General features: G+C 67.1%; 50 protein-coding genes and 3 tRNA genes (2 of these 53 running past the window's edge). 18 read left to right on the plus strand and 35 right to left on the minus strand.

Going from position 1 to position 56549, the window contains the following annotated elements; all coding sequences use genetic code 11:
* Together ACM0PY_RS06995 and ACM0PY_RS07000 are read right to left on the minus strand one after the other, a co-directional pair.
* Positions 1-54: transfer RNA gene (locus ACM0PY_RS06995), tRNA-Leu, on the minus strand (it extends 31 nt beyond the left edge of the window).
* A 50-nt stretch (positions 55-104) separates the two neighbouring features.
* The gene (locus ACM0PY_RS07000) at positions 105-1004 is read right to left on the minus strand and encodes a LysR family transcriptional regulator (protein WP_180886493.1); all 900 of its coding nucleotides are present in this window, start codon (positions 1002-1004) and stop codon (positions 105-107) included.
* Between the two features lie 99 nt (positions 1005-1103).
* On the opposite strand from ACM0PY_RS07000, the gene ACM0PY_RS07005 reads away from it, so the two are divergent.
* Entirely contained in the window at positions 1104-1850 is a 747-nt protein-coding gene (locus ACM0PY_RS07005) for a sulfite exporter TauE/SafE family protein (protein ID WP_134971347.1), read from the plus strand.
* Between the two features lie 56 nt (positions 1851-1906).
* On the opposite strand, the gene ACM0PY_RS07010 is transcribed toward ACM0PY_RS07005, so the two are convergent.
* Positions 1907-1991, minus strand: a tRNA-Leu gene (locus tag ACM0PY_RS07010).
* A gap of 205 nt (positions 1992-2196) precedes the next feature.
* A tRNA-Leu gene (locus ACM0PY_RS07015) sits at positions 2197-2281 on the minus strand.
* Positions 2282-2409: 128 nt separating this feature from the next.
* On the opposite strand from ACM0PY_RS07015, the gene rnr reads away from it, so the two are divergent.
* The 3 genes from rnr (at position 2410) to rlmB (ending at position 6290) form a co-directional block, all read left to right on the plus strand.
* Complete coding sequence (gene rnr, locus ACM0PY_RS07020) at positions 2410-4875, plus strand: ribonuclease R (RefSeq protein ID WP_134972480.1); 2466 nt, start codon at positions 2410-2412, stop codon at positions 4873-4875.
* 94 nt (positions 4876-4969) lie between these two features.
* Positions 4970-5452 (plus strand): GFA family protein, encoded by a 483-nt coding sequence (locus ACM0PY_RS07025; RefSeq protein ID WP_134972479.1) that lies wholly within the window; start codon positions 4970-4972, stop codon positions 5450-5452.
* Between the two features lie 94 nt (positions 5453-5546).
* Positions 5547-6290, plus strand: a complete 744-nt coding sequence (gene rlmB, locus ACM0PY_RS07030) for a 23S rRNA (guanosine(2251)-2'-O)-methyltransferase RlmB (protein WP_005408775.1) — start codon at positions 5547-5549, stop codon at positions 6288-6290.
* A 132-nt stretch (positions 6291-6422) separates the two neighbouring features.
* Here the strand turns inward: rlmB and ACM0PY_RS07035 are convergent, their stop codons facing one another.
* The 3 genes from ACM0PY_RS07035 to ACM0PY_RS07045 are packed head-to-tail and all read right to left on the minus strand — an operon-like array spanning position 6423 to position 11055.
* Positions 6423-7862 carry an efflux transporter outer membrane subunit gene (locus ACM0PY_RS07035; RefSeq protein WP_180885196.1) on the minus strand — a complete coding sequence of 480 codons (1440 nt, stop codon included), beginning with the start codon at positions 7860-7862 and terminating at the stop codon, positions 6423-6425.
* A complete protein-coding gene (locus ACM0PY_RS07040; RefSeq protein ID WP_180885198.1) occupies positions 7859-9817 on the minus strand; it encodes a MacB family efflux pump subunit in 1959 nt (652 codons plus the stop codon). Before ACM0PY_RS07040 ends, ACM0PY_RS07035 begins: the two co-directional genes overlap by 4 nt.
* Positions 9814-11055 (minus strand): efflux RND transporter periplasmic adaptor subunit, encoded by a 1242-nt coding sequence (locus ACM0PY_RS07045; RefSeq protein ID WP_180885200.1) that lies wholly within the window; start codon positions 11053-11055, stop codon positions 9814-9816. Before ACM0PY_RS07045 ends, ACM0PY_RS07040 begins: the two co-directional genes overlap by 4 nt.
* Before the next feature lie 204 nt (positions 11056-11259).
* On the opposite strand from ACM0PY_RS07045, the gene ACM0PY_RS07050 reads away from it, so the two are divergent.
* From ACM0PY_RS07050 to ACM0PY_RS07065, 4 genes are all read left to right on the plus strand, one after another.
* Entirely contained in the window at positions 11260-11988 is a 729-nt protein-coding gene (locus ACM0PY_RS07050) for a response regulator (RefSeq protein WP_005415886.1), read from the plus strand.
* Positions 11989-11994: 6 nt separating this feature from the next.
* The gene (locus ACM0PY_RS07055) at positions 11995-13404 is read left to right on the plus strand and encodes an ATP-binding protein (protein WP_053499929.1); all 1410 of its coding nucleotides are present in this window, start codon (positions 11995-11997) and stop codon (positions 13402-13404) included.
* A gap of 176 nt (positions 13405-13580) precedes the next feature.
* On the plus strand, positions 13581-16607 hold the full coding sequence (locus tag ACM0PY_RS07060) for a ligand-binding sensor domain-containing diguanylate cyclase (RefSeq protein WP_180885202.1): 3027 nt from the start codon (positions 13581-13583) through the stop codon (positions 16605-16607).
* Positions 16608-16619: 12 nt separating this feature from the next.
* Complete coding sequence (locus ACM0PY_RS07065; protein ID WP_495493252.1) at positions 16620-16817, plus strand: hypothetical protein; 198 nt, start codon at positions 16620-16622, stop codon at positions 16815-16817.
* Positions 16818-17017: 200 nt separating this feature from the next.
* Here ACM0PY_RS07065 and rnt read toward each other — a convergent pair whose 3' ends face one another.
* The 15 genes from rnt to ACM0PY_RS07140 all read right to left on the minus strand — a co-directional run bounded on the left by rnt (position 17018) and on the right by ACM0PY_RS07140 (position 30102).
* Complete coding sequence (gene rnt / locus ACM0PY_RS07070) at positions 17018-17602, minus strand: ribonuclease T (RefSeq protein WP_005408782.1); 585 nt, start codon at positions 17600-17602, stop codon at positions 17018-17020.
* 230 nt (positions 17603-17832) lie between these two features.
* Positions 17833-18354, minus strand: a complete 522-nt coding sequence (locus ACM0PY_RS07075) for an HvfX family Cu-binding RiPP maturation protein (RefSeq protein WP_061478541.1) — start codon at positions 18352-18354, stop codon at positions 17833-17835.
* 25 nt (positions 18355-18379) lie between these two features.
* Positions 18380-19135, minus strand: a complete 756-nt coding sequence (locus tag ACM0PY_RS07080) for an HvfC family RiPP maturation protein (RefSeq protein WP_072166782.1) — start codon at positions 19133-19135, stop codon at positions 18380-18382.
* Entirely contained in the window at positions 19128-20003 is an 876-nt protein-coding gene (locus tag ACM0PY_RS07085; protein ID WP_134972224.1) for an HvfB family MNIO-type RiPP peptide maturase, read from the minus strand. The genes ACM0PY_RS07080 and ACM0PY_RS07085 overlap by 8 nt, the downstream gene beginning before the upstream one ends.
* Entirely contained in the window at positions 19990-20343 is a 354-nt protein-coding gene (locus ACM0PY_RS07090; protein WP_069137970.1) for a hypothetical protein, read from the minus strand. Before ACM0PY_RS07090 ends, ACM0PY_RS07085 begins: the two co-directional genes overlap by 14 nt.
* A 237-nt stretch (positions 20344-20580) precedes the next feature.
* Positions 20581-21288, minus strand: coding sequence for a phosphate signaling complex protein PhoU (gene phoU, locus ACM0PY_RS07095; protein ID WP_005415893.1), 708 nt, complete (start codon positions 21286-21288; stop codon positions 20581-20583).
* A gap of 76 nt (positions 21289-21364) precedes the next feature.
* Entirely contained in the window at positions 21365-22195 is an 831-nt protein-coding gene (gene pstB, locus ACM0PY_RS07100; protein ID WP_049411272.1) for a phosphate ABC transporter ATP-binding protein PstB, read from the minus strand.
* 19 nt (positions 22196-22214) lie between these two features.
* Positions 22215-23078 carry a phosphate ABC transporter permease PstA gene (pstA, locus tag ACM0PY_RS07105; protein ID WP_005415894.1) on the minus strand — a complete coding sequence of 288 codons (864 nt, stop codon included), beginning with the start codon at positions 23076-23078 and terminating at the stop codon, positions 22215-22217.
* Positions 23078-24046 (minus strand): phosphate ABC transporter permease subunit PstC, encoded by a 969-nt coding sequence (pstC, locus tag ACM0PY_RS07110; RefSeq protein ID WP_061478538.1) that lies wholly within the window; start codon positions 24044-24046, stop codon positions 23078-23080. Before pstC ends, pstA begins: the two co-directional genes overlap by 1 nt.
* Before the next feature lie 82 nt (positions 24047-24128).
* Positions 24129-25217, minus strand: a complete 1089-nt coding sequence (gene pstS, locus ACM0PY_RS07115; protein ID WP_134972223.1) for a phosphate ABC transporter substrate-binding protein PstS — start codon at positions 25215-25217, stop codon at positions 24129-24131.
* Positions 25218-25625: 408 nt separating this feature from the next.
* Complete coding sequence (gene pstS, locus ACM0PY_RS07120; protein WP_072166779.1) at positions 25626-26642, minus strand: phosphate ABC transporter substrate-binding protein PstS; 1017 nt, start codon at positions 26640-26642, stop codon at positions 25626-25628.
* Positions 26643-26864: 222 nt separating this feature from the next.
* Positions 26865-28076, minus strand: a complete 1212-nt coding sequence (locus tag ACM0PY_RS07125; protein ID WP_049411264.1) for an OprO/OprP family phosphate-selective porin — start codon at positions 28074-28076, stop codon at positions 26865-26867.
* 196 nt (positions 28077-28272) lie between these two features.
* Positions 28273-28962: an endonuclease III gene (nth, locus tag ACM0PY_RS07130; protein ID WP_180885204.1), complete on the minus strand. Its 690-nt coding sequence runs from the start codon at positions 28960-28962 to the stop codon at positions 28273-28275.
* Entirely contained in the window at positions 28962-29315 is a 354-nt protein-coding gene (locus tag ACM0PY_RS07135) for a hypothetical protein (protein ID WP_111202186.1), read from the minus strand. Before ACM0PY_RS07135 ends, nth begins: the two co-directional genes overlap by 1 nt.
* A gap of 4 nt (positions 29316-29319) precedes the next feature.
* Entirely contained in the window at positions 29320-30102 is a 783-nt protein-coding gene (locus tag ACM0PY_RS07140) for an enoyl-CoA hydratase-related protein (protein WP_053501080.1), read from the minus strand.
* 167 nt (positions 30103-30269) lie between these two features.
* Here ACM0PY_RS07140 and ACM0PY_RS07145 point away from each other — a divergent pair, with 167 nt between their 5' ends.
* From ACM0PY_RS07145 to ACM0PY_RS07155, 3 genes are all read left to right on the plus strand, one after another.
* On the plus strand, positions 30270-30971 hold the full coding sequence (locus tag ACM0PY_RS07145) for an FKBP-type peptidyl-prolyl cis-trans isomerase (RefSeq protein ID WP_005408797.1): 702 nt from the start codon (positions 30270-30272) through the stop codon (positions 30969-30971).
* Between the two features lie 144 nt (positions 30972-31115).
* Entirely contained in the window at positions 31116-31919 is an 804-nt protein-coding gene (locus ACM0PY_RS07150; RefSeq protein ID WP_414609437.1) for a CoA pyrophosphatase, read from the plus strand.
* Entirely contained in the window at positions 31916-32818 is a 903-nt protein-coding gene (locus tag ACM0PY_RS07155) for a sulfurtransferase (protein WP_180885209.1), read from the plus strand. The genes ACM0PY_RS07150 and ACM0PY_RS07155 overlap by 4 nt, the downstream gene beginning before the upstream one ends.
* 377 nt (positions 32819-33195) lie before the next feature.
* Here ACM0PY_RS07155 and ACM0PY_RS07160 read toward each other — a convergent pair whose 3' ends face one another.
* Complete coding sequence (locus ACM0PY_RS07160) at positions 33196-33762, minus strand: N-acetylmuramoyl-L-alanine amidase (RefSeq protein ID WP_111007601.1); 567 nt, start codon at positions 33760-33762, stop codon at positions 33196-33198.
* A 72-nt stretch (positions 33763-33834) separates the two neighbouring features.
* On the opposite strand from ACM0PY_RS07160, the gene ACM0PY_RS07165 reads away from it, so the two are divergent.
* Both ACM0PY_RS07165 and rlmKL read left to right on the plus strand, forming a co-directional pair.
* A complete protein-coding gene (locus ACM0PY_RS07165; protein ID WP_024958728.1) occupies positions 33835-34362 on the plus strand; it encodes an alpha/beta hydrolase in 528 nt (175 codons plus the stop codon).
* Between the two features lie 145 nt (positions 34363-34507).
* The gene (gene rlmKL, locus ACM0PY_RS07170; RefSeq protein ID WP_180885210.1) at positions 34508-36646 is read left to right on the plus strand and encodes a bifunctional 23S rRNA (guanine(2069)-N(7))-methyltransferase RlmK/23S rRNA (guanine(2445)-N(2))-methyltransferase RlmL; all 2139 of its coding nucleotides are present in this window, start codon (positions 34508-34510) and stop codon (positions 36644-36646) included.
* Positions 36647-36767: 121 nt separating this feature from the next.
* Here the strand turns inward: rlmKL and ACM0PY_RS07175 are convergent, their stop codons facing one another.
* The 7 genes from ACM0PY_RS07175 to aptA form a co-directional block, all read right to left on the minus strand.
* Positions 36768-37241: a hypothetical protein gene (locus ACM0PY_RS07175; RefSeq protein WP_180885212.1), complete on the minus strand. Its 474-nt coding sequence runs from the start codon at positions 37239-37241 to the stop codon at positions 36768-36770.
* Positions 37242-37270: 29 nt separating this feature from the next.
* Complete coding sequence (locus tag ACM0PY_RS07180) at positions 37271-37600, minus strand: DUF3325 domain-containing protein (RefSeq protein WP_134971262.1); 330 nt, start codon at positions 37598-37600, stop codon at positions 37271-37273.
* Complete coding sequence (locus ACM0PY_RS07185) at positions 37597-39234, minus strand: PepSY-associated TM helix domain-containing protein (RefSeq protein WP_134971260.1); 1638 nt, start codon at positions 39232-39234, stop codon at positions 37597-37599. The genes ACM0PY_RS07180 and ACM0PY_RS07185 overlap by 4 nt, the downstream gene beginning before the upstream one ends.
* The gene (locus tag ACM0PY_RS07190; protein ID WP_053498676.1) at positions 39231-39545 is read right to left on the minus strand and encodes a DUF3649 domain-containing protein; all 315 of its coding nucleotides are present in this window, start codon (positions 39543-39545) and stop codon (positions 39231-39233) included. Before ACM0PY_RS07190 ends, ACM0PY_RS07185 begins: the two co-directional genes overlap by 4 nt.
* 244 nt (positions 39546-39789) lie before the next feature.
* Positions 39790-41076, minus strand: a complete 1287-nt coding sequence (locus ACM0PY_RS07195) for a DUF445 domain-containing protein (RefSeq protein ID WP_134971258.1) — start codon at positions 41074-41076, stop codon at positions 39790-39792.
* A gap of 65 nt (positions 41077-41141) precedes the next feature.
* Positions 41142-42050, minus strand: a complete 909-nt coding sequence (locus ACM0PY_RS07200) for a plasmid replication/partition related protein (RefSeq protein ID WP_134971256.1) — start codon at positions 42048-42050, stop codon at positions 41142-41144.
* A 63-nt stretch (positions 42051-42113) separates the two neighbouring features.
* Entirely contained in the window at positions 42114-43466 is a 1353-nt protein-coding gene (gene aptA, locus ACM0PY_RS07205) for an omega-aminotransferase AptA (protein WP_072166771.1), read from the minus strand.
* Positions 43467-43570: 104 nt separating this feature from the next.
* Between aptA and ACM0PY_RS07210 the strand changes: the two genes are divergently transcribed.
* Entirely contained in the window at positions 43571-45067 is a 1497-nt protein-coding gene (locus ACM0PY_RS07210; protein WP_180885215.1) for an aldehyde dehydrogenase, read from the plus strand.
* A gap of 243 nt (positions 45068-45310) precedes the next feature.
* Positions 45311-46612, plus strand: coding sequence for an MFS transporter (locus tag ACM0PY_RS07215; RefSeq protein WP_134971266.1), 1302 nt, complete (start codon positions 45311-45313; stop codon positions 46610-46612).
* Here the strand turns inward: ACM0PY_RS07215 and ACM0PY_RS07220 are convergent.
* From ACM0PY_RS07220 to ACM0PY_RS07230, 3 genes are all read right to left on the minus strand, one after another.
* Positions 46593-47054, minus strand: coding sequence for a bacteriohemerythrin (locus tag ACM0PY_RS07220; RefSeq protein WP_005415916.1), 462 nt, complete (start codon positions 47052-47054; stop codon positions 46593-46595). The two genes, ACM0PY_RS07215 and ACM0PY_RS07220, sit on opposite strands and share 20 nt — an antisense overlap.
* Positions 47055-47139: 85 nt before the next feature.
* Positions 47140-48483 carry a diguanylate cyclase gene (locus ACM0PY_RS07225; RefSeq protein WP_049416322.1) on the minus strand — a complete coding sequence of 448 codons (1344 nt, stop codon included), beginning with the start codon at positions 48481-48483 and terminating at the stop codon, positions 47140-47142.
* 95 nt (positions 48484-48578) lie between these two features.
* Complete coding sequence (locus ACM0PY_RS07230; RefSeq protein ID WP_134971252.1) at positions 48579-50141, minus strand: MASE1 domain-containing protein; 1563 nt, start codon at positions 50139-50141, stop codon at positions 48579-48581.
* Between the two features lie 489 nt (positions 50142-50630).
* On the opposite strand from ACM0PY_RS07230, the gene ACM0PY_RS07235 reads away from it, so the two are divergent.
* Positions 50631-51089 carry a hypothetical protein gene (locus ACM0PY_RS07235; protein ID WP_229766026.1) on the plus strand — a complete coding sequence of 153 codons (459 nt, stop codon included), beginning with the start codon at positions 50631-50633 and terminating at the stop codon, positions 51087-51089.
* Positions 51090-51249: 160 nt separating this feature from the next.
* Here ACM0PY_RS07235 and ACM0PY_RS07240 read toward each other — a convergent pair whose 3' ends face one another.
* Together ACM0PY_RS07240 and ACM0PY_RS07245 are read right to left on the minus strand one after the other, a co-directional pair.
* Positions 51250-52842, minus strand: coding sequence for an MASE1 domain-containing protein (locus ACM0PY_RS07240; protein ID WP_111202199.1), 1593 nt, complete (start codon positions 52840-52842; stop codon positions 51250-51252).
* 222 nt (positions 52843-53064) lie between these two features.
* On the minus strand, positions 53065-54342 hold the full coding sequence (locus tag ACM0PY_RS07245) for an NAD(P)/FAD-dependent oxidoreductase (protein ID WP_134971250.1): 1278 nt from the start codon (positions 54340-54342) through the stop codon (positions 53065-53067).
* 161 nt (positions 54343-54503) lie between these two features.
* Between ACM0PY_RS07245 and ACM0PY_RS07250 the strand changes: the two genes are divergently transcribed.
* On the plus strand, positions 54504-55265 hold the full coding sequence (locus tag ACM0PY_RS07250; RefSeq protein ID WP_180885219.1) for a gamma-glutamyl-gamma-aminobutyrate hydrolase family protein: 762 nt from the start codon (positions 54504-54506) through the stop codon (positions 55263-55265).
* Positions 55262-56549, plus strand: partial view of a glutamine synthetase family protein gene (locus tag ACM0PY_RS07255; RefSeq protein WP_005415923.1) — the 5' portion only. It continues 110 nt past the right edge of the window; only the first 1288 of its 1398 coding nucleotides appear in the window; its start codon is at positions 55262-55264; its stop codon lies beyond the right edge, outside the window. The genes ACM0PY_RS07250 and ACM0PY_RS07255 overlap by 4 nt, the downstream gene beginning before the upstream one ends.

Raw genomic sequence — 56549 nt, forward strand, 5'->3', positions numbered from 1 at the left:
GTTTTACCCGCTAGTACCTGAAACTAGTGCGTCTACCAATTCCGCCACCTGGGCGACTCAGGAGAGGAATTGTGCGGCACGGCAGAGAGTGTGTCAACAACATTTCACACTTTTTTCTGCGGTTGCACGCCCAGGTGGTGCAGCAGGCTGCGCATCGCCGGTGACAGCTGCGCCCACCCGGCGAAACAGGCGCACAGGCGGCGTTGTGCCCACGCATCGGCAAGCGGCACCGCAACGGTATGCGTACTGCGTCGATGCTGGCGCGCGATGCTCCGCGGCACGATGCCGACACCGTTGCCGTGGCCGACCATGATGCAGACACCCTCGAAGGTCTTCATGCGGATGCGCACATCCAGGCGGCGCCCGATGTCGCGGGCCTGGTCTTCGATGTAGATCTGAAGCGCATTGCCATCGGCGAGGGCAACGAAGGTCTCGCCGGCGGCATCGGCGAAGGTCACGCTGCGCAGTGATGCAAACCGGTGATCGGCAGGCAGCAGCATCACCAGCGGATCTTCGGCCACCACATGCTGCTGCAGGCCGGTGGCGTCGACCGCATCACTGATGATGCCGGCCTCGGCCTGGCCAGCGCTGATTGCACGCACGACTTCGGGGCTGGTGCGTTCCAGCAGTTCGACGTGCAGGCGGGGTCGTTCGGCCAACCACGGTGCGAGCCGCGAGGGCAGGTAGCTGGTCAGTGCTGCGGTGTTGGCGTACAGATGCAGGGTGCCGCGCGCCCCCTGCGCGAATGCCTGCAGTTCGCCGCGCAGCTGTGCCTGCTGTTGCAGGATCAGGCGTGCATGGTGGGCGAGGGCGGCGCCGGCTTCAGTCAGGCTGACGCCACGTGGATGCCGGTTCAACAGCAGGATGCCGGCATCGGCTTCGATCGTGCGCAGGCGCTCGCTGGCCGAACCCAGGGCCAGGTTCGCCTGCGTTGCGCCGGCAGTGATGCTCCCCGCCTCGGCGATTGCCAGGAACAGGCGCAGGTCGGCGATGTCCATCCGCATGTGATGCCCTCGTCGCAACGCCCGAGCCTTCGGGTCAGCCGAAGGGTGGGCCGGGAAGACCGCATTGTGCGCCGGGCGACGGCCCGATCCAATGAAGGCATGAATGAATCGATGTACTTCTATGGGTTGCTGGTGGTGGTGTTCGTGCTGGCCGGCGTGGTCAAGGGCGTGACGGGCATGGGGCTGCCGACGGTGGCGATGGGCCTGCTCGGTGGCGCGCTGTCGCCGGTGTCGGCGGCGTCGATGCTGTTCCTCCCGACCTTCGTCACCAATGCGTGGCAGCTGCTGTCCGGGCCGTCACTGGGCCACATCGTGCGGCGCCTGTGGCCGATGATGCTGGCCGTGGTGGTGGTGACGCTGGGTTCGGCAGCGTTGCTGGTACGGGTCGATCGCAGCGGGTCGCGCGTTGCGCTGGGCGTGGCCCTGATGGTCTATGCCGCCTATGCGTTGCTCGCGCCGGTGTTCCGCGTGCCGCAGCGGCGCGAGCGCTGGCTGGGGCCGCTGGTGGGCGCGCTGTCCGGCGTAGTGACCGGCGCCACCGGCGTGTTCGTGATGCCGGCGGTGCCGTACCTGCAATCACTGGGGTTGCAGCGCGAAGAACTGGTGCAGGCGCTCGGGCTGGCGTTCACCGTATCGACGATTGCACTGACCACGGGCCTGGTGCTGCACGGTGCGTTCGGCATCCAGCAGCTGGGCTTGAGTGCACTGGCGGTGGTGCCGGCACTGCTGGGCATGTGGTTGGGGCAGGTGATCCGGCAGCGCATCAGCGCACGGGTGTTTCGGGCGTGCTTCCTTGGCTTCCTGCTGCTGCTCGGCCTGGAGCTGGTGCTGCGGCCGTTGTTCTGATGCCAAATTCCGGGCATGAAAAAACCCGCTTTCGCGGGTCTTTCTCATTCTCGACGTGGTGCCCAGGAGAGGACTCGAACCTCCACGGTTTTACCCGCTAGTACCTGAAACTAGTGCGTCTACCAATTCCGCCACCTGGGCGTCGAGGAGCGAGATTATGGGGTGTTGTTACGGGGGTGTCAACACTTTTTGCTTGCCCGGAGTCGGATCCTGTTTCGCATGCGAAAGGCGCTCTGACCCCATGCAATTCGCCGGGGGTCAGAGCCCTTTCCTTCGGAAACGGATCCGACCCCGCTACCGGATTGCAGGCAAAAAAAATCCCCGCCGAAGCGAGGAGTTTTTTCGTTGGTGCCCAGGAGAGGACTCGAACCTCCACGGTTTTACCCGCTAGTACCTGAAACTAGTGCGTCTACCAATTCCGCCACCTGGGCGTTCCAGAGGCGCAATTGTGAAGATGAATCCGGGAGCTGTCAACGACTTCCTGAAATTATTTCATCCAACGCCTCCAGGGCGGGCGCTGACCCGTTCTGCACGCCGTCAACGGCTACCATGTAGGGCGATGACTACCAAAAAACCAAGCAAGGGCGGGAGCAAGTCCCGCAGCCAAGGCCCCAACAAGGGCCCCAAGGCGGGCGCAGCCCGCACCACCAAGCCGGGCAAGCCACTGCCAGGCTGGTTCCCCGAATTGAATGAAGGCGGTGCGCCGCCACGCGGCCGCAAGGTCCGCACCGCTGATGCGGCAGCACCCGGCCCGGCCCCGCGCCGCAAGCTGCCGCCGACCGGCAAGGTGATCGACGATCCCTATGCCGCCCGCGAAGCCGAGAAATACGAACAGCCCATCGCCAGCCGCGAGGCCATCCTGGCCCTGCTGGAGCGTTGCGAAGGGCCGCAGACCGCCGAGGAACTGGGTGCACGCCTGGGCCTGACCGCACCGGATCGGGCCGAGGCGCTGTCGCGCCGGCTTGGTGCCATGGTCCGCGATGGCCAACTGGTGCAGAACCGCCGCGGCGGTTTCGCCCCGATCCAGACGTTGAACCTGGTCACCGGCGTGGTGATCGCCAACCCGGAAGGGTTCGGTTTCCTGCGTCCGGTCGAGGGCGGCGACGACCTGTTCCTGCCGCCGTATGAAATGCGCAAGGTGATGCACGGCGACAAGGTGCTCGCCCGCGTGACCGGCATCGATCACCGGGGCCGTCGCGAGGGCAGCATTGCGCGCGTGCTCGAACGCGGCATGACCCGCCTGATCGGCCGCTTCAGCATCGAGATGGGCATCAACTACGTGGTGCCCGATGACAAGCGCGTGCAGCGCAACGTGCAGGTGCCGCCGGACCAGACCGGTGGCGCGCGCGACGGCCAGCTGGTGGTCTGCGAACTGACCCAGGCCCCGGACAGCCGCCGCCCGCCGATCGGCCGCATCATCGCCGTGCTGGGCGACAAGCTGACCGCGTCGCTGGTGGTGGAGACCGCCATCCACGGTCACGAGCTGCCGTTCGAGTTCCCGCAGGAGGTGCTGGACGAAGCCGCATCGGTGCCGCTGGTGGTTGAGCCGGCGATGATCGGCGACCGTGTCGACCTGCGCAGCACGCCGCTGGTCACCATCGATGGTGAGGATGCCAAGGACTTCGACGACGCGGTGTACTGCGAGCCAAATGCCGATGGCTTCCGCCTGGTGGTGGCCATTGCCGATGTCTCCAACTACGTGCGCCCCGGTACGCCGCTGGATGAGGAAGCGCAGAAGCGCGCCACCTCGGTGTACTTCCCGGGCTTCGTGGTGCCGATGCTGCCGGAAACGCTGTCCAACGGCATCTGCTCGCTGATGCCGAAAGTCGACCGCATGTGCTTCGTCTGCGACATGCAGATCGACCGCGATGGCCTAGTCACGCATTCGCGCTTCTACGAGGCGGTGATGAATTCGCACGCGCGCCTGACCTACACCCAGGTGTGGAAGGCGGTCGGCGAGGACGATGCCGATACCAAGGCCTGGATGGGCGACCTGCTGCCGCAGGTGCAGCGCCTGCACCAGCTGTACAAGGTGCTGTCCAAGGCACGCGCCAAGCGCGGTGCCATCGAATTCGAAAGCAGCGAAGTGCGCTTCGTGCTGGACAATCGCGGTGAAGTCACCCAGGCCGGCATGCTGGTGCGCAACGACGCGCACAAGCTGATCGAGGAATGCATGATCGCGGCCAACGTGGAGGCGGCGAAATACCTGCTGTCGCGCCATGTGCCGGCGCCGTACCGCATCCACGAGAAGCCGCCGGAAACCAAGTACGCCGACCTGCTGGAATTCCTCAAGGAGTTCAAGCTGAGCCTGCCGCCGTGGTCGAAGGTGCGCCCGGGTGACTACACCAAACTGCTGAAGAAGATCCGCGACCGCCCTGATGCGACGCTGCTGGAGTCGGTGCTGCTGCGCAGCCAGAGCCTGGCGATCTACAGCCCGGAGAATCACGGCCACTTCGGCCTGGCGCTGGAGGCCTACGCGCACTTCACCTCGCCGATCCGTCGCTATCCCGACCTGCTGGTGCACCGCGCGATCAAGCATGCGCTGTCCGGCAAGCCGCTGGACAAGTTCACCTACAACGCCCGCGAGATGGCCGCGCTGGCGCTGCAGTGTTCCGAGCGTGAGCGCCGTGCCGACGAGGCCGAGCGCGAGGTCGACGAGCGTTACCGCGCGGCGTGGATGGAAAAGCACGTGGGCGGCCAGTTCGACGGCGTGATCAGCGGCGTGACCAGCTTCGGCCTGTTCGTGGAACTGGACGAGTCGAAGGTGCAGGGCCTGGTCCACGTGACCCAGCTGCCGCAGGACTATTACAAGTTCGACGCGACCCGCAAGACGCTGACCGGCGAGCGCCGCGGCGGCAGCTACCGGCTGGGCGACCGCGTGCGCATCCTGGTGCTGAAGGCCAGCATGGAAGAGCGCAAGATCGACTTCCGGCTGGTCGAACACAAGGGCGAGGACGAGGGTGACGGGCTGCCGCCGCTGCCTGAGCGGGGCAAGCCGGCCAAGCGGAAGAAAGAGAACTATTGATGACCGTGGTAGTGCCGGCCGCTGGCCGGCATCCATGGCACCCTCGGCACCGACGGGTTGCCGGCCAGCGGCCGGCACCACCAGGAGACATCGCATGCAAGGCCAATCCGAATACAGCGGCGGCTGCCAGTGCGGCGCGATCCGCTTCCACGTGCGTGGCGCGCTGACCGACAGCTCGATCTGCCACTGCCGCATGTGCCAGAAGGCCTTCGGCGCCTACTACGCGCCGCTGGTGTCGGTACGCGGTGTGCAGTTCAGCTGGACCCGCGGCCAGCCGCGCTATTTCCAGTCGTCCAACGTGGTGCGGCGTGGCTTCTGCGCCGACTGCGGCACGCCATTGACCTACGAAGCGCCCGATGGCGTGGCGGTAGCTGCTGGCGCGTTCGACGAACCCGAACGCCTGCCTCCGACGATCCAGTACGGGGTCGAACGCAAGCTGCCCTTCGTCGACAGCCTGGCCAGCCTGGCGGTACGGCGTACCGAGCAGGACATCGCGGCCCTGGACTTCCTGGCCACGATCGTGTCCCACCAGCACCCCGACCACGACACGCCGCACTGGCCACCGCGCAGCCGGTGAGGTTTGTGTAGAGCCGAGCCCATGCTCGGCGGCCTTGAAGCGCGGCCGCCGCCGATGCTCTACCATAGCCACCCCCTTTCCGGTCCCCGCCCGCATGAGCAAGAACAGCCAGTGGATCGTCGGCGTCAACGCCGTCGCCTCCTCCATCGAGAACGACGCCGAGAACGTCCGCGAAGTGCTGGTCGAGGCCGGAGCGAAGAACCCGCGCCTGACCGAGATCGAGGAAAACGCCCGCCGCAAGGGCATCGACGTGCGCAAGGTGAACAGCCAGGCGCTGGACGGTGTGGGCGGCTCGGTGCGCCACCAGGGCGTGGCCGCGCGCTATGCCGCCGCCCGCACCTACAGCGAGAACGAGCTGGAAGGCCTTGTCACTGCGGCCGAGGGCAAGGCGCTGCTGCTGGTGCTGGACGAGGTGCAGGACCCGCACAATCTGGGTGCCTGCCTGCGCTCGGCCGCTGCGGCCGGTGCGACTGCAGTGATCATCCCCAAGGACAAGTCGGCCACGGTCAACGCCACCGTGCGCAAGACCTCGGCCGGCGCCGCCGACCTCATCCCGGTGGTGGCGGTAACCAACCTGTCGCGCTGCCTGAAGGACCTGCAGAAGCAGGGCGTGTGGATCTACGGTCTGGCCGGTGAGGCCACCGCGTCGCTGTACCAGCTGGACCTGAAGGGCAACATCGCGCTGGTGCTGGGCGGCGAGGCCGATGGCCTGCGCCGCCTGACCCGCGAGAACTGCGATGGCCTGGTCAAGATCCCGATGCCGGGCGAGATCGAGAGTCTGAATGTTTCCGTCGCCGCAGGCGTCAGCCTGTTCGAGGCCGTGCGCCAGCGCGGTTGATCCGCCGGCGCGACGTGATCGGGGTCAGATCCCTCTCCGCAGGCGAGGGATCCGACCCCTTTTCCATGTGCCGTGTCGACCAAGGTCGACACCTACCGGTAGTCGCCAACCTTGGTTGGCGCTCTTGCCGCCTCAGCCCGCGCTGCCACCCAGTGCCTTGAACAGGGTCACGTCGTTGTTCAGCTGGCCCTGGCGCACGCGCGCCAGCGACAGCTCGGCATCGCGCCGCGTCTGCTGCGCTTCCAGCCAGGTGCGCAGATCGGTAGCACCCACGCGATAACGCACTTCCTGCGCGCGCTCCACTTCCACCGCTTCCTCGTACGAAGCCTGCGAGGCAGCGACCTGGCGCGCCAGCTGCTCGCGCGCGGACAGGGCGTTGTCCACTTCCGAGAGCGCGGTGTACAGCGTCTTGCGGAAATTGGTCGCGGCGATCTGATAGCTGGTGCCGGCGATATCGGTATCCAGCTGCGCGCGCTGCAGGTTGAGGAATGGCAGCGACAGGCCGGCACCCAGCGTGGCCACCGGATTGCGCAGTACATCGCCCAGCGAGGCCGCACTGGAACCGAGGCTGCCGGTCAGGCTCAGCGCCGGGTAGTACTGGGTGGCGGTGACCCTGATGGTCTTCAGGCTGTTGCGCAGGCGGAGTTCTGCCGCACGCAGGTCGGGGCGGCGGCCGAGCAGGTCGGCCGGCAGCCCCTCGACAATGCGCGGGCTGTGTGCGCCCAGCAGGTCCCGGGGTTCGTCCTGCTGGGGCCAGGGCGTGCCGTCCAGCAGCACGGCCAGTGCGTTGCGCACCTCCACCCGCTGCTGTTCCAGCGCGCTCTGCGAGGCGCGCTGCGATTGCAGGTTCTGCAGCGCCTGGCGCACTTCCAGGCGCGATACCGCACCGGCGTCGAAGCGGGCCTGCACCAGTTCGCGGGTGCGCTCCAGCCGCTCCAGGTTGGCCTGGCCGGTGGCGATCGACTGGTTCAGGTAGGCCAGGTTCCAGTACTGGGTGATGGTGTCGCTGATCACCAGCAGGGCGGTATTCTGCCGGTCTTCCTCGCTGGCTTCGGCTTCCCAGCGGGCGATGTCGCGCTGGGTGCGCAGGCGTCCCCACAGATCCACCTCCCAGCCCAGCGATACGCCGGTGGAGTAGCTGCGGCGCCATTCGTCGGCCTGGTCGGTGGCGCGGCTGGCATTGCCGTTGACGCCCGATGACGAAGGCTGCGGCCACAGCGCGTTGCTGGCCAGGCCGGCCTGCAAGCGCGAACGCTGCACGGCCAGGCCGGCGGCGGCCAGGTCGCTGTTGGCGGCCAGCGCCTGCGCCACCAGGCGGTCCAGGCGCTCGTCGCCGAAGCCGGTCCACCAGGTGTCCTGGCGGATGTCGTGGCCCGGTGTGTCCAGGCTGCTGCGCGGGTCGTCGGCCGGTGCGTTGAGGGTGGCATCGCCACGCCCATACTGGGCCGCCACGTCGGGATCGGCCACCGGAAAGCGGCCGACAGAGGTGCAGCCAGACAGGGCGAGCAGAACGGCACCCGCCAGCAGCCGGCGCGAGGGGGCAGGGAAGGGCAGTCGGGTCATCATCTTCATTCGCGTGCCAGGGCCTCTACCGGGTCGAGCTGCGCGGCGTTGCGCGCGGGCAGGAAGCCGAATGCCACGCCGATCAGGGTCGAGCAGGCGAAGGCGGCAACAATCGAGGCGGTGGAGAACAGCACCTGGAAGTCGCTGGCGAAGCGGCCGATCATCGAGCCCAGCAGCAGGGCCAGGCCGATGCCGAGCACGCCACCGAGCAGGCACACCAGCACCGCTTCGATCAGGAACTGCTGGCGGATATCACTTTGTCGTGCACCGACGGCCATGCGCACCCCGATCTCTCGGGTGCGCTCGGTCACCGACACCAGCATGATGTTCATCACGCCGATGCCGCCGACCAGCAGCGCGATGGCGGCGATGGCGCCGATCAGCAGGGTCATCGTGCGCGTGGTCTGTTCGATGGTGTCGCGGATCTCGGCGCTGTTGCTGAGGAAGAAATCCTCGGTGCCGTGGCGCATCGTCAGCAGGCGGGTGATCGCTTCCTGAGCGGCATCCATCGGTGTGTTGTCGTCCACGCGCACGGTGATGCTGGAGACATGGCTCTGGCCGAGCATGCGCGACATCACCGTGGTGTAGGGCACCCACACGCTGAGGCTGGTGCTGCCACCGAAGCCGAAACTCTGGCGCTTGGCCACGCCGACCACGCGTGCCGGCACGTTGCCGAGCAGGATCACCTGTCCGACCGGGTCGACATCGGGGAAGAACTGGGTCTGGGTGTTCTCGTCGATTACCGCCACCTGGCCCAGGCCCTTGACTGCATCGGCATCGAAGAAGCTGCCACTGAGCAGAGTCACGCCCTTGACCCGGAAGAACTGCTCGCCGACGCCGCTGACCTGCGCAGTGGAAGACTGGTTGCGATAACGCGCGGTGACCGAGGTCGACACGCTGGGGGTGGCGCTGTCCACGTAACTCTGCTTCGCCAGTGCATCGGCATCGCTGGCCTTGAGCGTCTGCACCCGCGCCGAGCGCATGTCGCCAAAACCGCGGCCGGGGTAGACGTCGATGGTATTGGTGCCGAGCGCGCTGATGTTCTGCAGGATCTGCTGCTGCGAGCCGTTGCCCAGGGCCACCACCGAGACCACCGAGGCGATGCCGATGATGATGCCGAGCATGGTCAGGAAGGTGCGCAGGCGATGGGCGTTCATCGCCAGCAGCGCCATGCGGAACGCTTCGGTGAAGCGGTCGCGGGCCGCCCGCCAGCTGTTGCCGTGGGTGACGCCGGTACTGGCTTCGCGCTGGGCGCGGTAACTCGGCGCATCCGGATTGGCGCGGTCGGCAATGATCTCGCCATCGCGGATCTCGATGATGCGCTGTGCGTGCTGGGCCACGCTCATGTCGTGGGTGACGATGATGATGGTGTGGCCTTCGGCATGCAGTTCGCCGAGGATCGCCATCACTTCCTCACCGGATTTCGTATCCAGCGCGCCTGTTGGTTCGTCGGCCAGGATCACCTCGCCGCCGTTCATCAGGGCGCGTGCGATCGACACGCGCTGCTGCTGGCCACCGGAAAGCTGGCCTGGCTTGTGATGCATGCGGTCGCCCAGCCCCAGCCGCCGCAGCAGTTGCTCGGCACGCGCGTTGCGCACCGGCCCGGGACTGCCGGCATACACGGCCGACACTTCCACATTGCCGCGCGCGTCGAGGTCGCCGAGCAGGTGGTAGCGCTGGAAGATGAAACCAAAATGCTCGCGGCGCAGTTCGGCCAGTTCGTCCGGCTCCATCTTTCCGGTTTCGCGGCCGGCCACCTGGTAGCTGCCGCGGGTGGGACGGTCGAGGCAGCCGAGGATGTTCATCAGCGTCGACTTGCCCGAGCCGGACTGGCCGACGATGGCGACCATCTCGCCGGCGTGGATGTCGAGGTTCACGTCGCGCAGTACGGCGATCACATCGTCGCCGGCAGGGAATTCACGTCGCAGGTCGCGCAGGCGCAGCAGCGGCGCCGTCGTGCTCATCGGCGCCCCATGCCCGGGCCGCCCACCCGCATCTGCATGCCGCCGCGGTTGCCGCCGCCGGCGCTTGCACCGGCCGCAGCGGCTTCGCCGACCACCACGCGCTCGCCTTCCTTCAGGCCGGACAGGATCTCGGCCGAGGCGCCGTTGTTGATGCCCACGGTGACCTTGCGCGGCTGCGGTTGGCCCTCGTCGTCCAGCACCCGCACCATCCGCTCATCGCCACGGCGCTTCGGCCCCAGTGCCACCGCCGGCACCATCAGCACGCCCTTGGCCTGCTTGAGCAGCACCGAGACCTGCGCGGTCATGTCGATGCGCAGCGTGCCGTCCGGGTTTTCCACATCAAACAGCGCGTTGTAGTAGACCGCACTGCTGGAACTGGAACTGGACGAACTGCTGGAGCTGGAGGAGCTTTCGTTGGCGATCGAGGCCGGCGCCGGATTGATCTGGCGCAGCGTGGCGTGATACTTGCGGTCCGGGTCGCCCAGGGTGGTGAAGTACACCGGCATGCCGGGCTTGATCTTGACCACGTCGGCCTCGGAGATCTCGGCATTGACGGTGACCACGTCCAGCCGCGCCAGCATGACGATGGTCGGTGCGGTCTGGTTGGCGTTCACGGTACGGCCTTCCTCGGCCACCACCGCGACCACGGTGCCGTCCATCGGCGCGGTGATGCGGGTGTAGGCCAGGTTGGCGCGGGCGGTGCCCAGCTCGGTTTCGCGGCCCTTGATCTGCGCCTCGTAGGACTGCAGCTGGGCGCGGGCAGTCTTCAGCTGTGCTTCGGCGGCATCGTATTCCTGGCGCGAGGTGGCCTCGGCGGCCAGCATCTGCTGCTGGCGCGCGAACTCCAGTTCGGCCTGGCGCAGGGTGGCTTGCTGCACCGCGCGCTGGGCGATGACCTGGTCCAGCGAGGCCTGCGCGTTGAGCACCTGGTTCTGCTGGGTGGTGGCATCGATCTCGGCGATCAGGTCGCCTTCCTTCACGGTGTCGCCCAGCTGTACCTTCAGCGATTTGATCTGGCCCGAGGCCTGCGCGCCGACGCTGACCAGCTTGTAGGCGTCGATCACGCCAGTGGCATCCACCGTTTGTTCGATGTCACCGCGGCTGACCGGCGAGGTTGCCACCGCCGGGGCGGCGGGCTTGCGCAGCAGCCACCAGGCGGTCGCGGCGACGATCAGGGCGAGCAGGGCGATCAGCATCAGGCGACTCCGGCGGGTCGCTGGCAGCAGGCGGAACGTCACGTCGTGGCTTCACTCTCGAGGCCGCGAGGGCGGCGTTGGTGGGCATTGTGAAGACCGGGCGATGGACGGCTCAATCCTCGGGGTATGTCTGTATGTAACACTGTCGGTGAACAGGCGTAACCACAGGTATCCCGCCCGCGGGTGGATACACTGGTACGCATTGCCCCGGATGCGGTTCAGCTGCCGACACGGGATGATCGCGACATGGAGACTGAAAACCCGATGCATCGACTGCTGATCGTCGACGACGACAACGACATCCGCACGCTGCTGGCCGAGCAGCTCGGCCGCGCCGGCTACCAGGTGAGCACTGCGGCCGATGGCACCGCCATGCGCCAGCTGCTGGACCGCGAGCACGTGGACCTGATCGTGCTGGACCTCAACCTGCCGCGCGAGGATGGTCTGACCCTGTGCCGTGACCTGCGTGCGCGTTCGAACACGCCGGTGATCATGCTGACCGCGCGCGCCGAGCCGATCGACCGCGTGCTGGGCCTGGAAATGGGCGCCGACGACTACCTGGCCAAGCCGTTCGAGCCGCGCGAGCTGCTGGCGCGCATCCGCAACGTGCTGCGCCGGACCGAGGCGCTGCCGGCCAACCTGGAACCGCTGGCGGTACGCCGCGCGCGTTTCTCGCGCTGGGTATTCGACCTGGAGCATCGCCACCTGGTCGATCCGGATGGCCGCGTGGTGGTGCTGTCCGGCGCCGAGTTCCGCCTGCTGCGGGTGTTCATCGCCCACGCCAACAAGGTGCTGTCGCGCGAGCAGCTGGTCGCGCTCAGCAGTGGCCGCAACTACGAGGCTCAGGACCGCGCGATCGACCTGCAGGTCAGCCGCCTGCGCAACAAGCTGGGCGACGATGGTGGCCCGGATGGACTGATCAAGACCGTGCGCAACGAAGGCTACGTGCTGGCCTCGTCGGTCAACCTGGAATAGACCGCGATGAAGCGCCTGCGCCATTTCCTGTCCTCGATGGTCGGGCGGTTGTTCGTGATCCTGCTGCTGGGCATGGCGGTGGCTGCGATCGGCGCGACCATGCTGGCCACCTCCAAGCGCCAGCAGGAGTTCGAGCGGCAGAACCTGAACCGCATCGCCGACCGCCTGCAGGGCTATGTCAACCTGCTGGACGGCAATCCGGAGCTGCGCGAGCGCCTGCTGGCGATCGGCGGGCCGAGCGTGCGCGCGCTGCAGCCGGGCGCACGCCTGGGGCGTGCCGACACGGCGCTGATGGAAGTGCTGGAAGACCGCCCCGGGCCGGTGTCGCGCGCGCACGTGCACTTCGCTTCGTTCCGCTCCTGCATTCCCAAACTGCAGGAGCTGCTGCCGCCGCCGCCGCCGGGCCACCGGCGGCCGCCGCGCGAACGCGACCCCGCGTTCATCCCGCCCAAATGCCGTGCAGTGGACGTGACCCTCAACGACGGCACGCTGCTGAAGCTGGCGCTGGACTCGCCGGCGGTGGCGCACAACGGCATCCTCGCCGTGGACCCATGGTTCCTGACCCTGCTGGTGCTGGCGATTGCCGTGCTGGCCTATATCGTCGCGCGCATGGCCAGCGCGCCGCTGCAGGAACTGGCCGCAGCCGCAGAAGACCTTGGCGATGACCTGCAGCGCGACCCGTTGCCACTGCGCGGGCCGCGCGAAGTGCAGCGTGCCGCCGAAGCCTTCAACGCCATGCAGCATCGCCTGCAGCGGCACCTGGCCGAACGCACGCAGATGCTGGCGGCGATCACCCACGACCTGCAGACGCCGCTGACACGGCTGCGCCTGCGCCTGGAGAATGTCAGCGACGAGGCCCTGCGTGAGCGCCTGATCGGCGACCTGGCGGCGATGCAGGCGCTGGTGCGCGAGGGCCTGGAACTGGCGCGCAGCGCCGAGAGTGCCGAGCAGCGCGCCGCACTGGACCTGGATTCGCTGCTGGAGAGCATTGTCGAGGACGCCGCCGAAGGCGGCGGTGATGTGGTCTTCGAAGGGGGCAGTGGTTCGGTGCTGATGCTGCGTCCGTTGGCCATGCACCGGCTGTTCTCCAACCTGGTGGACAACGCGGTGATGTACGCGCAGCGGGCACGGGTGCGGGTTGAGCGGAGCGGCGGTGCAATTACCGTGGTGGTGGCCGATGACGGCCCGGGCCTGGCCGAAGAGCAGCTGGAGGCGGTGTTCGATCCGTTCGTGCGGGTGGAGACCTCGCGTTCGCGCGAAACCGGCGGGGCCGGCCTGGGCCTTACCATCGCGCGCGCCCTGGCCGAGAAGGACGGCGCCCGGCTGTGGCTGCGCAACCGGGCCGAAGGTGGCCTGGAGGCGGTGGTGCAGTGGCCTGCCAGTGCCCAGGTGGTGGCGCCCGGCCGCGCCGGCTGAGTCGGTGCGCTGCGGACGGTGACGCCGGGGCCGGGGTTTGGCCTATCATCTGCGCATCTCCCCAGTCTCCCCCCGATGAGCCAGCCCGTTCCTGCCGGCATGCCATTGCACGCTGCCTGGCTGTTCCCGCACGCTGCCGCGTCCTGCAGCCGCACCTGGCCGCCGCCGCTGCGGTGATGGACGGGCAGGGGGACAAGAGGCGCTGGGTGGAGCGCCGCGCATCAGGATTCAGGCGGGCACTGCGGCAGGGCCTGTTGTGGCTGCTGCTGGCCCTTGCGCTGCCGTTGGCTGCGCAGGAAGGCGCGCCCCCGCTGCGCGACTACGCCATCGATGTATGGACCTCGCGCAACGGCCTGCCGCACAACTCGCTGCGCGACATCGCGCAGACGCCGGAAGGCCATCTCTGGTTCGCCACCTGGGAAGGGCTGGTGCGCTACAACGGCCTGGACTTCACCGTGTTCGACCGCAGCACGCGCCCGGGCCTGCGCGACAACGGCATCGGCGCCCTGTTCGTCGACCGCCAGGGCGGACTGTGGATCAGTGATTCGCGCGGCAACGTCAGCCACCGTGGCAGTGATGGCCAATGGCGGGTCTGGGAGCACCAGGCCGATACGCCGCAGGTGCTGATCCAGTCCATGCAGATGGACAGCCAGGGCCGGCTGTGGCTGCTGTACGAAGGCAAGGGCATCGGCTACCTGACGCCGGACAGCGGCATTGTCTACCAGGCGCCGGCGGCGGACCTGCCGATGGCGATGAGCTTCACCAGGCTGGTGGTCGACGCGCAGGACCGGGTCTGGGTCGGTACGCTGGACGGGCTGGTGCTGCGCGACAACGATGGCGTGCTCAAGCGCGCCCCCGCCGCATGGGGGCTGGGTGCCGGCAGTGGCCTGTCGTGGCCCTACCGTGCGCCGGATGGCGCGTTGTGGATCGTCGCCGGTGAGCGCCTGTACCGGGTGGAGGATGACCAGCTGGTGCTGGTGCACCGCCTGCCGGGCCAGCTGCACATGACCTCGATGCTGCAGGACCGGCACGGTGACCTGTGGCTGGGCACCGAGAACCAGGGCCTGCTGCGCATCTCCGCACATGGCCTGGAGCGACTGCCGGCCGGCCTGAACCTGCCGGGCGGACGCGTGGTCAGCCTGCGCGAGGATGCCGAAGGCAGCATCTGGGTGGGCGCCAACGGCGGGCTCTATCGCCTGCGCGAAACGCTGTTCAGCAGCTACACCGAGCGCGATGGGCTCAGTGGCGACTACGTGCGCACGGTATTCGAGGATCGAGATCGCCAGCTGTGGGTCGGCAGCGCCAGTGGCTTGGACCTGCAGACGCCGGATGGCCGGTTCCGTGCCGTGCCGCTGCACAACCGCGGTGGCAAGGCACCGTCCGTCCTGAGCCTGGCGCAGGGGCCGGATGGTGATCTGTGGGTGGGCACCTTCGGCGATGGGGTCTACCGGCTCGGCCGCGACGGCCACCTGCGCCACAACTACGCGGCAGCCGACGGCATGCCGGGTGGCAACATCCGTGCGATCAGCGTTGATTCCCAGGGCGTGGTCTGGGCTGGCACGCAGAAGGGCGTGGTGCGCATCGACGGCGACCATGTGCAGGTCTCGAACGTGCCGGGCATGCCCGGCGGCCTGATCACCGCGCTTGAGCATGACCATCAGGGCAACCTGTGGATCGGCACCATCGAAGGCATCCGCGTGCTGCGCGGCGACCACGTGCAGTCGATCGACCTGGCGCCGCTGGGCGGTGGCCGCAGCGTGTTCGGCTTCCACCAGCTGGGCGACGTGATGTGGATCAGCAGTGATCGCGGCCTTTACCGCTGGCGCAACGGCAGGCTGGCACGGGTCGGCCTGGAGCAGGGCATGCCGGTGGATGCGGTGTTCCAGCTGGTGCCGGATCGCCTTGGCAATGTGTGGATCAGCAGCAATCGCGGCGTGCTGCGCACCGATATGGCCACCCTCAACGCCGTGGCCGATGGCCGCACGCCGCGGGTGGGGGTGGAGCGTTACAACGAGATCGACGGCATGGCCAATGCACAGGCCAACGGCAGCTCCAGCCCATCGGCGATCCTGCGCCAGGACGGCACGTTCTGGGTGGTCACCGCAGGCGGCCTGAGCACGGTCGACCCGCAGCGCCTGCAGCGTTTCCGCGAGCGGCCATCGCCGCCGGCCGCGATCGAGAGCGTGCAGGTGGATGGCGCGCCGGTGCATTGGGAAGGGCCGGATCGCAACCATATTCCAGGGGGGCGCCGGTTGGCGGTGAGTTATGTCGGCCTGAGCTACCTGATGTCTGACCGGATCCGCTACCGCACGCGGCTGGACGGGCTGGATGCCGGCTGGGTCGAGCGCGGCCCACAGCGCAGCGTTGAGTTCGTCGGCCTGCCGCCGGGCGACTACACCCTGCATGTGGCGGCCGCCCATCCCGGCGGCAGCTGGGGCCAACAGGAGGCGGTGTGGAGCTTCACCGTGGAGCCGTTCTGGTGGCAGCGCCGCAGCGTGCAGGTGCTGGTGGGGATGCTGCTGCTGGCTGGCCTGGTGGCGCTGTACCGGCTGCTGCTGCAGCAGCTGAAGGCCAGCAACCTGCGCCTGGCACGGCGGGTGGACGAAGCGACCTTCGACCTGCAGGCCAAGACGGTGCACCTGCAGGCGCTGAACCAGGAAAAGACCGAACTGGCCGAGCGCCTGGCGCGCCAGGCCGAAGCCTTCGAGCGGCAGGCCCGCGAGGATGCCCTGACCGGCCTGGCCAATCGCCGCGCCTTCGACGAAACGCTGGCGCGTGACTTCGCCCGGTCACAGCGCAGTGGTCATCCGCTGTGCCTGGTGGTGCTCGACATCGATCACTTCAAGGAGGTCAACGACCGCCACAGCCACAGCATCGGCGATGCCGTGCTGGTGCAGGTGGCGTCATTGATCGCAGCGGCCTGCCGCGACTCCGACCTGCCGGCGCGCACCGGCGGCGAAGAGTTCGCGCTGCTGCTCAACGACACCCGCCTGGAGGAAGCCGCACAGCTGTGCGCGCGCCTGCGTGGCCTGTTCCATGACCATCCCGATTGGGGCGGCGTGGCGGGCCTGCGTGTCACCTTCAGCGCGGGCCTGGTAGAGCTGGATGCCGACGACCGCACCCCGGCACTGCTGTACCAGCGCGCCGACCGCGCGCTGTACCGCGCCAAGAGCGACGGCCGCGATCGCACGAGCATCGGTTGATCGCATCCACGCATGGCGTGGATCTACTGGAGTGCCGCACCAACCGGCGGTGCCGACCAATGGTCGGCACCCACCAAAGGAGTACCCACCACAGAGGTCGTCGGCAGCCCCAACGAGCGCAGCGATCCGCTGTTGCTCCTGCTTTCTGATCTTTCCGTGGCACCCAGCAACGTGTCCGTGGCCGGACGGGTGGGCTGCGCAGGGGCGTGAGCCGCATGGGCCTGAGGCATGCCTCGGGCGGGTTGGGCCGGATGCCCAACCCCGGTCTTGCCGTGTGCGCAGGACAGCGCACACGAGCAAGCGGCGACCGAGCTTACATGGACGTACTTGCAGCGTCCCCTGCGCAGTCCACCCGTCCGGCCCAACTGATGATTCGCTTCACGCCACGAGGGGCTCCGCCGTTGGCCGCTTCACCGCGGCCAGGCGTTGGCGATGGTGCAGAACAGCCGCGCGGTCTGCTCGGTGTCATACACCGCGCTGTGTGCCTCGTTGGCATCCCAACCCAGCCCGGCGGCGGTGGCCGCACGCGCCAGCACGGTCTGGCCGTAGGCGATACCGGCCAGGGTGACCGTGTCGAACACGCTGAACGGATGGAACGGGTTGCGCTTGTGGCCGGTGCGGGCCACGGCCGCGTTGACGAAGCCGAGGTCGAAATGCGCGTTGTGGCCCACCAGGATCGCGCGCTGGCAGCCGTACTTCTTCATCGCCGCACGCACCGGAGTGAAGATGTGGTCCAACGCCGCTTTTTCTTCCTTGGCCAGCCGGAACGGGTGGTCGAGGATGATGCCGGTCACTTCCAGCGACTTCGGGTCGATTTCCAGGCCCTCGGCCGGGACCACGTGGGCACTGGCGGTCTGGCCGGGGTAGAGCAGGCCGTTCTCGTCCATCTCGATCGGCACCGCAGCGATTTCCAGCAGCGCATTGCGCTGGCTGTCGAAGCCACCGGTTTCCACATCCACCACCACCGGCAGGAAGCCGCGGAAGCGTTGTGACATCGCGCGCTGCGCCTGGGGTACTGCGGAATCGGGAGCGGCGGCAGGTGCGGAGGGGGAGTCAGTCATGCGTGAATTCTAGCAGAGCGACCCTGAGCGCCCGGCCAGCCTTCTGCGCATGGGTTCCCTGCGTGGGCGTGTGTCGACCAAGGTCGACACCTACCGGGCACCGCGCGCTCAGGATTCCGGTGCCAACCTTGGTTGGCACACGGCGCACCGACCATGGTCGGCATCTAGCGCACCGCAGGCCGTGCCGTCGTGACCGATGGCTGCCACCGGGCCAACCAGGCGTCCACGCTCAGCTTGCCGGCGCCAGTGAAGATCAGCGGCAGCAGCATGGCCATGAACAGCACCGGCAGCTTGAAGTTGCCGTAGCCCTGGTCGCTGATGGCATACCCCATCGCGAGGTCACCCAGCGAATTCCATTGCATCGGCCAATGCACCGCATAGGTCGCCACCACGGTCAGCACCAGCAGGCTGGCGGCGGCGAAGCGGGTACCGAAACCAAACAGCAGGCAGGCCGCGCCAACCAGTTCGAACCAGGTGGCCAGCTGCCAGTTCAGGGCAGCAGGCAGTTGGTTGAACGGGAACGGGAAGGCGTCCTGCAGGTCGGCGAACCAGTTCTGGCCGTGCAGCTTCTCACGGCCGGATTCGAAGTATTCCCAGGCCAGCAGCAGGCGCAGGCCCAGCGGCGCCACCCAGGGGGCGAGACGGTCCAGCCGGCCGCGCGCGGCGGCCAGGAGCGGCAGGTTCATCGTTGGATCTCCAGTGGAAGAGGCGTCAGGGCGGGGGTGCGAGCGGGCCGATCACGCCGGCCTGCAGGAACTGCAGCAGCAGTGCAGCACCGGGCTCGGCCAGTGCGTCTTCGGCCAGGCCGTGCGAGGTGGCCAGCTGCTGCAGGTACGTCTGTCCTTCCAGGCCGGGCCGTTCGCCGATGCTGGCCAGCAGGTGTACCGCCAGCGGGCTGAGCGCGGCGAATCGCACTTCACCGTCGGCTTCGCGGCGGACCAGCAGGCCGGTGGGTTCTGGAAGGGGCTGGGTCGGCGCATCCTCTGCACCGAGACGGTGCACCGGCCATTGGTACAGCAGCGGCCATGCCAGCGGCGAACGCCGCAGCGGCACCCGAAGTGGATCAGTATCGCCAGGCGCAGGAAGCGGTTCGGCCTGCAGCTGGTACAGCGCGGTTTCCACCCACTCGTAGTGCGCCAGTTCGGCCAATGCCGGGTGCGGCAGCTGTGGCTGCGCCTGCAGCCACTGCACAAATTCAGCGGCCAATTCGGTGAACAGCGGTGTCTGGCAGCGATGCGTGGCGAAGTAGTGGCGCACCAGGGCGCTCCAGGCCGGTTCGCCAAGCAGGCGCACGCAGACCGGGAAACCGTTGCTCAACAGGCCGAGCAGGTTGTTGAACAGCAGGTGCCGGTATACCGCGACCCGGCGTGGATCCAGGCCGGCCGGCGCAGGTACCGCCTGCGGGTCGCGCAGGTGTGCGGTGAACGCGTGCTGCTGCGCGCGCAGGGTGTCGGCGGAATCAATCATGTGCCATCCCGGCGTGCGTGGCCTGCAGGCGGCGGATGGTCTGCAGTTCGCCCTGCAGTTCTGCATAAGGCGGGAAATTGAAATCCCGTTCGAGCAGGGTGGGGCGCGGGCCGATGCGTGCATAGGTACGTGCCAGCAGCGCCCAGACCGGATCGATCACCGCGCTGCCGTGGGTATCGATTTTCAGGTCCGGGGCTTCATCCAGATGACCGGCCACATGCAGGCAGACGATGCGCTGCGCAGGCAGGCCGGCGATGAAGGCATCGGCATCGTAGCCGTGGTTGCAGGCGTTGACGTAGACGTTGTTGACGTCCAGCAGCAGGTCGCAGTCGGCTTCGGCGAGCACCGCATTGGTGAACGCCAGCTCGTCCATCGCCGGTTCCGGTGCCAGGTAGTAGGACACGTTCTCCACTGCGATGCGACGGCCCAGCAGGTCCTGCACGCGGCTGATGCGCTGCGCGGTATGGCGCACGGCTTCGTCGGTGAAGGGAATCGGCAGCAGGTCGTACAGGTGGCCGTCGTCGCTGCAGTAGCTCAGGTGCTCGCTGTACAGCGGCACGCGGTGCTTCTCCAGGAACCGGCCGACCTGTTCCAGCAGCTGGGTATCCAGCGGTGCACTGCCGCCCAGCGACAGCGACAGGCCGTGGCAGCTCAGCGGATGGCGCTGCGCCAGTTCGGCCAGGGCATCACCGGCCGGGCCGCCGACATGGATCCAGTTCTCCGGTGCGCATTCGAGGAAGTCGAAGTCGCCTTCCGGGGCGTCACGCAGGTCCTGCAGCAGCGCCCGGCGCAGGCCCAACCCGGCGGCCGCCGCACGAAGCGGCGACCGCGGGTGGACGAGGCTGGCGCGGGCGTCAGTGCTTGCCACCGCACTTGCCTTCGCCGCATTTGCCTTCAGCCGACTTCGTGTCGCCGGCCTTGGCCTTGGCGCCCGCTGCGCCGGCAGCCTTGCCCTTGTCGGCACCGCACTTGCCTTCGCCGCTCTTGCCATCGGCACCACACTTGCCTTCGGCGTGCTTGGTCGCGTCGGCGGCCATCTTGGTGTCGGCGGCCTTGGCATCGGTGCTGGCCTTGGCTGCCTGGCCGGCCACCAGGTAGCCCTGGGCGAGGTCGCTCATGCTCAGCGCCGAGGCGCTGGCGGTCATGCCCAGGCCGGCGGCCAGGGCGGTAGCGGTCAGCAGGGACAGGGTCTTGTTGGAACTGCTCATCGGTCTTACTCCTGGGTGGTGGGCAGGTGCCCGGGGTGAAACGATGGTGCAGCGATCCTACTCAACGAATCCTCGCCAAGAACTCAAATTTTCGTGAGATTTGTTACAGAAGCATCCGGAAGGTCTGCGCCGGGCAAGCACGGCGCCCACAACGCGGGTGGAACACCGCAAAAAAAGAAGGCCGCTGTCACAGGACAGCGGCCACCTTGGAGTCGACTCCGGTGTTGCAGTGCAGCGTCAGGGCTGGCCGGTGCTGGAGGTCTCGTCGCGCTTCTCACGCGGTGGCAGCGGCTGCTCGCCGTGCACCAGGAACCACACGTTCTCGGCGATGTTGGTGGCGTGGTCGCCCACGCGCTCCAGGTTCTTGGCCATGAACAGCAGGTGGGTGCACGGGGTGATGTTGCGCGGGTCTTCCATCATGTAGGTGAGCAGCTCGCGGAACAGCGCCGTGTACTGGGCGTCCAGGCGGGCGTCGTCCTCGCGCAGTGCCAGTGCGGCCTCGGCATCGTTGTCGCGGTAGGCGGCGATGGCACGGCGCACCTGCTGCGCGGCCAGGCGGCCCAGCGCGCGCAGGCCCTGGATCTGCGGCAGCGGCGGGACCTTGCCCAGCGCGATCGAGCGCTTGGCCACGTTCGCTGCATAGTCGCCGATGCGCTCGATGTCGGCCGGGATGCGCAGGCCAGCGAGGATCTCGCGCAGGTCGCGCGCCATCGGTCCACGCAGCGCCAGGCGCATCACGTCGTGGCTGATCTGCTGCTCAAGCGCGTCGATCGCTTCGTCGTTGGCGATGATGCGATGGGCGGCGTTCTCGTCGCGTTTCTCGATCACGTCCATCGCCGCTTCGAGCTGGGCGACGGCCATCTCGCCCATGCGCACGATTTCGGCCACCAGGCGCTGCTGCTCCTCGTCGTAGCTCTTGACGATGTGGTCGTTGGGAAGGTTCATGGTTGTTCCGCTCTGTAGAGTCGAGCCATGCTCGACAGACGTTGTCTGGAGAGTCGAGCCACGCTCGACTGAGGTTTCAGCCGAAGCGACCGGTGATGTAGTCCTCGGTCTGCCGCTGCGACGGCTGCGAGAAGATCACTTCGGTGCGGTCGTGCTCGATCAGGTCGCCCAGGTACATGAAGGCGGTGTAGTCGGACACGCGCGCAGCCTGCTGCATGTTGTGGGTGACGATCACGATCGTGTACTCGTGCTTGAGTTCTTCCACCAGCTGCTCGATGCGGCTGGTCGAGATCGGATCCAGCGCCGAGGTCGGCTCGTCCAGCAGCAGCACCGACGGGCGCAGGGCCACGGCACGGGCGATGCACAGGCGCTGCTGCTGGCCACCGGACAGGCCCAGTGCGCTCTGCCCCAGCTTGTCCTTCACTTCGTCCCACAGTGCGCCCTGGCGCAGTGCCTGCTCGACGCGGTCGGCCATATCGGCCTTGCTCAGCTTCTCGTGGTGGCGGATGCCGTAGGCCACGTTCTCGAAAATGGTCATCGGGAACGGCACCGGCTTCTGGAACACCATGCCGACCTTGCTGCGCAGGCGGTTCATCGGGTACTTCGGCGACAGGATGTTCTCGCCGTCCAGCAGCACTTCACCGCGCGCTTCCAGCTTCGGGTACAGCGCGTAGATGCGGTTGAAGATGCGCAGCAGGGTCGATTTGCCGCAACCGGAAGGACCGATCAGCGCGGTCACGCGCTTCTCCGGGATTTCCAGGTTGATGCCCTTCAGGGCGTGGAACTTGTCGTAGTAGAAGTCCAGTCCGCGCGCGGCAAGCTTGACCGGAGCCGGGGTGTGCAGGCTCTCGTGCGAGGACGGCACGGCGATGCGCTGCATCGGCACGGCGTTGGAAAGGTCGTTCATGGCGTTATCCACGGAAAGGTCAGTCATGGGAGATACGGTTACGCAGCAGGATGCCGCGGGCGGCAAGGCTGACCAGCAGCACGAAGACAGTCAGCACCAGGGCACCGGCCCAGGCCAGTACCTGCCAGGATTCATACGGGCTGCCGGCGAACTGGTTCATCACCACCGGCACCGAAGCCATCGGCTGGAAGATGTTGTTGTTCCAGTACTGGTTGCCGAAGGCGGTGAACAGCAGCGGAGCGGTCTCGCCGGAAATGCGGGCCAGCGCCAGCAGGATGCCGGTGATGATGCCGGCCGAGGCACTGCGGTACAGCACCTGCACGATCACCTTCCACTGCGGGATGCCCAGCGACAGGGCCGCTTCGCGCATCTGCGAGGGCACCAGGCGCAGCATTTCGTCGGTGGTGCGTACCACCACCGGCAGCACGATGAAGGCCAGCGACAGGGCGCCGGCGAATGCCGAGAAGTTGCCCCCGGTCTGCATCACGTACAGCGTGTAGACGAACAGGCCCAGCACGATGGACGGCGCCGACAGCAGGATGTCGTTGACGAAGCGGACCACGGTGCCGGCCTTGCGGGCGTTGCCATACTCGGCCAGCCAGGTACCGGCCAGCACGCCCAGCGGGGTGCCGATGCCGATGGCCAGTGCACACATCACGGCACTGCCGAAGAAGGCGTTGGCGAGGCCGCCGTCCTGCATCGGCGGCGGGGTCATCTTGGTGAACAGATCCCAGTTGATGCCGGCCAGGCCCTTGGCAGCCAGGGTGAACAGGATCCAGCCCAGGAAGAACAGGCCGAACAGGGCGGTGGCGCAGGACGCAGTGATCGCAACGACGTTGCCGATGCGGCGGCGCAGGTACAGCGAATCAGCGGTGGTGGACATCAGTTGCCCTCCTTGCGGGACAGGCGCATCAGCATCAGGCGGGCGATGGCCAGCACCACGAAGGTGACGATGAAGAGGACGAAGCCGAGCAGCAGCAGGGCCGAACGGTAGGTTTCAGTGGCTTCGCCGAAATCATTGGCGATCAGCGCGGCGATGGTGGTGCCCGGTTCCAGCAGCGACGGCGACAGGCGCACGCTGTTGCCGATCACGAAGGCCACCGCCATCGTTTCGCCCAGCGCGCGGCCCAGGCCGAGGAAGATGCCGCCGATGACCGCCGAACGGGTGTAGGGCAGGACGATGTCCCAGCTCACTTCCCACTTGGTGGAGCCCAACGCGTAGGCCGATTCCTTCAGGCGGGTGGGCACGGTCAGGAACACCTCGCGCATCACCGAGGAAATGAACGGAATGACCATGATGGCCAGCACGAAACCGGCGGTGAGCATGCCGATGCCCAGCGGCGGGCCCTGGAACATCGGGCCGATGACCGGCCATTCGCCCAGGGTCTCGTTGAGGAACGGGGTGACGTACTCGGTCATCACTGGCACCAGCACGAACAGGCCCCACATGCCGTAGATGATCGAGGGGATGCCGGCCAGCAGTTCGATGGCGGTACCGACCGGGCCACGCAGCCAGCGCGGCGCGACTTCGGTGAGGAAGAAGGCGATGCCGAAGCTGACCGGAACGGCGATGACCATCGCGATGACGGCGGTGACCAGGGTGCCGTAGATCGGAGCTAGGGCGCCGAACTTGTTTTCGACCGGATTCCAGTCGGCGGAGAAGAAGAAGCTCAGTCCCTGCATCTGCAGGGCATGGCGACCGCCCCACAGCATCGACAGCGCGGCGCAGGCCAGGGCGATCAGTACGAAGATGACGGTGCCGACCAGCACCCATCGGAACAGTTTGTCGTTGCGGGCATCACGCGTATCACGCGTGGACGGGGCGGCTACAGGCTGGGCGATGGCATTCATGGGGACGGCTGGGCCAGGAAGGGGCGGGGCGGCACGGCGTGGAACAAGCGGTGCCCGCGCGGGGCGGGCACCGTCGAGTCCATCACTTCAGGTCGGTCGCCCAGTAGGCCTCGATCTGCTTGACCAGTTCGGCCGGCAGCGGCACGTAGTGCAGCTCGTTGGCCTGGGCCTGGCCGTTCTCGAAGGCCCACTTGAAGAAGGCCAGGGTGTCCTGGTTGCGCTTGGCGTCCTTCGGCTGCTTCTGCATCAGCATGAAATTGGTGGCGGTGATCGGCCACGCCTGCTCGCCCGGGGCGTTGGTGATGACCAGGTTGAAGTCCTTGGCGCTGGCCCAGTCGGCGCTGGCGGCCGCAGCGGCGAAGGTTTCCGCGCTCGGCTCGACCCAGTTGCCGGCGGCGTTCTGCATGGCGGTGTAAGGCATGCCGTTCTGCAGGGCATAGGCCAGTTCGACGTAGCCGATCGAGCCCTTGATCTGCTTCACGTAGGACGCAACGCCTTCATTGCCCTTGCCACCGACGCCGTCCGGCCACTGCACCGAGGTGCCTTCGCCGACCTTGCTCTTCCACTCCGGGCTGACCTTGGACAGGTAGTTGGAGAAGTTGAAGGTGGTGCCCGAACCGTCCGAACGGTGGACCAGGGTGATCTTGCCGTCCGGCAGCTTCACGCCCGGGTTGGCGGCGACGATCGCCGGGTCGTTCCAGGTCTTGACCTTGCCCAGGAAGATGTCGGCCAGCAGGGCGCCGCTCAGGCGCAGCTTGCCGGCTTCCAAGCCTTCGATGTTGACCACCGGCACCACGCCGCCGATGGCCGACGGGAACTGCGCCAGGCCGGCCTGGGCCAGCTCCTCGCTGCTCAGCGGCTTGTCGGACGAACCGAAGTCGACGGTCCCGGCCTTGATCTGGGCGATGCCGCCGCCGGAGCCGATCGACTGGTAGTTGATCTTGGCGCCGGTGCTGGCGTTGTAGTCAGCCGACCACTTGGAGACCAGCGGGAAGATGAAGGACGCGCCCGCGCCGGACACTTCGGCGGTCACCTTGGCACCGGCGGCGGCCGGAGCGGCGGTACCGTCGGCAGCCGGCTGCTGCGCGGCCTGCTTGTCGCCACCGCAGGCCGACAGGCTCAGGGCGATGGCCAGGGAAAGGGCGGCAAGGCCGGCCGAGTGCAGTTTCATGGTCACTCCATAGCGGGGAAGAGCCGACGTGGTCGGCGGATGCGGCTATGAAATGATGTTTTTGTTACAGCCGTATTACGACCATGACAGAGGTGTCGAGGATCACGTTCTGACAAGGCTTTCACAGGGCTGGCGCCGATCCGGCCGGGGCCCGGAAACCCCGGATCTGCGCACCGATATGACGGCGGCTTGGTCCTTGCAGCGTCAATACGCGACAGCTCCTCGCCCACGGTAGGTGCGGACCGCTGGTCCGCACGCTCCAGAGCGCAGCCGAGCGTCGGCTCGGCTCTACAGAGGCAGGTGCATCCCCGAAAACAAGAAGAGCGCGAGATCTCGAGGATCTCGCGCCCGGGTGGGAGCGGCGGGGGAGAGAGGACCCGCCGCCCCCGTTCCTGCGGGGGAACGCGCTTACTTCAGGTTCTGCGACCAGTAGGTCTCGATCTGGCGGACCAGGCTGTCCGGCAGCGGCACGTAGTCCAGCTGGCGGGCCTGGGCGTCGCCGTTCTTGTAGACCCAGCGGAAGAACTCCTGGGTCGCCTTGCCATTGGCGGCATTCTTCGGCGTCTTCTGCACCAGGATGAAGTTGGTGGCGGTGATCGGCCAGGACTCGGCGCCCGGCGCATTGGTCATCACCAGGTAGAAGTCGCGGGCGTTGGCCCAGTCGGCGCTGGCAGCGGCGGCAGCGAACGAGGTGTCGCTCGGCTGCACGAACTTGCCGGCGGCATTCTTCATCGCGGTGTAGGAGAGCTTGTTCTGCAGCGCGTAGGACAGTTCGACATAGCCGATGCCGCCCTTGATCTGCTTCACATAGGCGGCAACACCTTCGTTGCCCTTGCCGCCGATGCCGGCCGGCCACTGCACCGAGGTGCCTTCACCGACCGAGCTCTTCCACTCCGGGCTGACCTTGGACAGGTAGTTGACGAAGTTGAAGGTGGTGCCCGAGCCGTCCGAACGATGCACGACGGTGACCTTGGCGTTGGGCAGGGTCACGCCCGGGTTCAGTGCGGCGATGGCCGGGTCGTTCCAGCTCTTGATCTTGCCCAGGAAGATGTTGGCCAGCACGGCGCCGTCCAGCTTCAGGGCGCCCGGGGCGATGCCGGCCACGTTGACCACCGGCACCACGCCACCGATCACCGACGGGAACTGCGCGAGGCCTGCAGCAGCCAGGTCTTCCGGCTTCAGCGGCGCATCGGAAGAGCCGAAATCAACGGTCTTGGCCTTGATCTGGGCAATGCCGCCGCCGGAACCGATGGACTGGTAGTTGACCTTGTTGCCGGTTGCGGCGCTGTAGTCGGCCGACCACTTGGACATGACCGGGTAGATGAACGATGCGCCCGCGCCGGTGATGTCGGCGGCGTTGGCGGCGAACACGGACGATGCAGCCAGGATGGCGACAGCGGCGCGCGATTTGAAGGCGTGGATCACGGGGAGACTCCTGGGGTGGTGGTCGAAGGGCGGTTGCCCGACGTTTCGGTGCACATTCCATAACGGTTGCGTGACACGCCCGCGTCTGTCATATGACGCGGGCGTGACACGCGTCATGAGGGATGTCACGTCCGTTGTGCCGGCAGGGCGGCACGCGTACCGCTGCAACGACGAAGGCACGGCCGGGGCCGTGCCTTCGCGGTTCAATGCAGGTGGCTGGACTTACCAGAAGAACTGCGCGCGGGCTTCCAGGATGTTGGGATCGTCGTTGACGAAACCGCGCGCCGTGGAGCTGTACTTCTTGCTGTCGACCATCACGTAGTTGAGCATCAGCTTGAAGTTGGAACGCAGGTACCAGTTGGCGCCCACGGTCCAGATGTCCATCTTGCCACCCAGCACGCCATCGACGATCGGCGGGCGACCGGCGACCGGATTGGCGGCGAGGTTGCCGTCATTGAGGTCCATGTGGTCGTAGCGCACGCCCAGCTGCCACTGGCCGCCGGCCGGGTTGTTCGGCAGGCCGGTGCCCGGAGTGCCGCCCTTGTAGCTCCAGGTCTCGCCGGTGACGTTCCACACGCCGCTGATGTAGTAGCCGTCGCTGGTGTAGTTGTCGTGGTCGTAGCGCTTGGCCTTGCTGGTGTAGTACTCGGCCTGGGCCTTGAACGGGCCCTGGAAGTACATCGCTTCGGCACCGATGGTGCTGACGCGGTCGGTGTCGGTCAGGTTGCCGCTGTCGACCAGGCGGGCAGTGGCGAGGTCGGCATTCGGACGCGCACGCACGCGCAGGGTGTCGGCGTCGGCGTCGTAGTTGACGTAGCTCAGGCCGAAGTGCAGGACCTGGCCCTTTTCATTGATCGGGGCCCAGGTGCCACGCGCGCCGTAGCCGCTGCCGTGGGCCAGGTTGCGGGTCAGCTCGCGGCCGAAGGCGCTGGCGGTCACCGACCAGTTGTCCTGGCCGTAGCTGTACGCGCCGCCCAGGCGGCGGGCGATGGCATAGGTATTGGTGACCGCTGCCTTGGAAATGAAATCGTTGTTCTTGGTGCTGGACAGTTCTTCCAGGCTGTTGGGCTGCTTGAACTGGCCCAGCTGCAGGAAGTGGTTGGCGTTGCCCAGCAGCTTGTACTTCACGTTGGTGTCGAGGAACTTGTCGGCCTTGGCGTCATAGCCGACCACCCACTCCACGTTGCCCGGGCCCTTGCCCTTCAGCACCAGCTCGGCGCGACGCAGTTCGAATTCGCTGTTCTTGCCGTTGCCGGCGTCGCCACCGTTGAGGTCGACCACATCGTTGTGGAACCAGTTGCCGTCGGCCTGGACCAGGCCTTCGAAGGTGATTTCCGAACCGCCGATCACGTCGATGGCGACTTCGGCGTGTGCAGCCGGCACATACAGCGCAGCAGCCACGGCCACCGTCAGGAGTTGGTGATGCAGTTTCATGGAGAGGAGCCTTGCAGGCAGGTGGGAAGATGCGCGCAGGCTAGAAGGTAAAGATTGCGTAAATGTGACAGTTCACGCGCGGCAGACATCCGCCGCAGGCCCCGTCACGGCAGGGCCTGCCATTGAAACCGCTTGCGTATGACGCCCGGATTGCGACCCGGTTGCAGTAGATCCACGCCCTGCGTGGATGCTGCCGTCACTCGGCCGTGGTCTTATCCTTGAACCGGCACAGGTCGGCGATCACGCAGCCCGAGCAATCCGGCTTGCGCGCCTTGCACACATAACGCCCGTGCAGGATCAGCCAGTGATGTGCGTCGAGCAGGAACTCGGCCGGAATCACCTTCACCAGCTTGTCTTCTACTTCGCGCACGTTCCTGCCCGGCGCCAGTCCTGTGCGGTTGGCGACGCGGAAGATGTGCGTGTCCACGGCCATTACCGGCTCGCCGAACGCGGTGTTGAGCACCACGTTGGCGGTCTTGCGCCCGACACCCGGCAGCGCTTCCAGCGCTTCGCGATCGCGGGGCACTTCACCGCCATGCTTCTCCAGCAGGATCGCGCAGGTCGCGATCACGTTCTTTGCCTTGGCGTTGAACAGCCCGATGGTGGCGATGTACGGCTTCAGGCCATCCTCGCCGAGCGCAAGGATCTTCGCCGGCGTGTTGGCGACCGGGAACAGTCGCCGCGTGGCCTTGTTGACGCCGACGTCGGTGGCCTGCGCCGACAACGCCACCGCTACCAGCAGCTCGAACGGCGAGCTGTACTCCAGTTCGGTCTTCGGGTGCGGGTTGAGTTCGCGCAGGCGGGTGAACATCTCCACCACGTCGGCGCGCGGCATCGTGCCGCCACGCCGCGCCGGGGCGCGTGCGGTCTTCTTCGTGGTGGCCATTACTGTTCCTTGCCGCGGGCGCGGGCCTTGGCCCGGGCCAGAATCGCGGCTGCCGCAGCGGGCAGGGCGGGCTTCACGTCCGGGGCCGGTGCCGGGGTGCGGCGTGCATCGCGCTCGGCCTCGCGGCGGGCCAGGCGCACCGCACGGGCACGGTAGCGTTCGCGTGCAGCCCAGGCCGCGCGCAGTTGCTGCTGGGCCTGGCACAGGCGTTGCGGAAGGTCGGGGTGGTCAGGCAGCAACCGGTCGTCGCCGGCACGGACGACGTAGTCCATCAGCCCGGCCTGCAGGGCACCATCGAGATCGTCTGCCTGGACCCGGGCGAACAACTGCGCGGGGTTGGGTCGGGATGCCATGGCGTCAGCGGTTCTGGAAGGCCGGCGCGCGGCGTTGCAGGAAGGCGCTGGTGCCTTCGCGCATGTCCTCGGTGGCGAACAGCAGGCCGAACTGCGCACTTTCGTATTCCAGCCCGGCCTCCAGGCTGCATTCGCCGCCCACGTGCACCGCGTCGAGCAGGCCACGCAGGGCCAGCGGGGCCGAGCGTGCCAGCTGGCGGGCGACGTCCTGCACCCGGTTGTCCAGCGCGTCGGCCGGCACGACTTCGTTGACGATGCCCAGTTCCAGCGCACGCGCGGCGTTGATCGGCGCCCCCAGCAGGCACAGCTCCAGGGTGGCGGCGCGGCCGCACAGGCGCAGCAGGCGCTGGCTGCCGCCGAAGCCGGGGATCAGGCCGAGGTTGATTTCCGGTTGGCCGACCTTGGCGGTATCTGCGGCGATGCGCAGGTGGCAGGCCATCGCCAGTTCCAGGCCACCGCCCAGTGCGAAACCATTCACGCGTGCGATGACCGGTTTGGGCATGCGTTCGATCTGGCGCATCAGGGCCTGGCCCAGCAGCGAGAAATCACGTCCCTGAACGGCGCTGAGCGTGTTCATTTCCGCGATGTCGGCACCGGCCACGAACGCCTTGGGGCCCGCCCCGGTCAATATCACGACGCGCACCTCCGGATCGGCGGCGGCGTCGCTGAAGGCATCGGCCAGGGCCTGCAGGGTCGCGGCGTTGAGGGCATTGAGCTTGTCCGGGCGCTGGACGGTCACGGTGCGGATGGCGCCGTCGTCAGCGACAGCGATCAGGGCATCGGCCACGGGGAAACTCCTGGAACGTTAAAAAAAAGTGATATTGAACTCTGGAAACGCAGACGGGTCATAGCCTGCATCGTGAGTAGCGGTTACACGTTGCGCCCGTTATCCTAACCCGTCGCCTCAGGGCGGCGCAGAACGTCCCTGAGTTACCACCCCTGGAGAACTGTTTGATGAAGTTGCGTTCTATCGCGGTCGCCGTCGCGGCCCTGGCCCTGACGGGCAATGCCTTCGCCCAGGACGTCTCGTCCGAAAAGGGCAAGCTGAGCTACTACTTCGGTTACGACTACGGCAACAACCTGGCGGAGCTGACCGGTCGTGGTGAGCAGCTGGACATCAACTCGGTGGTGAAGGGCCTGCAGGATGCCTACGCCAAGAAGCAGCCGGCGATCACCGCCGAGCAGCTGAAGCCGGCCGTTGAAGCGTTCCAGAAGCGCGAGCAGGGCCGTGCCCAGGCCGCCAAGGCCGAGTACGAAAAGGCGGCTGCCGAAAACAAGACCAAGAGCGACCAGTTCATCGCGGCGAACAAGGCCAAGGCCGGCGTGCAGTCCCTGCCGAGCGGCGTCCAGTACCGCGTGATCGAGGCCGGCAAGGGCGCCAAGCCGACCCAGGCCAGCACCGTGCAGCTGGAAGTGGCCGGCCCGTTCCCGTACGGCCAGCGCCCGACCGAAGCCCGCCCGGCCCAGCAGATCCCGTCGATCAAGGTCAGCGAAGTCGAAATGAAGGCCATGCGCGAGACCCTGCTGCAGATGCCGGCAGGCTCGAAGTGGGAAGTCACCCTGCCGCCGGACCAGGCCTACGGTGCCGATCCGCGCACCCCGTTCCCGCCGAACGTGGCTGTGCAGTTCGAGATCAAGCTGGTCAGCGTCAAGTAAATCGAAGCAGCAAACCAAACGCGCCGGTGACCCCACCGGCGCGTTTTTGTTTGCGCAGTGCGCGACCTGTAGCGCTGCGCCATGGGCGTCGTATCGTCCCGCGCAAATTCAGCCCGATCGCGCTACTGTTGGCGGGTGCAAACAATGGAAGAAACGGCGCGTGTTGTCGCAAGTCCCTGCATCGGAGTGTGCACGCTGGATCCGCACCGGCAATGCGCCGGCTGCGGGCGGCATATCGATGAGATCGCGCGGTGGTCGTCGATGAGCAACGAGGAACGCAGCCGCATCCTGCATCGCGTGCAGCCCCTGCGCGAACAACTGCAGCAATCGCTGCGTGGCTCGCTGGCCGACCACGAACGACTGATCCGCGCGCTGCATCCCTTGGCCCAACCACCTGCCGGCGACGGCTGGAACCGCAGTGAGCTGGTCGATCTGCTACCGCCCGGGCCTCCGGTGGAGGCGGCGGTGCTGGCCGGCATCGTGCCGCGCGCCAGCGGCGCACAGGTGATCCTCACCCGTCGAACCGAAACACTGCGCACCCATGGTGGCCAGGTCGGATTCCCCGGTGGCCGCACCGAACGCGATGACCGCGACGCGCTGGCGGCCGCGCTGCGCGAGAGCCAGGAAGAAATCGCATTGGCGCCCGGCCAGGTGCAGGCGCTGGGCTATCTCGATCCCTTCGTGACGATCACCGGCTACCGGGTCACGCCGGTGGTGGCGGTGGTCGATCCGGAGTTCGTGCCGGTCCCGCAGCCCAGTGAAGTGGCCGAGGTATTCGAGGTGCCACTGGATTACCTGATGGCGCCCGACAGCCTGCGCCAGGTCGAAATCAATCATCGCGGCCGGGTTCGCCACGTCCTTGAGTATGGCTGGCCGGGCCAGCGCATCTGGGGCGCGACCGCGGCCATCCTCTACAACCTGCGTCGCCGCCTGGAGCAAGTGCAATGAACCCGATCAAGCAGCCGTGGACTACCCTGGTCGATGTCGACACCTTGGCCGCTGCACTGGGCGAAGGCGTACGCGTGGTCGACGCGCGTGCCACCGCCAGTACCGCCGTGCGCGTGGTCGATGCGCGTGCTTCGCTGGCCGACCCGCAGGCTGCGGGCGGCCAGTACCTGGCAGGGCACATACCGACTGCGGTGCATGCCGATCTCAACCGTGATCTGTCCGATCTCAGCCGCGTCGGCCATGGTCGCCATCCATTGCCGGACAGCGATGCCTTTGCTGTGAAGCTGGGGCAGTGGGGCATCGGCCCCGACACCCAGGTCGTGGTCTACGATGGCAGCGACGGCAGCATGGCCGCCTCGCGCCTGTGGTGGCTGCTGCGCCTGATCGGTCACAGCAGGGTGGCCGTACTCGACGGCGGCATCGCCGCGTGGCAGGCCGCCGGCCACGCGTTGGAAAGCGGCCAGGCTGGGGTGAACGCGCTGCCTGATTACCCAGGCCGTTTCGACACCACCCAGATCGCCAACGCCGACGAAATCACTGCGCGGCTGAAGCATGCGCCGGGCTGGCTGGTCGACGCGCGCGCGGGTGAACGCTTCCGTGGTGAAGTGGAGCCGCTGGACCCGGTGGCCGGGCATGTGCCGGGCGCCGTCAACCGCCCGTTCGCATTGAACGTGCTCGACGGCCGCCTGCGCGACGCACAGGAGCTGCGCGCCGAACTGCAGGGCGTGATCGGCAACCGCGATCCGCAGCAGGTGGTGCTGATGTGCGGTTCCGGCGTGACCGCCTGCCACCTGCTGCTGGCGATGGAAACGGCCGGCCTGAGCGGCGCACGCATCTATGCCGATTCCTGGAGTGGTTGGGTGAGCGACAGCAGCCGCCCGGTGGCGACCGGCGCCTGAGCCGCGCGGGGTCGGATCCGTTTTCCAACGGAGAACGGCTCTGACCCCATCAACCGAAAATCGGGGTCAGAGCCCGTTGCGTAGCAACGGGAGCCGACCCCGTGTCGATTCGAAGGATCGCGGAGAACTGTCGAAGGCGGGGTGGGTCCGGTTGCGGGGGTGTCCGCGGCATGGATGCCGCGGCCAAGCCGCCATGGGTGAGGGCGCTTTGCTTGCGAAGCACTGCTTCGCAAGCGCCCGAACGCACAGCCGCCAGCGGCTGGGCCGGCCTGGGGCTTTACGGCGTCCCCCGCAATCGGATCCACCCCGCCATCCCCCGGAATGCCAGCTCTTGACGTTGACGTTGCCTCTGCAGGTGCAGGGCGCAGCCCTGCTGCTTACTCCAACCCCTGCAGCGGCACCTTCGCCAGCACCCGTGCCCACGGGAACAAGGGCCCCGGATCGCGCTTGCGTGCCACCCTCAGCGTCGGATCATCGCTGGCCGGCACCTGCTCCAGATCCAGCTGGTCGTGTCCGGCAATCCGCCGCAGCGACGGATAGCGCGCCACCAGCGCCAGCAGCAGCCGCTCCAGCGCTTCCAGCTGTGGCTCGGTGTAGGCCTCGTCCATCGCCTGGTGGCGGCTGTCGAACCAGTCCGGATAGCGCCCGCGGTTGACCAGCTCGATGCCCAGCGTATGCGCGTTCATGCCGCGCACGTGATGGGCCACGCGTTCCGGCGCCACGTACTGCACCACGCTGCCATCGCGGTCGATGTAGAAGTGCCCGCTGTTGCCGGCGCCGCTGTCGTACAGCACGCGCTCGCCGTACTCGCGGGCCATCGCCAGATCGGGCAGCTCGGTGCAGTGGATCACCACCATTTCCAGCGAGGCGGGATCCCGCAGCGGCAGTCGGTCGTGATAGGGCAGGGGCTGCAGCTGCAGGCCGGGCAGGAGCGGGTTGGGCATCCGGCGATGCTAGCATTGCGGCATGAACCTGCCTTCCCTTTCCTCGTCGGCCCGCGCCCACGGAGCACGCGCATGAGCCGCGGCCACTGCATCCTCTCCCATGGCTTCGAGAGCGGCCCGGAGGCGACCAAGGTCACCGCGCTGGCCGAGGTGGCGCAACGCCTGGGCTGGACCCACGAGCGCCCCGACTACACCGACCTGGACGCGATGAGCGAGGTCAGCCGGGTGGGCGACGTGCCGACCCGCCTGCGTCGTCTGGTTGAACGCGCCGCCATCGCGGCACGTCAGGGGCCGGTGGTGCTGGCCGGCTCCAGCCTGGGCGCCTACATCTCCGCCATCGCCTCGCTGCAGGTGCCGGTAGCCGGCCTGTTCCTGATGGTGCCACCGACCACCATGGGCCCGATGCCGGCGCTGGACGCCGCTGCGGTGCCGACCACGGTGGTGCAGGCCTGGCATGACGATGTGGTACCGGCTGCCGGCGTGATTGCCTGGGCGCAGGCGCGTTCGGCGCAGTTGCTGCTGGTTGACGACGGTCACCGCCTGGAGCGCCACGTGGAGGCCTCCGCGCAGGCCTTCGAGCGCCTGCTGCGGCAACTGTGAAGCCAGGGCGCACGGCGCGCCCGCCCGCATTGACTACAATGGCAGCCCCGCCGCCCCCGGCGCGGGCCTGCCGGCCGTGCCTACGGCCCTCCTTTCCGACCGGCCCGGCCCCTGTGCCGCGCCCGACCACCTGCGAACCGATCCCGTGAAATTCTTCGTCTCCTGCGCCAAGGGCCTGGAATACCTGCTTGCCGATGAACTGTCGGCCCTGGGCCTTGGCAAGGCCACCGCCACCATTGCCGGCGTCAACGCCGACGGCGAACTGGCGCAGGCGCTGCGGATCGTGATGTGGTCGCGCCTGGCCAGCCGGGTGCTGTGGCCGATCGACGAGTTCGACTGCCCGGACGAGCAGGCCCTGTATGACGGCGTGCGTGCACTGCCGTGGCACGAGCACATCTCGCCGGAGATGACCCTGGCGGTGGATGCGCACGTGTCCGGCGACAAGATCACCCATGCACGCTTTGCCGCGCAGCGGATCAAGGATGCGATCGTCGACCGCATGCGCGACGAAGGCCTGGAGCGGCCCTCGGTCAATACCGATCTGCCCGACGTGCGCGTCAACCTCTCGCTGCGCAAGGGCCGCGCCTCGCTGTCGATCGACCTCGGCGGTGGCCCGCTGCATCGCCGTGGCTGGCGCGGTGCCGCCCACGAGGCGCCGCTGAAGGAAAACCTGGCCGCCGCGCTGCTGCTGCGCGCGCAATGGCCGCGCCTGCATGCCGCCGGCGGTGGCCTGCTGGACCCGATGTGTGGCAGTGGCACGCTGCTGATCGAAGGCGCGCTGATGGCCGCCGACGTTGCCCCAGGCCTGATGCGGCATGGCAGCCTGCCGCCGAGCCGTTGGCTGGGCTTCGACAAGGCGGCCTGGAAGTCCATCCAGAGCGAAGCACGTGAGCGCGAAGCGGCCGGCCTGGCCGCGCTGAAGCCGGTCATCCACGGCAGCGACATCGACCCGGCTGCGATCCAGGCGGCCCGCGAGAATGCCGAGGTCGCCGGCGTCGCCCACGCGATCCGTTTCACCCGCGCCGATGTCGCCGACCTGGCCGCGCCGGAACAGGAGATCGGTGCGGTGGTCTGCAACCCGCCGTACGACGAGCGCCTGGCCGCCGATCCAGCGTTGTATCGTGCACTGGGCAATGCCTTGCAGAAGGCGGTGCCGCAGTGGCGCGCCAGCCTGCTGTGTGGCAATGACGAACTGGCCTTTGCCACCGGCCTGCGCGCCAGCAAGAAGTACCAGATGTTCAACGGTGCGCTGGAATGCGCGCTGATCGTCTGCGATCCGATCGCTGTGCCGGGCCGTGATCCGGCACAGCCCCGCGAGCTGAGCGAAGGCGCGCAGATGGTGGCCAACCGCCTGCGCAAGAACCTGAAGAAGTTCAAGAGCTGGCGTGCCCGCGAGCACATCACCTGCTTCCGTGCCTATGACGCCGACCTGCCGGAATACGCGGCGGCCATCGACGTCTACGAGGAAGAGGGTGGCAGGCGGCGGACCTTCCTGCATGTGCAGGAATATGCGGCACCGGCGGCGATTCCCGAGAACGACGTGCGCCGCCGCCGCAATGAGCTGCTGGCCGCCGCGCGCGAAGTATTCGGCGTGCCGCCGGAGCAGGTGTCGATGAAATCGCGCGAGCGCGGCAAGGGCGGCAGCAAGTACGGCCGCTTCGAGCAGCGCGACGAGTTCATCGTGGTGCGAGAGAACAACGCGCTGCTGCAGGTGAACCTGTTCGACTACCTCGATACCGGCCTGTTCCTTGACCACCGCCCGCTGCGCCGGATGATGGCCGAGCAGGTGCATGGCAAGCGTTTCCTGAACCTGTTCTGCTACACCGGCGTGGCCAGCGTGCAGGCCGCCGTGGCCGGTGCCGCCAGCACCACCAGCGTCGACCTGTCGGCCACCTATCTGCAGTGGTGCTACGACAACCTGGCGCTGAACGGGCAGGGGGGCAACCAGCATCTGCTGGTCCAGGCCGATGCAATGGCCTGGCTGGAAGGCGACCGTGGCCAGTACGACGTGATCTTCTGTGACCCGCCGACTTTCTCCAACTCCGCCCGCGCCGATGACTTCGACGTGCAGCGCGAACAACTGAAGCTGCTGCGTGCGGCGGTGGCGCGGCTGGCACCGGGTGGCGTGCTGTACTTCTCCAACAACTTCCGCCGCTTCAAGCTGGAAGAGAACGCCATCGCCGAGTTCGCCCAGTGCCGCGAGATCACCGCACGCACGATTGGTCCGGATTTCGAGCGCAACGCGCGCATCCACCGCGCGTGGGAACTGAAGCGATTGGGGTAATCCCGGTAGTGCCGGCCGCTGGCCGGCAACTGCGTCAGAACCGTGGAAGGTCCGCGGGATGCCGGCCAGCGGCCGGCATTACCGCATCTGGTCCTTAGGTCCACGCCATGCGTGGATCGGCCTAAAGCACCAACAATCGCCCCGACGCATGGGCCAGGGGCCAATGGCCCTGTTCGTACAGCGCAAGCACAGGCTCCCAGTGTGCCGGCAGGCCGAGATGCATCTCCAGCAGGCGTTGCCGGAAGGCGAACATCGCCCCATCGCGCGCCACCAGCTGCAGGTCATGTGCACCGCAGCGCAGTGCCGGCAGATCCAGTGCCGAAAGCGCGCGCATCAACGTGCGGTTGAGTTCGCGTCGGGCGTCGGCGAGTTCGGCTGGATGGGGCAGGGCGCCGTGAAACGGATCCGAATCGCCCAGTGTGGTGGGCATCCATTCGAAACCATCGGTATCGATGGTCCGCAGTGCTTCGGCCAGCGACCGAACGGCGACGACGCCGGCCGTTATGGGCAGTGTTTCACCCAACCGGGAAAAAAAGCCGATTCCAGAAATCCGCTGCAGCATGCTATCCATACGGGCATTGTAGATCCACGCCATGCGTGGATGCCGCTGTCCCCGTCCTGCGGCTACAGCAATTCCAGCACCAACCCCAGCACCGGCAGCGCGATCGCCAGCGGCGCAATCCATGTTGGACGATACGGGTACAACCCGAACGACAGCGTCACGCCGGCCAGGGTCATTGCCCCCAGCCACAGCACCGGGCCCATCGCCCAGCCGTGGTCGGCCACGCACAGTGCGAACGCCGCCGACAGCAGCGCCCAACCCAGCACCCGCCACTGCATCCGCCGTGCGGGTGCGGCCGCGGCCTTGCCATGCAGGTCGTGCTGGTGCTTTTCCATCGACAGCGACAGCGCGGTGAACGCAGAGAACGACAGCGCCAGTGCCAGCAGCATCATGCGCTGGCCTCCGCTTCGGCCGCTTCCGCAGTGTTCACCGATGCCTTCGGTGCAGCCGCAGCGGCCGCACGTTTCTTCTTCTCGGCCGCACTCAGCGGTGGCGTCCAGCGCTGCATGCGCCAGCCGCACAGCGCCAGCATCGCGCCGAACGCGATCATCGAAAGATCGACGCCGGCCAGTACCCAGTCGCCGCTGCGCAGTGTGATGCCCAGATGCGCGTGCGTGGTCAGCGCATTGACCACCGGCACCAGTGCGAACGCGGCCGCACCCAGATAGAGCTGCCACGCCCACATCATCCGCTTCGGCCAGATGAAGGCGGCCAGCAGCGCGCCGCCCCAGGCGTAGAAGAACACGTTGGCCTCGGCACTGGAGCGCTCGGCGATCTGCAGCGGCAGCAGGCGGTTGCCCCAGAAGTACGCCGCGAAGGCGATCGGCAGGCCGGCCACGGTGCCGATGTTCAGCGCATCGACCAGGCGCAGGCCGAATCCGGTACGCCCGTTCTTGGCATGCCTGGGACGCTCCTTCACCGCCCACAGCACCACGCCGCTGGCGACCATCAGGCAGCCGACCAGGCCGGACAGGAAGAACAGTGCGCGCAGACCCCAGTCGGCGAAGCGCGCCAGGTGCAGGCCATACAGCACGCCACGGGTGGCGGTGGCGCCGCCGGACGGCGGCGTCTCTTCCAGCAGCGCACCGTTGACCATGTCGTAGCGCAGCGCCGGGGTGTCGGTGGACAAACGCCTGCCGTCGCGTTGGCGGATGTCGATCACCGCATTGGCAGCGCCCGGGTTGGACACGGTGAAGCCGGCCACTTCCACGCCGTGCCAGTGTGCACGCGCGCTGTCCAGCAGCTGTGCGATCGGCAGCGGCGTGGCGCGGCCTTGTGCCGGCGCGGTCACCTCTGGCATGCCGCCGAAGGCTTCGCTGAAGAACTTGTCCTCGTCCTGCGGGTAGGCAACTTTCACCCCCCACGGCAGGTACATGATCATCAGAGTGACGATGCCGGTGTAGGTGATCATCGCGTGGTACGGCAGGGCCATCACCGCGCTGACGTTGTGGAAATCCAGCCAGGACCGCAGGCCCTTGTCCTTGCGGAAGGTGAAGAAGTCCTTGAAGATTTTCTTGTGGGTGATGACGCCGGTGATGATCGCCACCAGCATGAACATCGCGCAGAACCCGACCAGATAGCGCGCCCAGTACACCGGGATGTAGTGCAGGTCGAAGTGCAGGCGGTAGAAGAAGTCGCCGCCACGGGTCTCGCGCGCCTTCAATGCCTGGCCGGTGTTCGGGTCGAGCGTGGCGTCGCCGAAGCCACCGCGACGGCCACGACTGGGGTCAGCCAGTTCCGGTGGCAGCCGCCAGAACAGCTGCATGGCCGGGTTGCGCGGCTGCGGCAGGGTGACGAACCAGTTCTCGGCGTGGCTCGCATTGGCCTGCAGGTAGTCCACCGCGCGCTGCGCGGCCACGTCGATGCTGACGTTGCTGGACGGCAGCTCCGGGCGCATCCAGCGACTGATTTCCTCGCGGTAGTAGCTGGCCGTGCCGGCCATGAAGATCAGCAGCAGCAACCAGCCGACCAGCAGGCCCGTCCAGGTATGCAGCCAGGCCATCGACTGGCGGAATCCGTTCTTCATGCCCAGGCTCCCAACAGGCGTGCGACCGCCGCCATCAGCAGGGCGGGGGCGAGGATGCCGACCCAGGCCCGCAGCGCGCTGCGGGTGGCGAAGGCCCACAGCGCCGCGCAGGCAGCCACCACAATGGCCAGCAGCATGCCGGTCAGCACGGTCTGGCCGCGCGCGCCGGGCAACGCCACCGCGCAGAACACGCTGGTCATCGAGGCCAGCGCATAGCCGCCGAAAATCGCGGCCAAAGCGCGTGACAGCACGCCCCAGCGCGGGTTGGAGAACAAGGTGCGGGGGCTGGCGGGGGTGGGCGAGCGGTCCACGGCGTTCCTGCAGGTTGGAGAAGGGATGGAACGCGTCCGCGGCCCCCTTGCGCCCTGCGCATGTCGCCCAGCGTGTCCCATCGACGAAGCACTGCCCGCGCAGACGGGCAGCCCAGAAGTCGGGGCAGTACACGGGCGATGGGCACGTCTTCGTGCCCGTTTGGCTAAGCGTACAATCGATCAGTAAATGATATGTATTCGCATTTCATGAATCAAGCGTGCTGATCGTGGGCGTTGGCCGGGGCTACAACCTGAACGCCACGGTTGCCGCATGCAACAGCAGGCCGATCAACCCGCCCACCAGGGTGCCGTTGAAGCGGATGAACTGCAGGTCGCGACCCACGCTCAGTTCCAGTTGCTCGACCAGGTGCCGCTCATCCCAGCCCTTCACGGTCTGCGCGATATGCGTGGTCACGCCCTCGCGCAGGCGCCCGGTCAGGCGCTGCGCACCTTCCAGCAGGTGCTGGTTGAGGGCCTCGCGCAGGGCCGGGTCGGCCTGCAGGCTGCTGCCCAGCGACGCCAGGCTGCGCTGCAGGTGGCCGACCAGTGCCGAGTCCTCGCGTTGCAGGTCGGCGCGCAGGCTGGCATGGATGCGCGCCCACAGCCCCTGCACGTAGTCCTGCAGGGCGGGGTGGTCGATCATGTCCTGCTTGAGCTGTTCGATGCGCTCGGCCAGCGCCGGGTCTTCGCGCAGGCGCTGCACGTAGTTCTGCAGCCAGGTCTCGTAGTCCTGGCGCAGCGGATGCTGCGGCTCGGCCAGCACCTGTTGCAGTTCTTCCAGTACCGCCCGCGCCAGGCGCTCGGCCAGGCTGTCGCCGATCTCGTCGATCGGCTTGACCCAGTTCACCGTGCTCGACAGCGTAGGCCATTCGCGCTGGATGTAGCGCACGATCAGCTGCGAGGCGCGTTCCTTCACCTCCGGCTGCTCCAGCCAGCGCCCCAGCCGCTGCAGGCCCTCGTCCAGCACGCGCTGGTGGCGTCCATCGGCGGTCAGCAGGGCCAGCAGTTCACCGGTGGTGGCAGCGGCATTCCACTGCCGCAGCTGCTGCACCACGAAGGCGTGCAGTTGCCGGCGTACCGCGGTTTCGTCGAAGAAATCCAGTGCCTGCAGCGCCCAGCTGCGGGCCATGTCGGCCAGCATCCGCGAGCGCGCCGGGTCGGACAGCCAGCTGCCGAGACGGCTGGCCGGATCGAACACCTGCAGCTTGGCCAGCAGCACACCTGGCTCCAGGAACTGGTCGCGCACGAACAGCGCCAGGCTGTCGCCGATGCGCTCCTTGCTGCGCGGGATGATCGCGGTGTGCGGAATCGGCAGGCCCATTGGCCGCCGGAACAGCGCAACGACCGCGAACCAGTCGGCCAGCGCGCCGACCGCAGCGGCCTCGCAGAAGGCCGAAACCCAGGCCCAGATGCCGCGTTCGCCGTACCAATGGCTGACCGCGAATCCGGCCAGCATCAACAGCAGCAGGCCCAGTGCGAGGGCTTTCAGGCGCCGCAGCTGGGCGCGGCGCGGATCGTGGGCAGGCGTCATGCCGGAAGTCTAACCGGCACGGCATGAGCATCTGGTAGTGCCGGCCGCTGGCCGGCATCTTCAGTTCACCCGATACCTTCGTGGGGTTGCCGGCCAGCGGCCGGCACTACCTGCTTGCGCAGCGCGGCCAGCTGCGCGCGCAGGGTGTCGTTCTCGCGGGTCAACGCGACCACGCGGCGGCGCAGGGCCGGGGCATCCTCGCCCAGCTGTTCCAGCGCCAACAGCACTTCGGCGTCGCGGCTGGCGATCTCGTCCTCGCTGGGCTCCTCGAAGTCCATCTCGGCCGCGTCCGGCTTCGGCGCGCGCGGCTTGCGCTTGGATTCGCGCACGCGCTTGGCCGCCTGCTTCAGCTCGTCCTTGCCACCGGCGGCGGCGGCGCGCTGCTCCTCTTCGGGCAGGTCGGCCACGGCTGCAGCGGCGCTGATCGAGATCACGCCGGCCTTCACTGCCTCCACCACTTCGGGGGCAGCCTGGGCGTGGATGCGCTCGATCATGCCGACCTGGCTGGTACTCAGCTTGGCTTCGCGGGCCAGCTCGGCGCGGCTGAGCTTCGGTGCCGGCTCCCACGGCGGGCTGTCCTCGCCCGCCTCGTCGGCGGTTTCGGCGGTACCGTCGCTCTCGCGCTGCAGCTGCGCCTGCTCGACCTGCTTGCGGGCAGCCAGGATGTCGCGCTTGCGCAGCGCCAGCACACCGCGCTGGAAATCGGACACGCTGCGGCGGCCCAGATGCTGCTCGATCATCCACAGGTGCACGTCTTCCATGCTCTGGAAGCGCGTGTTCTGCACGGTGTTGAAGGGCAGGCCATGCTTCTGGCAGATGCCGAAACGGTTGTGACCATCGACCAGCACATTACCCCACAGCACCAGCGCATCGCGGCAGCCTTCGGCCAGGATGCTGCGCTCCAGCGCGTCATGTTCGTCCGCGGTCAGCGGGTCGATGTAGGCCTTGAGTTCTTCTTTGACGACGATATCCATGGGCACGGCAGCGAGCAGGAGCGGAACCGCCCATTGTACCCGCTCGCCACCACCGGCCCGGGCTCAGGCGGTGGCCCCGATCATCTCGCCCAGCGTGCCGGTGATCTGGTCGATCTGTGCCTTGTCCACGATCAGCGGCGGCGACAGCGCGATGATGTCACCGGTACAGCGCACCAGCAGCCGGCCGTCGTGGAAGCAGCGCCGGAACACCTCGTAGCCGCGGCTGCCAGGTGCATCGCGGCGCGGCGCCAGCTCGACCGCGCCGACCAGGCCGAAGTTGCGGATGTCGATCACGTTGGGCAGGCCCTGCAGCGCGTGCAGCCGTTCCTGCCAGTACTCGCCCAGTTCGATGGCGCGCTCGAACAGGCGCTCCTCGGCGTAGACGTCCAGTGTTGCCAGCGCTGCGGCGCAGGCCAGCGGGTGTCCCGAGTAGGTATAGCCGTGGAACAGCTCGATGGCCTGTGGCGGGGCCTGCATCAGCGTGGCATGCACGGCGTCGCTGGCCAGCACGCCGCCCAGCGGCACCGCGCCGTTGCTGACCGCCTTGGCAAAGGTCAGCAGGTCCGGGGTGACCCCGAAGCGCTGTGCGGCGAAGGGCATGCCGACCCGGCCGAAACCGGTGATGACCTCATCGAACACCAGCAGGATGCCGTGGTGGTCGCACAATTCGCGCAGGCGCTGCAGGTATCCGGGCGCGGGCAGGATCACCCCGGCGGAGCCGGCGATGGGTTCGACGAAGACGGCGGCAATCGTCGAGGCATCATGCAGCGCGATCAGCCGTTCCAGGTCGTCGGCCAGCTCCGCGCCCTGGCGCGGGAGGCCCCTGCTGAACGCGTTGCGTTGCAGGTCCAGGGTGTGGCGCAGATAGTCCACGCCCCCCAGCTGCAGGCCGAACGCCCTGCGGTTGTTGGGCAGACCGCCCAGTGCCATGCCACCGAAACCGACGCCGTGATACGCCTTCTCGCGGCTGATGAAGCGCGTGCGCTGGCCCTCGCCACGCTGGCGGTGGTAAGCCAGCACGATCTTCATCGCGGTATCCACCGCCTCCGAGCCGGAGCTGGTGAAGAACACATGGTTGAGCGGGGCCGGAGCCAGTGCGGCCAGCCGTTGTGCCAGCGCGAAGGCCGGCGGCGAGCCCATCTGGAAAGCGGGCGAGTAGTCGAGCGTGCGTGCCTGCCCGGCGATGGCCTCGACGATGCGCGGTCGCGCGTGGCCGGCGTTGCAGCACCACAGGCCGGCGGTGCCGTCAAGGATCTGTCGGCCATCGATGTCTTCGTAGTGCATGCCTTCGGCGCGGACCAGCATGCGTGGTGCCGCCTTGTACTGGCGGTTGGCGGTGAATGGCATCCAGTAAGCGTCCAGTGACTCGGGGCGCTGTGTGGTCAGGTCGTGCAGGTCGCTTCCGGGACGCTTCATGCCAGCTCCGTCGGGTCCGATGCGACGAATGTAGCGCAGCCACGTCACGGCGGAGTCGCGGTGACCCCGGTATAACCAAGGCTCGTTGAATGCTGGAGCTTCCCATGGCCGATTTTCCCGACCGCAGCCATTGGCAGGCGCTGGCCCTCCAGCTGTCGATGCCAGGCCAGGCCTTCATCGATGGCCGCTATGTCGATGCAGCCAGCGGCGCCCGTTTCGACTGCGTCAGCCCGATCGACGGTCGCGTACTGGGGGCGGTCGCCGACTGCGACGCGCAGGACGTGGAGCGCGCGGTACTGGCCGCGCGGCGCAGCTTCGAGGCGGGGCACTGGTCGCAGGCAAGCCCGTCCCATCGCAAGCGCGTGCTGCTGGCCTTGGCGGCGTTGGTGGAAAAGCACGCCGACGAGCTGGCCCTGCTGGAAACCCTGGACATGGGCAAGCCGGTGCGTGATGCGCGCCGCATCGACCTGCCAGGCGCGGTGCGCTGCCTGCGCTGGACCGCCGAGGCCGTGGACAAGCTGTACGGCGAGATCGCGCCGACCGGCCCGCACGAACTGGGACTGGTCACGCGCGAGGCCGCCGGGGTCGTGGCCGCGATCGTTCCGTGGAACTTTCCGCTGCTGATGGCCTGCTGGAAGATCGCGCCTGCATTGGCCATGGGCAACGCGGTGGTGCTCAAGCCGTCCGAGCGCTCGCCCTTGAGTGCGTTGCGGCTGGCGGCGCTGGCCGCCGAAGCGGGCCTGCCAGAGGGCGTGCTGAACGTGCTGCCGGGGTACGGTGCGCGCGTCGGTGAGCCGTTGGCCCTGCACATGGATGTGGACGTGCTCGCCTTCACCGGCTCCACCGCCACGGGCGCGAAGCTGCTGCAGTGTTCAGGGCAATCCAACCTCAAGCGGGTCTGGCTGGAGTGTGGCGGCAAGAGCCCGCATGTGGTGTTCGCCGACGCCCCTGATCTGGACGCCGCCGCGAAGGCGGTGGCACAGGGTATCTTCTTCAACCAGGGCGAGGTCTGTACCGCAGGTTCGCGGCTTCTGGTACAGCGTTCGATCCGCGAGGATTTCGTGCATCAGGTGGTTGCCTATGGCCAGCACATGCACCCCCGCCATCCACTGGACCCCGATGCGCCGATGGGCGCGCTGGTGGATGCCGCGCACCTGGACAAGGTGATGGACGATATCGCGCGCGCCGAAGGCGAGGGCGCCCGGTTGCTGCTGGGTGGGCGGCGCGCCGAAGTGGAAGCCGGCGGCAGCTACGTCCAGCCCACCGTGTTCGACCAGGTGCGCCCGGAGCAGGCACTGGCGCGCGAGGAAGTGTTCGGGCCGGTGCTGGCCGTGCTGGGGTTCGAAGACGAGGCCGAAGCGGTGCGCGTGGCCAATGACAGCCGCTACGGCCTGGCCGCCGGCCTGTGGACGCGGGACCTGGGGCGGGCCCACCGCGTCGCGCGCCAGCTGCGCGCCGGCAGCATCTGGGTGAACGGCTGGGATGGCGGGGACATGACCGCTCCGTTCGGTGGCTACAAACAGTCCGGCAACGGGCGCGACAAATCGCTGCATGCGTTCGACAAGTACAGCGAGATCAAGGCCACCTGGATCCAGTTGTAACGACGCGATTGCTGGACGGCTGTTCGCTCTCTGTAGAGTCGAGCGATGCTCGACTGCCGTTCGTTCTTCTGTAGAGCCGAGCCATGCTCGGCTGCATCTCGCGAAGAGAAGAACCGTCGAGCATGGCTCGACGTTACAGAGGCGCCTGGCCCCTCGTTGGCATCGGTGTCGGCTGAAACCATCGTGCCGTACCGCCGCCTGCCCGTGGCAGAATCGGGCGATCTGCCATTTCCCATGTTGCCGATGTCGACGATCACCGCTGCCGCGCCGCCCGTGAATTCCCCCCGTCGTGTTCTGCTGGCCAGCCTGATCGGTACCACGATCGAGTTCTTCGACTTCTACATCTACGCCACGGCCGCGGTGCTGGTGTTCCCGCACCTGTTCTTCCCGGACAGCAGCGAACAGGCAGCCTTGCTGCAGTCGCTGGCAACCTTCGCGGTGGCCTTCATCGCACGCCCGGTTGGCTCGGCAGTGTTCGGCCATTTCGGCGATCGCATCGGCCGCAAGGCCACCCTGGTGGCTGCGCTGCTGACCATGGGGCTGTCCACGGTGCTGATCGGCCTGTTGCCGACGCACGCACAGATCGGGCTGTGGGCGCCGGCGCTGCTGGCGCTGTGCCGCTTCGGCCAGGGCCTGGGTCTGGGCGGGGAGTGGGGCGGGGCAGTGCTGCTGGCCACCGAGAACGCACCGCCGGGCAAGCGTGCCTGGTACGGCATGTTCCCGCAGCTGGGTGCACCGCTCGGCTTCCTGCTGTCGGCCGGCATCTTCCTGGTGCTTGGCCGTTGCCTGAGCCAGGCCGACTTCCTGCAATGGGGCTGGCGCATTCCGTTCGTGGCCAGCGCGCTGCTGGTCGGCCTCGGCCTGTGGGTGCGGTTGAACATCCACGAGACCCCCGACTTCAAGCAGGCGCTGGAGCGCAGGGCGCCGGTGCGGCTGCCGATGTGGACGGTGCTGCGTGACCACCCGGTGCCGATGCTGCTGGGTACCCTGGGCGCGTTCGCCACCTTCGTGCTGTTCTACCTGATGACCGTGTTCAGCCTCGGCCACGGCACGGCGGTGCTGGGTTACAGCCGCGAGCAGTTCCTGCTGATGCAGATGGCCGGCATGCTGTTCTTCGCGCTGGGCATCCCGCTGTCGGCGCGCTATGGCGACCGTTGGGGGACGCGCCGCACGATGATCGTGGCCAGCGTGCTGATCATCGGTTTCGGCGTGCTGTTCGCGCCGCTGTTCCAGCCGCACAGCCCGTGGATGGTTACCGCCTTCCTGTGCCTGGGCCTGTTCCTGATGGGCCTGACCTATGGGCCCTGCGGTACCTTCCTGGCCGAGATCTACCCGGTGGAGGTGCGCTATACCGGCGCATCGCTGTCATTCAACCTGGCTGGCATTCTGGGTGCGGCACCGGCGCCGTACCTGGCCACCTGGCTGGCCGAACGCTTCGGCCTGGTCGCGGTCGGCTACTACCTGTGCCTGACTGCGGCAGCGACGCTGTGCGCGCTGGTGGCACTGCACCGGCGCGCGCTGCGGTTCAGCCAAAGAAGCGCTTGAGCGTGCGTCCCAGCCAGCCACCGCCCTGGTGCTCGCGGGTGAACTGGTTCAGGTGTGCCTTGACCTGTTCGGCATAGGCCTGATCATCGCCGCGGATGTGGTTGAACAACCAGCGCGAGAGCATCGTGCGCAGTTCATCGCTGATGTCCTCGCCGGCCTGGAAGCGCAGCCGGTACTCGGCCACACGCTTGATGAAGATCTCATGCACGCGCTTGTGCGCGGCACAGAACGGGTAGCCCGCTTCCTCCATCAGCTCTTCCTCGAACGCGAAGTGCGACATGGTGTAGTCGACCACCTCGTCGATCACTTCACCCACTGCCGCGCGCTGCAGGCTGGACTGGGCCACGTGCAGGTGGTTGAGCATCTCGATGATGCGGCGGTGTTGTTGGTCGATCACATCGATGCCGATGTTCAGATCGTCCTGCCAGACCAGTAGTGCCATCCCCGGCTCCCCTTCATGCGTATGTCGGGGCCGACTGTAGAGCTGCCGTGCGGGAACGGCGTTGATCTGGATCAAAGCGAGCCGGTCAGGTCAGCGCAGGCTCGCGCGGACGCAGCGGGCTGGCCACCGTGGTGCAGCTGACCCGATTGCGGCCACCGGCCTTGGCCAGGTACAGCTGGCGGTCGGCCTCGGAGATCAGCCGGTGCAGCGCATCGCGCTGCGGGCGCAGGCAGCACAGGCCGATGCTGACCGTCATGCGCAGGGTAGCGGTGCCGATGTCCACCTCCAGTGCGGCGATGCGCTGGCGCAGCTCCTCGAAGTACAGCAGCGCCTCGTCCTGTTCCATGTCTGGCACCAGCAGGCAGAACTCCTCGCCGCCGAAGCGCGCGATCAGGTCGTGGCTGCGTGCATGCGCGGTCACCGCGCCGGCCACCGCGCGCAGCGCGTCGTCGCCTGCTTCGTGGCCATGGGTGTCGTTGATGTGCTTGAAGTGGTCGATGTCGATCATCGCCACCGCCACGCATTGGCCGTGCAGCTGCAGCTGCGGCAGCTGGCGCTGGCTCTGCTCCAGGAAGAAGCGCCGGTTGGGCAGGCCGGTGAGGAAGTCGCGGGTGGCCAGGTCCTGCAGGGTGCCGATCAGTTCCAGCTGGTCCACGTTCTGCGAGACGCGGCAGAAGAACTCCTCGCGCGAGAACGGCTTGCGCAGGAAATCGTTGGCGCCGTTCTTCAGGAAGCGCGGGATCAATGAGGCGTCGGTATTGCCGGAGATGCCGATCACCGCCACCTTGTCGCGCGAGCGCAGGGTGCGCAGGCGACGGGTGAATTCCACGCCTTGCATGCCGGGCATTTCCTGGTCGACCACCGCCAGGCGGATCGCCGGATGCGCCTCGATAGCAGCCAGGCCCTCGTTGCCGTCGGCGGCTTCGTGCACCTCATGCCCATACATCCGCAGCAGGGCGGCGGCATAGCCACGCGCGGACGGCGAATCGTCCACCACCAGCGCGGCGATGCGCCGGTTGCGTTCCAGCCGCTGCACCAGCCACACCAGGTAGTCGATGCTGCCCGGGGTATTCTTCAGCACGTAGTCGATGATCTGCTGCTGTAGTACGCGCTTGCGCAGGTCCTCGTCGTAAACGCCGCTGACCACCACCGTCGGCAGGTCGCGCTTGAGGAAGAACTCGACCACTGCATCGCGGTCGCCGTCGGCCAGCACCAGTCCGGTCAGCACCAGGAACCAGCCCCCGCCTTCGCTGAGCAGCCGGTCGGCCTCGGCCAGGGTGGAGGCGATCACCACCGGCAGTTCCAGGCGCTGCTCGATGGCTTCGCGCAGCATGCCGGTGAACGCACGGGAGTTTTCGACCAGCAGGATCCGCTGCGGCAGCGGATCGGCCAGGTCGCCATCGACGGCGGCCTGCGGCAGCACGGGCATGATGCGGTGGCTCACGAGGGAGGGGCTCGGCACGGATAGCGGCGGTTTCGGGTGTAACTTTAGCGGGGCAGTATGCCCTGCGTGTCGTTCGGCGATCAGGCGGGCGATGTGAATGACGCCGCTGTGCCCGCAATGGATTCGTGCAGGACGAACCGGAGCCGGTTGCCACGGCAATGCACCGTACCGCCGTAGGCCATTATCCGGCCGGCCAGACGCTCCGTGGCCTGCTGAACGGTCCCACTCGACAGCGTGCAACTGCGGTCAAGCAGGCCCACGACCACCACAATGCCGCGGCGGTCGCCAGCCTGGCCGCTCCGGGCGCGCACGCTGACCTGTCCCGACTCCAGCTCCAGCAGCAGCGACACCGCCTCGATCAGCGAGCGATAGATGGCGAGCTGCAGGTCAACAGTCAGCATGCAGGGGTTCCCCTCCAGCCGGGGCGGTATCACGCGATGGGAGTTGTCCCAGTTCTCGCACGCGCCGCCAACGCGCAGCGCGATATACAGCCCAACCTGCTCCAGCCCCGTGGGGTAGACCAGACTGGCCTGTTCACGGAACAGCCGCGAGTGCACGGATGAGGCGTGCTGCAGGCTGTTGGCCACCGCATGATGCCCCTGCGCCTTCAGCCAGCTGACCATCTCGCCGAGCGAGCTGTCCATGCCTTCGCCGAGTTGCCTGAGATGGGAGGCGCGCTCGCGAAGTTCACGCTCACGGATCTGATGCGAACTACGTGCCAAGCGCAATGTGGTTTCCTCAGCCAGTCCACGGGACCGTGCACGCTCGTGGTGATAGCTGATGCTGGATCCCAGGGCGAGCAGTGCGACACTCATCACGGCCATGTTCTGCTGGGTGGCGAAGGTGCCCAGGTCGAACGAGGACGGTAGGCCGGTGCTGGGAGTGGCGAAATGGAGTGGAAGGTTCAACAGCGGAATCGCGATGGCAGCGCCACGCCACCCATGCATGAAGGTCAGGGCGATCGCTGGTAGGGAGGACAGCAGCACCAGGTGGGTGCGTGTGGTGTGGGCGCTGATGGCCGTAAGCTGCATGCACAGGGCCAGGACCAGCATCACCAGGATGGCCGTGACCGTAGGTGCAGCAAAGCGGCGCGTCCAATTGGGGGCCGCCTCTCGTCGCGACCAGAGGAATGCCAGTGGCACGAGGGTAATGATGGCGGCGAAGTGGCCAAAGATCGTGCGATCAACTGCGCTAAGCAGGTTGCTCGGCGGCGGGTTCGACCACAGGGCGAATGAAATGCCCATATTGAGAACCGGGACGAACAACGCCGTGCAGAAGGTCAGCGACAGCAGCCAGAGGCCGGCGGCGGACTCCGATGGCATTCTCATGCGGTGCAGGTGGACCACCAGCATCGCCATCGGCATCAGCAGCGTCGAGGCCAGGATGACCCAGGCCAGGCCGTAGCTGTCGATCATGGGGATGCGCAGGGTTGCGAAGTAGGCGTACTCGCCAAGCAGCAGGTAGGGCCACAGGCGGGTCGGGACGATCAGGAGTGCCGCTGCCCGGATGCCCGCTGGCAGGAAGAACTGATCCAGCGAGAACTGACGCGAGATAAGGCAGCTCAAAGCGTAGATGGCCGCGAGTGCGATTCCGACGGGTCGGATCCGGAAGCTCAGTTCAATTGCTTCTTTGAATCGGTCCAAGCCCCGCCTCTTGCCTCCCGGCCAATGATGACTGGCCACGTCCGTAGACATTATCGACAGTCGGAGAAGGGCGCAATCGAGGTGTCTGGCCTGCCTTTGCGCTGCAATTGCCGGCTTCCTGCGCTTCGTGGCCCTACACGGTCAGCAGTGCGTCGGCATAGCCACCAGCGGACGGTGAATCATCCACAATCAGCGCGTCCTCGGTTCGATCACGTTGCAGCCGTTGCACCCGCTACATTCGGCAGTTGATGCTGTCCACTGTGTTCACTATCGCGCAATCGACAATGTCCTGCTGTTACACGCGCCTGTCCAGGTCATTTGTCGCAGATGCAGCTGACCCGCACCGTGGGCGGGTTTCGCTACGGGTATTGGCGATTTCGGACGCAGCATCGGCGTGGCATGGGTTTGCATCGATCCAGTCGATTATGTCCCATGGGCTTTACGGAGTGCGCCCGGTATATGCTGATGCGATTGGGGGTAGCATCCTGCTTGATCCGTATTGCATCCAACCTGGAGGTTAGTGTGGGAAATTTCCGAATTCATGCATTTGCTGGTGCGTTGATGTTGGTGCCGGTATCCGTTCTTGCTTTTGCCCCGAGTGACGACCATGGAATCAAGATGGCCGGCCAAGGACTCGGCCAGTCGATTCCGCAGGCACAGGACCTGAGCGTGGATCCCGGCTGGTTGGTCTATGGGTTCGAGCGCGATGGTATGGATTATTTCCAGGTAAACGATCTCGCGGGCCACGTGCACATCGTGATCGGCAATGCTGCGGGCACGTTCTGGGTACTGCCGGCAGGTGACCCATCTGCGAAGGTTTCGTTGCCTGAGCAGCGCCTGCCTGTTCCCGCCAAAGCCACCAGGACGGTTGTCTATCGGTCCCCCGCATTCACGCTGGTCAGATATGCAAGCGGAGCTGATGTCTTGTGGGCGGTAGAGGCACCCTGATACCGCCTGTTGCCGGGATATCGGCGAGCTTCAGTGTCAGACTGCATGGGCACCCGGATGTTCGCCGGGTGCCCATGACGCCATTGGCCAGCGGGATGAGCGGGACGTTCATGCGATACCGCTGCGTTGGTTCGATCCGATCGCTTGACTGTGAAATGCACTACTGCAGCGCAGAGGGTGCAGGGCAGCTGTACCGTGATGGAGCACTGGGCTGTGTCTCAAGTTTTGTTTCACGGTCGAGGAACAGGATCCTGACCCGGTTGCGATAGCAGTCAACGGTCCCGTCATAGGGCAGGGTTCGCCCGGTCAGCCGCTCGAACGCTGCCATGGTTGTCTGCTGGGAAAGGCGCCGACGCGACTCCAGCAGCGACACGACCATGAGGATTCCGCGCCTGGAGCCCATTCCGCCGCATCTTGCACGAATGCGAATCTGACCACCCTCATGCTTGAGAAGAATGGAGACTGCATCAATCAGTGTCCGGTAAGCGGCCAACTGCAGTTCCACGCTCAGGTTGCAGGGGTCGCCTTTCAGATCAGGGCGGAGAACGCGCTCCGTCAGCGTCCACGACTCACGGATGCCACCGGCCTGCAAAGCCACGTAAAGCCCAAGATGCTCCAGACCCGAGGGATAGACCATGCTTGTCTGTTCGCGAAGGAGCCGCGAATGTACATTCGAAGTATGCAGAAGGCTGCTGGCCACTGCGTGATGTCCCTGGGCCTTGAGCCAGTCGGCCAGCTCCACCAGTGAGGTATCAATGCCGTCGCCGAGCTTGCGAAGGTGCAGGGCACGCTCACGCAGCTCCATCTCGCTGGCCAATTGCGAGCTCCTCGCAAGATGGATGGCGTCCCTTTCCCCCATCTCGCGCAGCCTGTAACGATGGTAGAAGTGGGTGATGCGTGATCCGAGCAACAGCAATACGATGCCGCTGATCGCCATGATCTGCTGGGTGATGAAGGCCGCGGGATCGAATGCGGTGGGATGGGTGTTGGGCGTGGTCAGGCCGATGACCATGTTGAGCACCGGTACTGCAAGGGCGGCACCCTTCCAGCCATACAGGCAGGTAAGTGCGGCCGCGGGGAGTGCCAACAGCAGCAGGAGCGTTGCCTTCAGCGCAACCCAGTCTGCGGGCAGTTGAGTTGCTGCTATCCCGATCAGGAGCATCGATGAAAGTGCCGCCAGCATCGGGGTCTTTCGTGCAGCGTTCCACTCCTGCCCCACGTCCTGTCGCGCCCACAGCATGGCGATGGGGGCCACCGTTAGAATGCCGATGAAGTCGCCCACGCTGTAACGCGCCGCACTGGTCAGGAAGGGCGTGGAAGGGGGTGTTGGCCAGAGCAGATGGGAAAAGCTGAGGTTCAGCAGCGTAACAACGACGCTGGAAGCGGCGGCAATCAACAAGAGGCCGATCGTCTTCGACTCCGCCATCATTCGCCTTTGCAGCTTCACAATCAACATCACTGCGGGCATGAGGAACGCGGAGGCAACAATGACCCATGTCAGGCCGTACTTCTCGATCATTGGCACGCGGGACTGTGCAAAGTACGCATATTCGCCCAGCAGCAGATAAGGCCACAGGCGCGGCGGGCACAACAGTACGGCCGCCACCCGGATGCCGGCTGGCAAATAGAACTGATCCAGCGACAGCTGTCGGGTTGCCCAATAGGCAACTGCATAAAGCAAGGCAAGCATCAGGCCAGCCGGACGAATGCGCACCTTCAGCAACAATCCTTCTTTCCACCAGTCCAATCGCACGTCCCCCTCTCCTACGTGTCCCCTGTCAGCTTCCATTCGCCGCGGGGCCCGGTTTCTCAGGACGTTATCGGTCTGCGAACGATTATGCAATTGCACAGCGGCGCATTTAGGGAGTTGACCAACCATCCATCACAGATGTTGCGTGAAAATCTGTGACGTGTGCAGCACGATCAGCGCTGCGGTGCGCCTGTCAGAGCGTTCAATCCAGGAGATGCGGAATCTTCACCACAACGCATCCCGCAGCTTGTACCAGGACATCGCCGCCACCAGCAGCGGCGTGCGCAGCAGCCGGCCGCCGGGGAAAGGCGCATGCCGCAGGCGCTGGAACACGTCCAGGCGCTCGCTCTGGCCGGCAATCGCGGCGGCGATGACTTCGCCAGCCAGCCCGGCGGCGGCCACCCCATGGCCGGAGAACCCCTGCGCGAAGTACAGGTTGCCGTCCAGCCGGCCCCAATGCGGAGCGCGGTTGCGGGTGATGTCCACGTAACCGCCCCAGACCTGCTCCAGCGGCACATCGGCCAGTTGTGGAAACACCTGGTGCATGCGCCGCTGCATCACCCCGCGCAGGCCGGGCGGGGGCAGCGCCGAGTAACTGGCGCGGCCGCCGAACAGCAGCCGGTGGTCGTGGCTGAGGCGGAAATAGTCCAGTGCCCACGCGGTGTCGGCCACCGCCATGTTGTTGCCGATCAGGGCGCGGGCGCGCTCGGCCCCCAGCGGCGCGCTGGCGCCGATATAGGTGCCGACCGGCATGATCCGCCGTTCCAGGTCGGGCAGCAGGCCCTGCAGCCAGGCATTGCCGGCCACCACCAGATGCGCAGCGCGCACCCTTCCCTGCGCGGTATGCAGGGTGGGCTGCGGTCCGCGCTGCACGCGGGTCACTGCGGAGTTCTCGTGGATCACCACGCCGGCCGCACGTGCCGCATCGGCCAGGCCACGCGCATAGGCCAGCGGGTGCAGGTGCGCGCTGTGCGGATCGAACATCGCGGCGCGGTAGCGCGGGCTGTCCAGCTGTGCGCGCAGCGCATCACGGTCCCACCACTGCATCGGGTAGTCGTAGTGGCGCTGAAGATGCTCGCAGTTGGCGCGCAGGTCGCGCTCATGGCGCTCGCGGATGGCGACGCTGGCGTGGCCCTCCACCCAATGGCAGTCGATACCATGGCGATCGATGCGCCTGCGCATCGCCTGTACGGCGTCGCGCGACCAGTCGAACAGGTGGCGCGCATCGTTGCGGCCGAGCTGACGCTCCAGTTCGTCCACCTCGCAGCCATAGCCGACCAGCGCCTGGCCACCATTGCGGCCGGACGCGCCCCAGCCGACCCGCTGTGCGTCCAGCACCACCACACGCTGGCCACGCGCGGCCAGCTCCAGTGCGGCGGTCAGGCCGGTATAGCCAGCGCCCAGCACCGCAACGTCGGCCTGCACCTGCCCCTGCAACGCGGGCAGTGCGGGCGGTTCGGGCAGGCTGGAGGCATACCAGCTGGGCGGAAAGGCGGCGCTCACTGCAGGCCTCGCGGGTGCAGTGCGGGAGGGCGGAGCAGGGCAGGTCGATCAGCGTTCACCCCGGTAGTTTCGCCGATGCATGGCAGCTGTGGTGTGACGGCAGCGACTTGCCGCCGTTGCCAGGCGACGGGTAACGTGTCGGCACGCCAAGGAGTCTTCCCATGCGCCGCCTGCCCTGGGTGGGCCTGCCCACCGACAGCACCGTGCTCGGCCACCACCGTTTCGCGGTGGCCGGCGAGAAGTACGTGCGCGCGCTGGCCGAGGCGGCCGAGGTGACCCCGGTGGTGTTGCCGAGCCTGCAGCCACGGTTGCCGGCCAGCGACTGGCTGCTTGGGCTCGATGGCCTGCTGTTGACCGGCGCGGTCAGCAATATCGAACCGCAGCACTACGAAGGCGGCCGCAGCTGGCCAGGCAATCCGCATGACCCTGCCCGCGATGCCAATGCCTTCGCGCTGCTGCACGAGGCGCTGGCGCTGGACCTGCCAGTGCTGGCGATCTGCCGGGGCTTCCAGGAGCTGAACGTCGCACTGGGCGGCAGCCTGCATCCGCAGGTGCATGCGGTGCCCGGCCTGGCCGACCATCGCGAAGACCCGCAGGCGCTGGTGGAAGTGCAGTATGGGCCGGCCCATGCGGTGACCCTGGCCACCGATGGCTGGCTGGCGCGGTGGCACGGCAGTGGCCGCGCGCAGGTCAATTCGGTGCACGGACAGGGCATCGCCCGCCTCGCGCAGGGCCTGCAGGTCGAGGCCATGGCCGATGACGGACTGGTCGAGGCAGCGCGCAGCCTGCACCATGGATTTGTGCTCGGCGTACAGTGGCATCCGGAGTGGCGTGTCACGCAGACGCCGTTCTATCACGCTATTTTCCGTGCGTTCGGCCAAGCTTGCCGGCAGCACCAACAGAACCGACTGGATTCCCGATGAGTTCCCGAACGCGCCCGCGCAAGACGGCCACGCCCCCCGCACCGCAGGAAAGCAGCCTGCTGCGCTGGCTGAAGGAGCGGCGCATCACCGAGGTGGAATGCCTGGTGCCGGACATCACCGGCAACGCCCGCGGCAAGATCATTCCTGCCGACAAGTTCTCGCACGATTACGGCACGCGCCTGCCGGAAGGCATCTTCGCCACCACCGTCACCGGCGAGTTCCCTGACGATTACTACGACCTGACCTCGCCGTCGGACTCGGACATGATGCTGCGGCCCGATCCGGATACGGTGCGCATGGTGCCGTGGGCAGCCGATGCCACCGCGCAGGTCATCCACGATTGCTACACCAAGAGCGGCGAACCGCACGAGCTTGCGCCGCGCAACGTGCTGCGCCGCGTACTGGCGGCTTATGCGGAACTGGGCCTGCGCCCGGTGGTGGCGCCGGAGCTGGAGTTCTTCCTGGTGCAGAAGAACACCGACCCGGACTTCCCGCTGCTGCCACCGGCCGGTCGCTCGGGGCGCCCGGAGACCGCGCGGCAGTCGTACTCGATCGACGCGGTCAACGAGTTCGACCCGATCCTCGACCTGATGTACGACTACGCCGATGCGATGAAGCTGGACGTGGACACGCTGATCCACGAATCCGGCGCAGCACAGCTGGAGGTGAACTTCACCCATGCCGATGCGATGGACCTGGCCGACCAGGTGTTCCTGTTCAAGCGCACCATGCGCGAGGCGGCGATGCGCCACGGGGTGTACGCCACGTTCCTGGCCAAGCCCATGGAGAACGAGCCCGGTAGTGCCATGCACATCCACCAGAGCCTGGTGCGGGTGAGCGATGGCAGCAATGTGTTCGCTGGCGAGACCGATGCTGAGGGTGAGTTCAGCCCGGTGTTCGGCCACTACCTGGGCGGTCTGCAGAAGTACGCGCCGCAGGCGATGGCGTTCTTCGCGCCGAACGTGAATTCCTACCGGCGCCTGGTGTTCGGCGAGGTCTCGCCGAGCAACGTGCACTGGGGCTTCGACAACCGCACCTGCGGCCTGCGTGTGCCGCTGGATACGCCGGAAAACATGCGCGTGGAGAGCCGTTTCGCCGGCTCCGACGCCAACCCCTACCTGGCGATGGCCGCGACCCTGGCCTGCGGCCTGCTCGGCATCCGCGAGCGGCTGGCGCCGGACGCGCCGGTGACCGGCAGCGCGAAGGAACTGGGCTACAACCTGCCGCGCTCGCTGGGCGAGGCGCTGGACGGGCTGGAGCAGTGCAGCGAGCTCCAGGCCCTGC

It is taken from the genome of Stenotrophomonas sp. BR163 (assembly GCF_047520985.2).
GTDB lineage: Bacteria > Pseudomonadota > Gammaproteobacteria > Xanthomonadales > Xanthomonadaceae > Stenotrophomonas > Stenotrophomonas sepilia.

Bases quoted from the DNA above. Each gene is read 5' to 3' on its own strand.
- ACM0PY_RS07000 (WP_180886493.1), bottom strand. From the start codon at position 1,004: ATGCGGATGGACATCGCCGACCTGCGCCTGTTCCTGGCAATCGCCGAG.
- ACM0PY_RS07005 (WP_134971347.1), top strand. From the start codon at position 1,104: ATGAATGAATCGATGTACTTCTATGGGTTGCTGGTGGTGGTGTTCGTG.
- rnr (WP_134972480.1), top strand. From the start codon at position 2,410: ATGACTACCAAAAAACCAAGCAAGGGCGGGAGCAAGTCCCGCAGCCAA.
- ACM0PY_RS07025 (WP_134972479.1), top strand. From the start codon at position 4,970: ATGCAAGGCCAATCCGAATACAGCGGCGGCTGCCAGTGCGGCGCGATC.
- rlmB (WP_005408775.1), top strand. From the start codon at position 5,547: ATGAGCAAGAACAGCCAGTGGATCGTCGGCGTCAACGCCGTCGCCTCC.
- ACM0PY_RS07035 (WP_180885196.1), bottom strand. From the start codon at position 7,862: ATGAAGATGATGACCCGACTGCCCTTCCCTGCCCCCTCGCGCCGGCTG.
- ACM0PY_RS07040 (WP_180885198.1), bottom strand. From the start codon at position 9,817: ATGAGCACGACGGCGCCGCTGCTGCGCCTGCGCGACCTGCGACGTGAA.
- ACM0PY_RS07050 (WP_005415886.1), top strand. From the start codon at position 11,260: ATGGAGACTGAAAACCCGATGCATCGACTGCTGATCGTCGACGACGAC.
- ACM0PY_RS07055 (WP_053499929.1), top strand. From the start codon at position 11,995: ATGAAGCGCCTGCGCCATTTCCTGTCCTCGATGGTCGGGCGGTTGTTC.
- ACM0PY_RS07060 (WP_180885202.1), top strand. From the start codon at position 13,581: ATGGACGGGCAGGGGGACAAGAGGCGCTGGGTGGAGCGCCGCGCATCA.
- ACM0PY_RS07065 (WP_495493252.1), top strand. From the start codon at position 16,620: ATGGCGTGGATCTACTGGAGTGCCGCACCAACCGGCGGTGCCGACCAA.
- rnt (WP_005408782.1), bottom strand. From the start codon at position 17,602: ATGTCACAACGCTTCCGCGGCTTCCTGCCGGTGGTGGTGGATGTGGAA.
- ACM0PY_RS07075 (WP_061478541.1), bottom strand. From the start codon at position 18,354: ATGAACCTGCCGCTCCTGGCCGCCGCGCGCGGCCGGCTGGACCGTCTC.
- ACM0PY_RS07080 (WP_072166782.1), bottom strand. From the start codon at position 19,135: ATGATTGATTCCGCCGACACCCTGCGCGCGCAGCAGCACGCGTTCACC.
- ACM0PY_RS07090 (WP_069137970.1), bottom strand. From the start codon at position 20,343: ATGAGCAGTTCCAACAAGACCCTGTCCCTGCTGACCGCTACCGCCCTG.
- phoU (WP_005415893.1), bottom strand. From the start codon at position 21,288: ATGAACCTTCCCAACGACCACATCGTCAAGAGCTACGACGAGGAGCAG.
- pstB (WP_049411272.1), bottom strand. From the start codon at position 22,195: ATGAACGACCTTTCCAACGCCGTGCCGATGCAGCGCATCGCCGTGCCG.
- pstA (WP_005415894.1), bottom strand. From the start codon at position 23,078: ATGTCCACCACCGCTGATTCGCTGTACCTGCGCCGCCGCATCGGCAAC.
- pstC (WP_061478538.1), bottom strand. From the start codon at position 24,046: ATGAATGCCATCGCCCAGCCTGTAGCCGCCCCGTCCACGCGTGATACG.
- pstS (WP_134972223.1), bottom strand. From the start codon at position 25,217: ATGAAACTGCACTCGGCCGGCCTTGCCGCCCTTTCCCTGGCCATCGCC.
- ACM0PY_RS07125 (WP_049411264.1), bottom strand. From the start codon at position 28,076: ATGAAACTGCATCACCAACTCCTGACGGTGGCCGTGGCTGCTGCGCTG.
- nth (WP_180885204.1), bottom strand. From the start codon at position 28,962: ATGGCCACCACGAAGAAGACCGCACGCGCCCCGGCGCGGCGTGGCGGC.
- ACM0PY_RS07135 (WP_111202186.1), bottom strand. From the start codon at position 29,315: ATGGCATCCCGACCCAACCCCGCGCAGTTGTTCGCCCGGGTCCAGGCA.
- ACM0PY_RS07145 (WP_005408797.1), top strand. From the start codon at position 30,270: ATGAAGTTGCGTTCTATCGCGGTCGCCGTCGCGGCCCTGGCCCTGACG.
- ACM0PY_RS07150 (WP_414609437.1), top strand. From the start codon at position 31,116: ATGGAAGAAACGGCGCGTGTTGTCGCAAGTCCCTGCATCGGAGTGTGC.
- ACM0PY_RS07155 (WP_180885209.1), top strand. From the start codon at position 31,916: ATGAACCCGATCAAGCAGCCGTGGACTACCCTGGTCGATGTCGACACC.
- ACM0PY_RS07160 (WP_111007601.1), bottom strand. From the start codon at position 33,762: ATGCCCAACCCGCTCCTGCCCGGCCTGCAGCTGCAGCCCCTGCCCTAT.
- ACM0PY_RS07165 (WP_024958728.1), top strand. From the start codon at position 33,835: ATGAGCCGCGGCCACTGCATCCTCTCCCATGGCTTCGAGAGCGGCCCG.
- ACM0PY_RS07175 (WP_180885212.1), bottom strand. From the start codon at position 37,241: ATGGCGTGGATCTACAATGCCCGTATGGATAGCATGCTGCAGCGGATT.
- ACM0PY_RS07180 (WP_134971262.1), bottom strand. From the start codon at position 37,600: ATGATGCTGCTGGCACTGGCGCTGTCGTTCTCTGCGTTCACCGCGCTG.
- ACM0PY_RS07185 (WP_134971260.1), bottom strand. From the start codon at position 39,234: ATGAAGAACGGATTCCGCCAGTCGATGGCCTGGCTGCATACCTGGACG.
- ACM0PY_RS07195 (WP_134971258.1), bottom strand. From the start codon at position 41,076: ATGACGCCTGCCCACGATCCGCGCCGCGCCCAGCTGCGGCGCCTGAAA.
- ACM0PY_RS07200 (WP_134971256.1), bottom strand. From the start codon at position 42,050: ATGGATATCGTCGTCAAAGAAGAACTCAAGGCCTACATCGACCCGCTG.
- aptA (WP_072166771.1), bottom strand. From the start codon at position 43,466: ATGAAGCGTCCCGGAAGCGACCTGCACGACCTGACCACACAGCGCCCC.
- ACM0PY_RS07210 (WP_180885215.1), top strand. From the start codon at position 43,571: ATGGCCGATTTTCCCGACCGCAGCCATTGGCAGGCGCTGGCCCTCCAG.
- ACM0PY_RS07215 (WP_134971266.1), top strand. From the start codon at position 45,311: ATGTCGACGATCACCGCTGCCGCGCCGCCCGTGAATTCCCCCCGTCGT.
- ACM0PY_RS07220 (WP_005415916.1), bottom strand. From the start codon at position 47,054: ATGGCACTACTGGTCTGGCAGGACGATCTGAACATCGGCATCGATGTG.
- ACM0PY_RS07225 (WP_049416322.1), bottom strand. From the start codon at position 48,483: ATGCCCGTGCTGCCGCAGGCCGCCGTCGATGGCGACCTGGCCGATCCG.
- ACM0PY_RS07250 (WP_180885219.1), top strand. From the start codon at position 54,504: ATGCGCCGCCTGCCCTGGGTGGGCCTGCCCACCGACAGCACCGTGCTC.